We start from the raw sequence: 57,671 nt of genomic DNA on the forward strand, positions 1-57,671 counted from the left end.
TTCCAGTTTGAATTCGGCCCTAATGCATAAACTCAGTTTATCCATGGAGCGCCCATGAAGGACCGTCGCCTGCCGCCCCCCGGCCCGAACGACACCTGCCCCGTCTGCGGCATGTTCGTTGCCAAATATCCGGACTGGATCGCCACCGTCCTCTTCAAGGACGGCAGCACCGACCATTTCGACGGCGCCAAGGACTTCTTCAAGTACCTGCTCGACATGGCGAAATACGCCAAGGGCAAGGTCCGGGACGACATCGTCGGAATGGGCGTCACCGACTACTACTCGACGGAGCGGATCGATGCCCGCGGCGCCTATTTCGTCCTCGGCTCCGACGTCCTCAGCCCGATGGGCCACGACCTCATCCCGCACCCGAGTGCGGAGGACGCGGCCGAGTTCTCCACCGACCATGAGGGCAAGAAGACGCTGCGCTTCGACGACGTGACGATGCCGATGCTCATCGGCCTCGACAGCGGAAAGTTCGACGGGTGAGCGCGCTGCGCCGGTCCGACGTGGCGGTCGGGGCGCTGGCCGCAGCCGCCTCCCTCGCGCTCGTCGCCATGCTCCATGCCTTCGTCGCCTCCCGCACCCCGCCGGCATCGCAGGCGGTCAATGCGGCGCTGGTACGCGATCTCGGCCTCACCGACCTCGTGCTCTTCACCGATGCGCGCTACACGCGCCACCCGTCCGTGGCCGACCTCCACTCCGCCTTCCAGGACCATCCGATGTCGCTCGACCATTTCCCGTCCGGCTCGCTGATCGCGCCGCCGCGACACATTTTCGGCACCGGGCCACGGTTCGCGAGCGATGAGGAGATCCCGGAATGATCCGCCAGGTCGCCCGCCAGCGCTATCTCATCGACTTCACGCTCGCCTCCATGATGCGGCGCAAGGTCAAGAACGTCGTCCTCTTCGGCGTCTATTTCCTCATCGTCTTCGTGCTCGCCTCGGTGATGCTGTTCGGCAGCGCGATCCGCCGCGAGGCGGCCCTGTTGCTCGCGAACGCGCCGGAAGTCACCGTGCAGAAGCTGGTCATGGGCCGGCACGACATGATCTCCGGCGAGCACCTTGAGGCGCTTTCCGCCATTCGCGGCGTGCGCCGCGCCGAGGGCCGGCTCTGGGGCTATCTGTTCGACCGCGGCAACGGCGCCAACTACACCATGATGGTGCCGCCGGCGAGCGACACGACCCATGCGGTCGGCCCCGGAGAGGCGATCGTCGGCAGCGGCATCGACCGGGTGAAGACAATCGGGCGCAACGAGTACCTGTTCCTGATCGCCCCGTCCGGCCGGTTCTTCAAATTCACCGTCAAGGAGCGCCTGCCGGAGGGTTCCGGGCTCGTCGCCGCCGACCTGGTGCTGATTTCCGAAGCCGACTACCGCGCCCTCTTCGACCTGCCGGACGGCGTCTACACCGACCTTGCCCTTTCCATCCGCAACGAAAAGGAAGTGGCGACGATCCTCGGCAAGGCGGCCAAGGCGGTGCCCAATTCGCGCTTCGTCACCCGCTCCTCCATCGCCCGAACCTACGAATCCATCTTCACCTGGCGCGAGGGCGTGCTGCTCGCCCTTCTCGGCGCGGCGATCCTTTCCTTCGCGATCCTCGCCTTCGACAAGGCGTCCGGGCTTTCGGCGGAAGAGCGCCGGGAGATCGGCATCCTGAAGGCGGTCGGCTGGGAGACCTCGGACGTCCTCACCTCAAAGTTCTGGGAGGGCGCGCTGATCTCGCTCGGGGCGTTCCTCATCGGGCTGATCGCGGCCTATGCCCATGTGTTCTTCTTCCAGGCCGGGCTGCTGGAACCGGTCCTGAAGGGCTGGGCGGTGCTCTATCCCGACTTCCGGCTGACCCCGCACATCGATCCCCTGCAGGTGACCACCCTCGCCTTCTTCACAATCGTTCCCTACACCGCCGCGACGATCATCCCGATCTGGCGGGCGGCGATTACCGATCCGGACACGGTGATGCGATGATCGAGCTCCAGGACGTCACCAAGGTCTACAACGAGGGTCGCCAGAACGCCTTTGCGGCGATCCGCGGCGTCGGGATCACGGTCGGCAACGACCTCACCGCCGTCTTCAAGGGGCCGAGCGGCTCCGGCAAGACGACGCTGCTGACCCTCATCGGCTGCCTGGCCCGGCCGACCTCGGGTAGGGTCACCCTCAACGGCGAGACGATCTCCGGGTTGCCGGAGAAATTCCTCACCGAGATCCGCCGCAAGACCTTCGGCTTCGTGTTCCAGCGCTTCAACCTGATCCGCGGCCTCAGCGCCCGGGAAAACGTCATGCTGCCGGCCTATCCGCTCGGCCTCGACCACGCCGCCCTGACGCGGCGCGCCGACGAGCTGCTCGACCATCTCGGCCTCGGCTCCAAGGGCGGGCTCAGCGTGGAGCACCTTTCCGGCGGCGAGGCACAACGGGTGGCGATCGCCCGGGCCCTCGTCAACGACCCGGAATACGTCATCGCCGACGAGCCGACGGCCAATCTCGACACCAAGCTGACGGCACAGTTCCTCGATATCGTCAGGACGCTCAGGGCCGAGGGCAAGACCGTCATCATGACCTCGCACGACCCGCGCATCTGGCAGGCCGATATCGTCGACCGGGTGATCACGCTGGAAGACGGCTTGCTGACGGCGGATGAGAGGGGCGCACACGCGGCATGATCTTCCACCCGCCGATCCTTGCCATCCTGCTGGCCTCGACGCTGTCCCTCGTCACCCTCGTCTGGGCCTCCGGCTTTGCCGCCAGGCTGGTGCGCAAATGGGACGTGGCGAGCGGCCATGCCGGCCAGATCGCCCTGGAAAAGCGCACCTATCTGGTCTCCACCGCGCTCGTCTTCGTGCTGGCGCTCGAAGCCGTCTCCCTGATCCTCTTTACGGAGAACGCGGAGCGGATGTCGGTGCTCTTCGTCGGCGCGATGTGCGCGATCGGCACCCTCAATGTCAACGCCTACGGCTTTCCGGCCTTGATCCTGAAGGTGGCGCTGTTCTTCGGCGCCGCAGTCTGGCTGATCGTCAACCACGCCGACGGGCTCGGCCGGGACTATCCGCTGACCCGGTTCAAATACGGGCTCTTGATCGCGCTCTCCCCCCTCGTCGTCGCCGTTGCCGCCGTCCAGTTCGCCTATTTCTACAATCTGAGGGCCGACGTCATCACCTCGTGCTGTTCGCGGGTGTTCGTGCCGAATGCCGGCGGGCTGGAGGCCGACCTGTCCAGCCTCGATCCGGCGTTTGCCCTGGGGCTGTTGTTCGGCGGTCTCGGAGTGATCGCCGTGCTGGCGCTTGCGGCGCTGAGATGGCGCGCCGGACGGCTCGCCTATGCGGCCGTCAGCCTCGTCTATTTCGCGGCCGGCATCTCGGCGGTGATCTCGGTGGTCTCGCCCTATATCTACGAGCAGTTCCACCACCATTGCCCGTTCTGCATCCTGAAGCCGGAATACGGCTATATCGGCTACTGGCTCTACCTGCCGCTGTTCGTCGGAACGAGCGCTGGGCTCGGCCTCGGCGCCCTGTCGCTGAAGAGGACGCCGGCGAGCCTTCAAGAGGCCCTGCCGCCGTTCCGGAGGCGCCTCATCCTCACATCGCTTGCAGGGTTCGGGCTTTTCGGTGCCGTCGCCCTCACCGCCATCCTGCGCTCCAACCTGATCATGTTCGGGTAACGACGCCGACCTGCAACCAAAGCCGGCCCCCTTGGCGAAACGGCCGGAGTGTGGGAAGGGTGCTGCCTTGCGGCCGCTGGTGCGGCCGCGTTCCTTCACGACAAGACGACAGAAGCATGCACACACCCCTTTCCGGCATCCGGGTCCTCGACCTCACCAACGTGCTCGCCGGGCCGTTCTGCTGCCACCAGCTCGCCCATTTCGGCGCGGAGGTGATCAAGGTCGAGGCCGTCGGCCGCGGCGATCTTGCCCGCCAGCTCGGCGCCGATGCCGAGCTCAACGCCGCCGGCATGGGCGTCTCGTTCCTCGCCCAGAACGCCGGCAAGAAATCGGTGACGCTCAACCTCAAATCGCCCAAGGGCAAGGAGTTGCTCAAGCGGCTCGTCGAGACGGCGGACGTGCTGGTGGAGAATTTCCGCCCCGGCGTCATGGACCGGCTGGACCTCGGCTACGAGGTACTGAAGACGGTCAACCCGAAGCTCATCTATTGCGCGATCTCCGGCTTCGGCCAGGACGGGCCATGGGTACACCGGCCGGCCTACGACCAGATCATCCAGGGATCCTCCGGCGTCATGTCGATCACCGGCGACGAAAAATCGGCGCCGTTGAGGGTCGGCTATCCGATCGCCGATACCGTCGGCGGCATGACTGCGGCGTTCGCCGTCACGGCGGCGCTGAACGCCCGGGAGCGCGGCACCTTCATCGACGTCTCCATGCTGGAAGCGACCATCGCCACCATGGGATGGGTGGTCTCCAACTATCTCAACGCCGGCGTCGCGCCGGAGCCGCACGGCAACGAGAACATCACCTCGGCGCCGTCGGGCGCGTTCCGCACCGCCGACAGCCTCCTCAACATCGCCGCCAACAAGGACGAGCAGTGGCAGTTGCTGGCCAACCATCTCGGCCGCCAGGACCTCTTGGGCCGCCCGGAATTCGCCACCCGCGAGGACCGCAAGGCGCACCGGGAGGAACTGAAAGCGGAGCTTGAAACAACGCTGTCGACGCGCCCGGCCCGCGCCTGGGCCAAGGAACTCAACCGCATCGGCGTTCCCGCCGGTGCGGTGCTGACCGTGCCGGAGGTCCTCGGCATGCCACAGATTTCAGAGCGCGGCATGCTCGGCACCTACCACGACGTTCCCGGCGTCGGCCGCGACGTCACGGTGGTGCGCACCGGCGTCAAGGTCGATGGCGAGGCGCCGCAGGTGCCGGCGCCGCCGCCGACGCTCGGCCAGCACAATGGGGAAATCTACGGCGAACTGGGGCTCGGGTACGACGAGATCGCAGCCCTTGCCGAGGAGGGCGTGATATGAGCGACGTCTCCGACTGGTGGCGCACCGACATCATCGACATGGAACCGGGGGTGATCCGGTTCCGCGGCCACGCCATCGAGGATCTCATCGGCAATGTCTCGTTCCCGCAGATGATCTGGCTGATGACCCGCGGGGCCCTGCCCACCGAAGGCGAAGCGCGGCTGCTGGAAGCCGCCCTCGTTGCCGCCGTCGACCACGGCCCCCAGGCGCCGTCCATCGCCACGGCGCGGATGGCGGTGACCTGCGGCCTTCCCCTCAACAACGCGCTCGCCAATGCCGTCAACATGCTCGGCGACGTCCATGGCGGGGCCGGCGAGCAGGCGGTGGAGCTCTACACGGCCATCGCGGAAGCCGGCGGACCGGACCATGCCGGGGCGGAGATCGACCGCTGGCAGGCGGAACGCACCAAATTCATCCCCGGCTTCGGCCACCGCTTCCACAAGCCGGTCGACCCGCGCGCGCCGCGGCTTCTCGGACTTGTCGACGAAGCGGCCTCCGAGGGCATCTGCTCGGGCGATTTCGCGAATATCGGCCGGGCAATCGAGGCGGAACTCGCGGCGCGCAAGGGCAAGCCGGTGCCGATGAACATCGACGGGGCGACCGCCGTCATCTACGCCGAACTCGGCTTTCCCGCCCCGCTCGCCCGCGGCCTCTTCTGCCTGTCGCGCTCGGTCGGCGCCGTGGCCCACGCCTGGGAGCAGATGCAGCAGGGCGGCCGCAACAAGGGCCCGACCCCGCCGCAGTATCGTTGGACGTATACCGGGCCGAAAGAGGCGGGGGAGTAGGGTTTTTGCCCGCTCCCGAGCACGGGCTTTGCCCGCTGACCTCCATACTGCTGGGGGCAGCGACCGGAGGACTGGATTGCCACGTCGGCCTGTCGGCCTCCTCGCAATGACGTTGATAACGTTGGGAAATCAACATTTCGCCGTCATTGCGAGCGCAGCGAAGCAATCCAGTTTACTTGCCATCTGTTTGTCGTTGGCATCATCACGGCTGCACCATGGCGCTGAGCCAGGCCCTGAGGAACGTGCGGCGCTTCATCTGGTCGAGGAATACCAGGAGCCCCGGCCCTAGGCGGATCGGGCGGAGCGCGGCTTCCACTTCCAGCGTTTCCGGATCGATCGGCGGCAGGCCGGAGAGGTTTGAGATCGCCGGGCGATTTTCCGGTGCCGTCAAAAAGTCGACGAAACGGCCGGCAAGGTCCGGCTGGCGCGTGGTGCGTGGGATCATCACCGTCCTCAGCATGATGTTGGTGTAGTCCTTGAACGGCACGATCCAGGTGTCGTCATTGCCGTTGAACTTCACGTAGCTGCCGATGACGTTGTAGGCGACGGCAAGGCGGCCGCTGGCGACGTCGCCGATCATCTGGCCGGAGCAGCAATAGAGCCGGGCGCGCAGCCGGCCCATCACCTCCGACAGGCGCCAGAAGGATTCCGATTGGCGCGAATCCTGGGTAGCGAACAGATAGCCGAGGCCGCTGGAACGCACGTCGTAGGTGCCGACCCGCTCCTCGAAGCGTTCCGGGTTTTCGCGCAGGAGCGCGATCAGCTCGTTGCGGTTGCCGGGCATCGGCAGGCCTTCGAAGGCCTTTTTCGAGACAACCGCCACAGCCGGCTCCTGGGTGAAGGCGAAGACCTGGTCGCGCCAGCGCGCCCACTCCGGCAGGGTCGCCGTCGTCGCCGACGTGTAGGTCAGGGCGTAGCCGTCATTGGCGAGCTTGGTCTGCAGGTCCATGGCCGAGGACATGGCGATATCGAACACCGCCCTTTCCTCGTAAAGCGCCGTCATCAACGCGGTGCTCGACGCCGTGATGTAGTGCACCGCGATGCCCGGATTTCGGGCCTGGAAGGCCTCGACCAGCGGCGCGAAGATGGCCAGGTCGCCGGTGGAGATGATCTCCAGCGTGGCGGTGGCGTCGGCCACAGGAAAATTCCGCTCTTCCTCGATCTGGAACGCCGCGGCAGGCCCGGCGGCGAGCACCAGAAGGCCGGTCAGGCAAGCGGCAAGGTAAGGAAGACGCATGCGCCGTTTCCCCTTTCGTTGGAGGCGAGGTCGAGGCTGCCGCCATGGGCCCGGGCGACCTCGTCGACGATGGTGAGGCCGAGGCCGGAGCCGACCACGTCGGCAACGTTGGTGCCGCGGTCGAAGCGGCCCTTCAGGCGCTCCACGTCGCCGTCGCCGAAGCCCCTGCCCTGGTCCCTGACGGAGACCCGCGCCGTGCGGCCCTTTCTGGCGATGGCGACCTCGATGGTGCTTTCCTCGGGCGAATATTTCACCGCGTTGTCGAGGAGGTTGCGAAGCGCGCTCTGTACGAGAATGGCATCGCCTTTTACCTTGCCGAGGCCGGCCTCCGCGGAAAAGCGGATGGCAATGTCCTTGAGGTCCGCCGTCGGGCCGATGCCGCGGATGGTGTCGCGGGCGAGTTCCTCCAGGTCGAACTCGGTGCGGGCGAGGTTGTCGGACCGGAAGGTGACCATGGCGTGGTCGAGGAGCTGGCCGGCGGAGCGCGAGCTTTCGTCGACGGCGCGGATCACCTCGCGCATGGTCTGGCGGTTATGGGGCTGCTTGACGCTGCGCAGGGCGATCTCGGCCTGGGCGCGCACGGTGGCGAGCGGCGTCCGTACCCGGTGGGCGGCCTCGGCGATGAACTCCTCGGTGCGCATCAGCGAGGCGCGCAGCCGGTCCATGAAGGAATTGAGGGCAACGAGCAGCGGCACCAGCTCCGATGGCGCGTCGGAGCGCACCGGCCTCAAATCATGGGCGCCGCGCCGGGCGACAGACTGGGCGAGAAGGTCGAGGGGCCGCAGCGCATTGCGGGCGGCGAACCAACTCAGCGTGCCGGAGACGAGGAAGAAGCCGATGCCGACGGCGGCCGCGGCAATCGAGATACGCAAGGAGATGGCGGCAAGGCCGGCCCGCGTCTGGGCGACCAGCACCGTCAGCCGCACGGTCTCGTCGGCAACGGTGATGCGGCGCACGGTGGCGACGACCCGGACCTCGTCGCCGCGAAAGACGGTGGTCTCGAAAGACGGCCGGCGCAGCTTCGGGGGAACCTCCGGCGCCGGCAAATCGGCATAGCCGGTGATCGTCACGCCGTCGACCATGACCCGGTAGAACACCCGCTCCTCGCTGACGGCGCCGAGCATGGAGAGCGCCGAATAGGGGATGTCGAGGAAGACCTGGTCGCGCTCGGCCCGCGCGGCCTCGGAAATCGCCGCCGCCGAGGCCTCCAGAATGTTGTCCTGCGTCGTCTCTGCCGCCTGGCGGGCGAAGGTGCTGACGGAGACGTAGAGGACGACGGACAGGAGCGCAGCGATGACGAGGAGCTGGACGATGAGGCGACGCCTCAGCGAGCCCGTCGCCGAGATCGCCGGCTTGAAGGGCTGGTTCATGGGCCCGTTCCGAGGCGCGACATCCGGTAGCCGACGCCGCGGATCGTCTCGATGCGCACCCGCCCGCCCTGCAGCTTCTTGCGCACCCGGCCGACATAGACCTCGATGGCGTTTTCCGAGACGTCCTCGTCATAGGAGAACAGCCGGTCGACGAGCTGCGACTTGGAAAAGATCCGATCGGGCGCGGAGAAGAACACTTCCAGCAGACGCAATTCCCGGTTGCGCAACTCCTCGGTGCGGCCGTCGACGGTGACGGTGCCGCCGAGCGGATCGAAGACGACGTCCTCGAAGCGCAGCTCGTTGCGGGCCGATCCGTGGCGGCGCCTGAGGACGGCGCGGCAGCGCGCTTCCAGCTCGGCGAAGTCGAAGGGCTTGGTGATGTAGTCGTCGGCGCCGAGGTCGAGCACGCGGACCCGGTCGGACACCTCGGAGCGCGCCGTCAGCACGATCACCGGGGTCGTGTCCTCGCCGGTACGATGCTTTTCCAGGAAAGTGCGGCCGTCGCCGTCCGGCAGCATGATGTCGAGCAGGATGAGGTCGTAGGTGGTGTGTTCCAGGCAATGAACGCCCGTCGCCAGGTCCTCGGCGCTGTCGACCACATGGCCGTCGAGGCCGAGCCGGTCGACGACGGCGGCAGCCAGCTTGGCGTTATCCTCGATCAACAAAAAGCGCATGGAATGACGTTTGTTTCGTCCACGACAGGTTGCTGTCAGCTTTCCGAATAAGCATCCCCTTTGCAAGGGCAGAGAAAGCTGCCCGCATGAACCGGGAGGATCCTATGTCATTTTTCAGCCTGACCCGCCGGGTCGCGCTGGCGGCCGCGGCTGCCGGCATCGTCGCCTCGGCGCCGGTCGCTGCCGAACCGATCGTCGACAACATCCATTTCCTCGTGCCCGGCGGCGCCGGCGGCGGCTGGGACGGCACCGCGCGCGGCACCGGCGAGGCGCTGACCAAGGCCGGGCTCGTCGGCACGGCGAGCTACGAGAACATGTCCGGCGGCGGCGGCGGCAAGGCGATCGGCTACATGATCGAGAACGCCGAAAGCTCCCACGACACGCTGATGGTCAACTCCACGCCGATCATCATCCGCTCGCTGACCGGCGTCTTCCCGCAGAACTTCCGCGACCTGACGCTGGTTGCCGGCACGATCGGCGACTACGCCGCGCTCGTCGTCAACTCCGACAGCAAGATCAACTCCATGAAGGACCTGCTGGACGCCTACAAGGCGGACCCGTCGAAGGTCGCCATCGGCGGCGGCTCGGTGCCGGGCGGCATGGACCACCTGGTCGCGGCGATGGTCATGGAAGCGGCCGGCGAGGATCCGGTGGCGGTCAAGTACATCCCCTACGATGCGGGCGGCAAGGCGATGGCCGGGCTCCTTTCCGGCGAGATCCAGGCGCTCTCCACCGGCTTCTCGGAAGCCGTGGCACTGGCCGAGGCCGGCGAGGTCAAGATCATCGGCGTGACCGCACCGGAGCGGGTGGCGGCCTACAAGGACGCGCCGACCATGAAGGAACAGGGCATCGACGTGACCTTCGTCAACTGGCGCGGCTTCTTCGGGCCTCCGGGCCTGCCGAAGGAAAAGCTCGCCAAATACGAGGACATATTCGCCAAGATGTACGACACGGAGGCCTGGGAAGAGGTCCGCGCCCGCAATGGCTGGGTCAACATCTTCAACCCGGGCGACGACTTCAAGACCTTCCTGGAGGACCAGGAAAAGGCCATCGGCGACCTCATGAAGAAGCTCGGCTTCCTCTGATCCCGGCGCTTTCGCGAATCCGCCAAAGGCCCTTACCCGGTGCGCCGGGTGGGGGCGATACGCTTTTGCGTTGCCCGGGATGTCCGGGGACTTTCAGGGGGTTGCCATGGCGCTCGATCGCTGGATCGCGCTCGTTTTCCTGATCCTTTGCCTCGTCTACGGCTTTGCGGCGTTCTTTGCGATGGATGCCGGGCTGCCGCCGTTCATGCAGCGCAATCCGATCTGGCCGAGCACGTTTCCGAAAATCCTCGCCTGCCTCGGCGTCGTCGTCTCGCTGGCGGTGCTGCTTGGCTTCGAGAAGTCGGACAAGGGACATGTCGCCTCCGACATCAATTATCGCCGGCTGCACGAGTACAAGCTCGGCCAGGCGCTGCTTTTGATCGGCGCCATGGTGGCCTATGCCCTGCTGCTGCGACCGATCGGATTCCTGTCCGCAACGTTCCTGTTCCTCGTCGTCGGCGGGCTCACCCTCGGCGAGCGACGCTACGTGCTGCTTGTGGCGATCGCTGCGTTCGCGGCCGGCGTCGTCTGGTATCTGGTGCAGCAGGTGCTCGGCATCTTCCTGAGCCCGCTGCCGTCATTCCTGCCGCATTTGTTGTGAGGACCGGAGATGCTTGAAGGCTTTCTCATCGGGATCACCACCGCCTTTTCCATCACCAATATCCTGATGGTCATCGGCGGCTGCCTCATCGGCACCTTCATCGGTATGCTGCCGGGGTTGGGGCCGATGTCGATCATCGCCATCATGATCCCGGTGGCGATCACCATCGGCGATCCGTCCGCCGCCCTCATCCTCTTGGCCGGCGTCTACTACGGCGCGGTCTTCGGCGGCTCGACCTCGTCGATCCTGATCAACGCGCCGGGCGTTGCCTCCACGGTGGCGACCAGCTTCGACGGCTATCCGATGGCGCGCCGCGGCGAGGCCGGCAAGGCGCTGACCATTGCCGCCATCTCGTCATTCTGCGGCGGCACCATCGGCGCCATCCTGTTGATGATCTTCGCGCCGATGCTGGCCTCGGTCGCCCTCCTCTTCCACTCGGCGGAATATTTCGCGCTGATGGTGGTGGGCCTGTCGGCCATCGCCGCCTTTGCCGGCACCGGCCAGGTCGGCAAGGCGCTGATGATGACGATCCTCGGCCTGATCATGGCGACCGTCGGCGAAGGCGCACTGTTCAACATGCCGCGCTTCACCATGGGCATCATGGACCTGCAGTCCGGCTTCAACTTCATCACCCTGGCGATGGCGATGTTCGCCCTGCCCGAGGCGATCTTTCTGGTGCTCGACCCGGCCCGCTCCAAGACCAAGGGCGACAAGGACAGCGGCAAGATCAGCGGCCTCAGGATCAGCAGGGCGGAGGCGCGGGCGATCGCGCCGGTGATCGGGCGGCAGTCGATCCAGGGCTTCCTCATCGGCGTCCTGCCCGGTGCCGGCGCGACCATCGCCTCCTTCCTCGGCTATGCGGTGGAGCGGAACCTTGCCACCAAGGAGGAGCAGAAGCATTTCGGCCACGGCTCCATCAAGGGCCTGGCGGCGCCCGAGACCGCCAACAACGCCGCATCGACCGGCTCCTTCGTGCCGTTGCTCACCCTCGGCATCCCCGGCTCCGGGACGACGGCGATCCTGCTCGGCGCCCTGATCGCCCTCAACGTCACCCCCGGACCGCGGCTGATGGTCGACAAGCCGGAAGTGTTCTGGGCCGTGATCATCTCCATGTATCTCGGCAACCTGATCCTCCTGATCCTCAACCTGCCGCTGATCCCCTATATCGCGAAGATCCTGGCGGTGCCGCGCACGTTCCTCATCCCCTTCATTCTGTTCTTCACGCTGATGGGGTCCTATATCGGCCAGAACAACTCCACCGAACTCCTCATCCTCATCGGCCTCGGGGTCTGCGCCACCGTGCTGCGATTCGCCGACTATCCGCTGGCGCCCCTCCTCATCGGCTTCATTCTCGGCCGCATGCTGGAGGACAATTTCGCCCGCTCCATGCAGCTCTATGACGGTATCGGCTTCATCCTGGAGCGGCCGATGACCCTCGGCCTGCTGATCCTTGCCGGCGTGCTGGTGCTGCTGCCGTCCTACCGGGCGCGGCGGGCGCGCATGCGGGCGCGAGGCATCGCCGACGGGGATTAGAGCTTTTTTTTCGCGTTCAGGCGCCACGCGAGGCTTTGCGGCGCAACAGCGCCGGCGCGCGGTCGCGCTTGCCGACCACCGACGGACGAGCCGTCAGTGACCGGATCGGAGCCCGATTTCCAGGCAGCTGGAAAATGGCTTGCCCGACGCGCCCGCCGCCGCTGGCGGCCGCAGTTATGCTTGCCATATTTCACTGTCAAGCTTGTCAATTCTTCCTTCATCTGGGATGGATAGCCTGTTCGAAAGGGGTATCTCGTACTGCGTATGACCTGGGGCGCACTCATGTGGGGTCGCCGACCATTTCTGCCGTCTTTCCTGGTGGTTGCATCGCTTGCGGCCGCCTCGGTGGCGTTCGCCCCGGCGGCAGAGGCGTTCGAGCTGTTCGGCTACCACCTCTGGGGCGACAAGAAGCAGGAGCTGACGCCCGAGGAAGCCGCCGAAGCCGTCCCCTACAAACCAGACCTGACGCTGACGGAGGAAAACGAGGAGCTCAAGGAAAGCCTTGAAGAATCCTCCGACCTCGTGTCGCGGGCCGACGAGCCACCGGCCGGCGTCAACGCGCTTTACGCCCGCGCCGTTTCCGACCGCAAGCGCCTGATCGCCGCGCTCTATGCCGACGGGCGTTATGGCGGCACCGTCGACATCGCCATCAACGGCATGCCGATCGACGACATCGTGGTCGGTGGCGAGCCGCCGGCCTCAGACGGCGACGTGCCGGTCAAGATCACCGTCGATCCGGGGCCGCAATTCACCTTCGACGAGGCGCGCATCGTCTCGGCCGGCTCGGACGCCGACATCTCCGAGAACCCGGCCGACTACGGCATCAAGACCGGCGAGGTCGCCGGTTCGCAGACAATCCTGAGCGCCGGCGACCGGATCGCGCTGAAATGGCGCCAGAAGGGCCATGCCCTCGCCAGGGTCGACGAGCGCGAGATCGTCGCCGACCACGCCACCAACACCGTCGACGTCACCTATCACCTGACCCCCGGCCCGGTCGCCCATTACGGCGCGCCGACGGTCGAGGGGCAGGAGCGCATGGACCCGGATTTCATCCTGCGCTACGCGGCGATCGAACCGGGCAAGCGCTACGATCCGGAGGAACTGGCCAAGGCCGAAAAACGCTTACGCGAACTCGGCGTCTTCGACGGCGTGAAGATCCGCGAGGGCAAGGAGCTCGGCCCGGACGGCACGCTGCCGCTGACCATCCAGGTGGAGGAGCGAAAGCGCCGCTATTTCGGCGCCGGCGTCACCTATTCCAACACCGAGGGCGGCGCGGTCGAACTCTATTGGGGCCACCGCAACCTCTTCGGCGGCGCGGAGCGGCTGCGCATCGAGGGCAAGGTCGGCCGGCTCGGCGACGGCGATTACGAGGATCTCGACTATTCGACCAAGGTGACCTTCGCCAAGCCGGGCGTGCTCGGGCCGGCGACGGAATTCACCGCCGAAGTCTTCGCCATCCATGAGGAGCCGGACGCCTATGTGCGGACCGCGGCGGGCGCCATCGTCGGGATGAGCTACAAGTTCACCGACGAGATCAGTGCCAAGATCGGCGCGGAGGTCGAGCGTTCGCGGATCGAGGATGCGCTCGGCGAGCACGACTACCTGCTGACCGGCGTGCCGCTGGGCCTCACCTATGACAGCCGCGACAACAAGCTGGACGCCACCAAGGGCTTCCTCGCCATGCTGGAGATGGAGCCGCTCTACGACGCGGAAGGCGGCAACGGCATGCTGTTGTCGGAGACCAGCCTTTCCGCCTACCGCTCCATCGATTCGGCCGACCGCTTCATCCTTGCCGGCAAGGTCGCCGTCGGCTCGGCGCTCGGCGCCGGGCTTGAAGACATTCCCGCCGACCGGCGCTTCTATCTCGGCGGCGGCGGCACCATCCGCGGCTACGGCTACCAGAATGTCGGCCCGCATCGCGGCAACGGCAAGATTATCGGCGGGCTCAGCTATTTCCTCGCCTCGGCCGAGGTGCGCACGCGGCTCACCGACAGTATCGGCGCGGTCGCCTTCGTCGACACCGGCAACGCGTTCCGCACGCGCTATCCGGACTTCTCCGAGCCGCTGAGGACTGGCGTCGGCGCCGGCATACGCTATCTAACGCCGATAGGGCCGCTGAGGCTCGACGCGGCCGTGCCGCTCGACAAGCAGGACGGCGATCCGGATTTTGGCATTTACGTCGGAATCGGCCAAAGCTTCTAGTTGATGGAAAAAGAGACCCGACCCAGAAAGCGATCCTGGGCTTTCCGGATCGCCCTTATCGTCGTCGCGGTGATCGTCGCGATCCCGCTTCTGGCGCTTGCCGCGCTGCAGACGGGCAGCGGGCGTTCGGGCATCGCCGGGCTTGCCGAGGACCTCGCCTCCTCCGACACCTTCACCTTGAGGCTCGGCACCATCGAGGGCTCGGTTCCCTTCGACATGCGCGTGTCCAACGTTGCCATCGGCGACGCCGAGGGCATCTGGCTGCAGCTTGAGGACGTCGCGCTCGACTGGCAGGTCCTGCCGCTCCTTGCCGGCCATGTCGCGGTCGACGACGTCTCGGCCAAGGAAATCGCGCTGCTGCGCCTTCCCGTCTCATCGGGCGAGGAGGAAGATACCGACGAGGAGGGCGGCGGTCTTCCCGGCATCACCGTCACCGTCGACAAGCTCACCGTCGACAAGCTCGTCCTCGGCGAAGCGATCCCCGGCGGCCCGGCGACGTTTCGGATCGGCGGCCGGTTCGCCGCCAAGAACCTGACGGAAGGCCTCAACGGCGCACTGACGGCACAACGCCTCGACGATCCGGGCGGCGCGCTGAAGGCCGATTTCGACTACGGCTTTGCCGGCAGCACGGTGGCGCTCGACGCGGTCCTCACCGATCCTGAGGGCGGCTATGTGGCGAGCCTTTTCGAGCGCCCCGACCTGCCGGCCCTCGACCTTTCCATGCAGCTTTCCGGCACGCTCGACGACATCGCCGGCGATCTCCTGTTGATGGCCGGCAACAAGCGCGCCTTCGGCGGCACGGCGCGGGTCGTCTCCGCCGGCAACGCCCAGCGGATCACGACCAAGCTCGACGGCAACCTCGCCGGCCTCGTCCCGATGGGATGGGAGGCCCTGCTCGGCGGCACCGCGACCATCGACCTCGACGCCACCGTCGGGACGGATGAAGCGGAAGCAATCGCGCTGACCGTCAGCCGCGGCACGGTGAGATTGCCGGCGCTGACCGCGACCCTCTCCGGCAGGCTCGGCGTCGCCGGGTCGAGCGACGACCTGCGGCTCAATGCGCGGCTCGGCAGGGACGACGGCACCGCGCTGGTGCTGCCGGTCGGCGGCGACCCGATCCGCCTCAACGCCCTTCAGATCGACAGCCGGATACGGCCGGCCGGTGGCGGGCTCGCCTGGCACGTCCATACCGAAGGGTCCGGCATCGCCACCGGCGATATCGCGCTCGGCGATGCGGTGGTGCGGCTGGAAGGCACGGCCGAGACGCCGCACATCCTGTCCGCCCGCCGCGTACCCGCGACCCTCAACGGTCTCATCGAGGGGCTGTCGCTCGGCGATCCGGACATTGATGCCGTCGTCGGCGGCAAGATCGCGCTGTCGGCCAAGGCCGTCGTCGATGCCGCCGAACGGCGCGCCGACGTCTCCGAGAGCGCCGTCAGGACGTCGGAACTGGTGCTCGGCTATATCGGCGAGGTCACCGACCAGGCGCTCGACGGAAGGGTGACGCTCTCCATCCCCGACCTTTCCCGTTTCGCCGAGGAGACCGGGCGCCCGCTCGCCGGCAGGCTGCAACTTGCCGCCGATACGGCCGCTTCCTATTCCGGCGCGCCGGTGTCGCTCAAATTCGACGGTACCATCGACAATCTCGCCACGGGCGAGGCCATCGTCGACGGCCTGCTTGGTAAGGCCACCCAGCTTTCCGGCGCTCTTACCCGCGACGACGACGGCACTCTCGCCATCGACACCCTTGCCGTCAGAAGTTCCGGCCTCGACCTCGATGCCACCGGCACCGTGACGCCGGAGACCGCCGATCTCGGGCTTACCGTCGCCATCAAGGACCTTGCCGCGGTCGATCCGGCGATGGCGGGCCGGCTCAATGCCGACGCGACGCTGAAGGGTCCGCTGGCGGCGCCGGAGCTGTCCCTTGCCGGCACCGGCAGCAATGTCCGGCTCCAGGGCAAGGACCTGACGGATCCCCGGCTCAAAGTCGATGCCGTGCTCTCGCCCGAGGCGCCGAACGGCACGCTGTCGCTGACCGCGCGTCTCGACAGCCTGCCGGTGGAGGCCCATGCCGAGGTCGCCACCGACGAGAGCGGCGTCAAGCGCATCGACGGGCTGAAGCTGATCGCCGGGCATAACCGGGCCGAGGGGGCGCTGACGGTCTCGCCGGAGAACGTTCCCGACGGCAGCATCGCCATCGACGCGCCGGACCTTTCCGAGCTCTCGCCGCTGGTGCTGCAAAAGATCGGCGGTGCGATCACCGGAAAGATCGATTTTTTGGGCAAGCAAACCCCGCCGCGGATCGACCTCGCGCTTGATGCCCGCAACGTCGAGGCGCCGGGCGCGAAGCTGAAAACCGCCCGCATCGACGCCACCGTCACCGACCCCTTCGGCAAGCTGCAGGCGGAAGGCTCGGCCGATCTTGCCGATCTCGGGGCTGGCGACACGGTGATTTCCTCGGTCAGGGCGACGGCGAAAAGCGACGGGCCGGCCACCGACATCAACGTCACGGCCAAGCTGCCGGATGCCCAGGTGGCGACGAAGGCGCGGCTGACACCAACCGACGACGGGCTCGCCATCGAGATCGCAACCCTTGACGGGCGCTACACCAGCATCAAGACGAGGCTCGTCGATCCGGCAAACATCCGCCTTGCCGGCGATACCGTCCAGATCGACCGCACGGTGCTTGCCGTCGGCTCGGGCCGCATCGCCCTTTCCGGCAGCGTTGCCGACCGGCTCGACCTCGACATCAGGATCGACGATTTCCCGCTGGCGCTCGCCAATGCCTTTGCCCCCGGCACGGGCGCTGCAGGCACGCTGACGGCCTCGGCCAAGGTCACAGGCCCGGCGAGCGATCCGCGCGCCGACTGGAAGGTCTCGGCCCGCGGCGCCACGGCGAATGCGCTCCGCGCGCAGGGTCTGCCGGCACTCACCGCCGATGCCAGCGGCCAGTTCGCCAAGGGCGTCGTCCGCCTCGACGCCACCGTCGGCGGCATCTCCAACATGTCGCTGAAGGCACGGGGCACGGTGCCGGCGGCGCCGACCGGCAGGCTCGACATTTCTGTGGACGGCACCGTGCCGTTCTCGGTCGCCACCAGAACGCTTGCCGATTCCGGCCTTGCGGCGAGCGGTGCGGCCAAGGTCGACCTGACCGTCACCGGGCCGCTCGGCTCGCCGGCGATCAACGGCACGGTGACGACGTCCGGCGCACGCGTCACCCATATCGAAAGCGGCACGACGATCGAGAACCTGTCGGCACGCCTCAAGCTCTCCGGCAAGCAGCTTTCCATCGAAAGCGTGAACGGCCGACTTGCCAAGGGCGGCACGCTGACGGCCAGCGGCACCATCGGCGTATTTGATCCCGCCCTTCCCGGCGACATAAGGGTCAAGCTCGACGACGGGCACTATGTGGACGGCAACCTCGTCTCGGCCAAGGTCGCGGCCGACCTCAAGGTTTCCGGCAGTTTTGCGCGCGGCCCGACCGTCTCCGGCAAGGTCACCATCGACCGCGCCGACATCAACATCCCCGAACAGGTGCCGGGCGGCATCGCCGCCCTCGACATCGTCCACAAGAACGCGCCGCCGGCCGTCCAACAGCAGGTGCGCGAGGTGCTGCCGAGGAAGGACGACAAGGGCGACAGCGACGCCCGGCTCGACCTGGAGATTTCCGCTCCGGCGCGCATCTTCGTGCGTGGCCGGGGCCTCGATGCCGAACTCGGCGGCTCCCTGAAGCTGCGCGGGCCGGTCGGTGCACCGTTCGTGGAAGGCGGTTTTTCCATGCGCCGCGGCCGCCTCAACATCCTGTCGCGACGGGTCGCCTTCGAGCGCGGCATCGTCCGCTTCGGCGGCGATTTCGATCCGCTCCTCGACTTCTACGCCACGACCAAAGCGAGCGAGGTGACGATCATGATCAGCATCAACGGCAGCGCCTCGGCGCCGGACTTCGCGTTCCGCTCCTCGCCGCAATTGCCCCAGGACGAGGTCCTCTCCCGGTTCCTGTTCGATCGCGGCGTCGACAAGCTGTCGGCGTTCCAGATCGCCCAGCTTGCCGCCAGCATCGCCACGCTGACCGGAGCCGGCGGCGGGCCCGGCGTGCTCGACCAGGTGCGCCACGGCCTCGGCGTCGACCGGCTGGAAGCGACCACCGACGAAAAGGGCAAGGCGGAACTCACTGCCGGCAAGTACATCGCCGACGACGTCTTCGTCGGCGTCAAGCAGGGCACCGGCAAGGGCTCGACCAAGGTCACCATCGACCTCGACATCACCGAGAACGTGAAGACCCGCGGCGAGGTCGGAAACGACGGCGAGTCGAAGGCCGGCATCTTTTTCGAAAAGGACTATTGAGGCCGCTCCCGGCCTCGAAAAGCCGACCGCTCACGCGCCCCTCGTCCGCCGGTCCGCAACTGCGAAGCATTGACGCCCCGGCACGACCGCGCAATTTTCCCGGGGAGTGGAGAGGCCGCCGCCACGCGGCCGACGAGCTGCCGGACCGGGAGATCCCGTTTGAGTGCCCTTGCCTTCGTCACCGATTTCGAGCCCCGCCACGGCGAGCCCGTGCGCCTGACGCCGCTGGTTGCGCGGGTGACAGCCGCCAATAGCGGCCCGTTCACCTTCCACGGCACCAACAGCTACATCGTCGGCGATCGGACCGTGATGGTGGTCGATCCGGGGCCGGACGATCCGGCCCATGTGGAGGCGCTCATCGCCGCCATCGGCAAGCGGCCGGTCAGCCACATCCTCGTCACCCACACCCACAGGGACCACTCGCCGGCCTCGCGCGCACTAAAGGCCGCAACCGGCGCGCCGATTGTCGCCGAGGGTCCGCACCGGCCGGCGCGGCCGCTCCATATCGGCGAGATCAACCCGCTCGATGCCTCGGGCGACACCGACTTCATGCCCGATATCTTCGCCACCGACGGCATGCGGATCGCGGGCGAGGATGCGACCATCGAGGTGGTGACGACCCCCGGCCATACCGACAACCACGCCTGTTTCGCGCTCGCGGAGGAAGACCTCCTGTTTTCCGGCGATCATGTGATGGCCTGGTCGACCTCGATCGTGGCGCCGCCCGACGGGGCGATGGTCGACTACATGGCCTCGCTCGACAAGCTGATCGCCCGGCACGACCGCCGGCTGCTGCCGGGCCACGGCGCCGCCGTCGACGATCCGCAGACGTTCCTTGCCGGGCTGATCGCCCACCGGCGCGGCCGCGAGCGCGCCGTCATTGCGCGGCTCGTTGCTGGCGACGAAACCATTCCGGTGATGGTCGAGACGATCTATGCGGACGTCGACCGCCGGCTCTACGGAGCCGCCGGCCTGTCGCTGCTGGCGCATCTGGAGGACCTGGTCGCCCGTGGTATCGTCGTCACCGACGGCGCGCCGGGGATCGACAACCGCTATTCGCTCGCCGGCTGATCCCCCTCGCCTTCCTCGCCGGCCGCCTCGGCGGCGACCTCCAGAACCGCATCGTCGAGCGCGGCGAAGAACTCGCGGATGCGGCGGGCATTGGTGCCGATGTCATGACGTCCGTAGCGGGAGGCGGAGCGCACGTCGAGCCGGGCGCCGTAGTCGTCGGGCAGGATGCGGATGGCGACATCGTCCGGCAGGGCGAAGAGGAGGGTGCGGTCGATCGCCTGCAGGTGACCCTCGTTGAAGGGCTCGACCGGCGGCATTTCCGACACCATCTGCCAGCCGAGACCGGCGACCGCGCGCTTGGCCGCCTCGAACATCTGCGAGGGCTCTAGGGGGAAGCGGCGCGGCACGATGTCGGGATAGGCGGCGCGCTGGCGCTCGCGCACATCGCGCTCCGGCGGCGCCGGCCCGTTGACGCCCCAGCCGCTCCTGACCGTTCCGGTGAAGCGCGGCGGGTTGTCGATGTCGGTGGTGATGTCGTTGATCTGCGGGAACTGCAGGATGCCCCAGACGACGAAGCCCATGGGGATGAGCGCGAGCGCGCCGCCGATCAGGCCGCGAAACGCATCGCCGGTGCCGAGATGGCCGCGATACCAGATGACGCCGAGGGCGGTCACTGCAAACAGCACGGCGAAGAAGCCGAAGATGGAGCCGACGCCGATGCCCATCAGGGCGGCGATGGGATCCATCACCCCGGCCCGGTGGGCAAGGCCGGTGATCACCAGGATCGGCACGGCGAGGATGCCGAGCCAGCGGCTGAGCCGCGCCAGGCGCGAGCGGCGGATGCGCAGTCTTGCGGTCATGGAGGTCCCGATGCGTTGTCCCGACAAAGCCCATAGCATGTCCGGGCGTGCCGAGAGAACCATTGCAAGGGGTGCAAGTACGGCCATGTTGCGCCCGTGATCGAAAAACGGCCCCGGAATGCGGGGCCGTTCCTCTTCGTCGTGCGGCGCGGGCCGGCGTTAGCCGGCGGCAACGTCGGCCAGAAACGTCTCGATACGATTGCGCAGACGGTTGGTGCTCGCCGCGGTCTCGGTCGTCGAGCCGAGGACGTCCTTGGCGGTCTCGGTGGTCTGTCCGGCCTTTTCCGTCACGTCCGTCATATTCTCGGTCGCCTGGCGGGTGCCGCCGGCGGCCTCCTGGACGTTGGAGGAGATCTCCACGGTAGCGGCATTCTGCTCGCCGACCGCGGTCGTGATCGCGGTCGTGTAGCCGTTGACCTCCTCCATGATCTTGGAGATCTCCTCGATCACGGTCACCGTCTCGCGGGTCGAGCCCTGGATGGCGGTGATCTGGCCGGAAATCTCCTCCGTCGCCTTGGAAGTCTGGGTGGCGAGGTCCTTCACCTCGGCGGCAACGACCGCAAAGCCCTTGCCGGCCTCACCGGCGCGGGCCGCCTCGATCGTGGCGTTGAGGGCGAGGAGGTTGGTCTGCTCGGCGATCGCCTGGATGAGGCTGACCACCTCACCGATCTTCTGGGCGGCTTCGTCGAGGCTCGCGACCTTCTGGTTGGAGGCCTCGGCACTCCTGGTCGCCTTTTCGACGATGGCGCTCGACTGGGTCGCCTGGCGGGTGATCTCGGCAATCGAGGCCGACAGCTCTTCCGCCGCCGACGCCACGGTCTGGACATTGGCCGTCGCCTGCTCGGAGGCGGCGGCGGCGCTGGCCGAATTGTGCTCGGTCTGGGCGGCGATCTCCTGCAGGTGGTTCGCCGATTCTTCCAGATGCCGGGTGTTCTCCTCGACCGTGCCGAGAACCTCCTGGACGTCGGCCTGGAACGAGGCGATGAGTTTTTCGACGTATTTCTGGCGCTCGATTTCCTTCAGGCGCTCTTCCTCGGTCTGGTGTTCCAGCTTGCTGCGGACGAGCGCGTTCTCGCGGAAGACGGCAACGGCCCGGCTCATCTCGCCGATCTCGTCGCCGCGCTCCGTTCCCTCGATCGGGTCTTCGAGGTTGTTGTCGGCAAGCGCCAGCATCCGCCCGCTCAGCGACCTGATCGGCCGGACGATCGAGCGGGCGACAAAGAAACCGAGAAGGACGGCGAACGCCACGAAGACAAGGGAGATGCCGGCGCTGCGATAGGCCGCCGACCAGAAGATATCCTGCATGTCCTGCATCAGGACGCCGGTGCCGATGATCCAGCCCCAGGGCTTGAAGTGGGCGATGTAGCTCTTCTTGGGAAGCATCCTGCCTTCGGGGTTTTCCCAGGAATAGTCGGTGTAGCCGCGGCCCTCGGACTTGGCGATGTCGACGAACTCGCGGACGTGGTATTTGCCGTTGCTGTCGGTGACGTCGTAGAAATTCTTGCCCACATTGTCAGGCCGGACCGGATGGACCACGCCGGTGTAGTTCTCGTCGAAGACGAAGACATAGCCGTTACCCTGGTACCTGAGGGCGTTGATGGTGTCCTTGGAGCGGGCCATCGCCTCTTGTTCGGTGATCGTGCCCGCCTCGGCCATCTTGTAATAGCCGGCGACGACGCTTTCGGCCGACTCCACCACGCTGCGGATTTCCGACTTTTTGAACGACTCCAGGTTGTTGTACAACGTCTGCATTTGATACAGCAACGAGACGATGAAACAGACGCTGAAGAACAAGACCAATCCATAAAGCTTTCCAGCCAAGGATTTTGGAAGTAGTTTATGCATTGGATACGCTCCTGGAGGGCCGATCAGATCTGAGCGGAAACTAGTTTTTAAGCGTTAATCTTTGCTTATCGCCCTCCGGATGCTGTGCCCGGCACCCTTTATTCAAGCATAAGTGGTGTATCGTGGATTTTTTCTACTGATGCCCGCCTCTGCCCGGTGCGGGTTCCGTTCGATGCGCCCGCGTCCCGAACCTTGAAGGTCCAGCACAAAAAACGGCCCCGGGGTCGCCTCCGGGGCCGTTCGTTCGTCGCCTCTTGGTGTCTGAAGCCGGGGCTCGTTGCCAGAGCGTTTCACGCGTTCACGGAACCGCCCGAAACGCTCTAGCTTTTTGTTTCGACGCGTATTCTTGTCCGAGAACCGGTCCCCACTTTTCGCTGACGCGGACCTTCGGTTCGGGAATACGCGCTAACTCGCCGCGACGGCGCCGAGGAAGTGCTCGATCTGGCCGCGCAGGCGCGCGGTGTTCGAGGCCGTCTCGGTGGTGGAACGGAGCACGTCCTTGGCGGTCTCGGTGGTCTGGGCGGCCTTTTCCGTAACGCCGACCATGTTCTCGGTTGCGTGGCGGGTGCCGCCGGCCGCTTCCTGGACGTTGGAGGAAATCTCGATGGTCGCGGCGTTCTGTTCGCCGACGGCCGTCGTGATCGCCGTGGTGTAGCCGTGCACCTCCTCCATGATCCGGGAGATTTCCTCGATCACCGTCACGGTCTCGCGGGTCGAGCCCTGGATGGCGTGGATCTGGGCGGAGATCTCTTCCGTCGCCTTTGAGGTCTGGGTGGCGAGTTCCTTCACTTCGGCGGCAACGACCGCAAAGCCCTTGCCGGCCTCTCCGGCGCGGGCCGCCTCGATGGTGGCGTTGAGGGCCAGAAGGTTCGTCTGTTCGGCGATCGCCTGGATCAGGCTGACCACTTCACCGATCTTCTGGGCCGCCTGGTCGAGGCTCGCGACCTTGGCATTGGACGCCTCGGCGCTCCTGGTGGCCTTGTCGACGATGGCGCTCGACTGGGTCGCCTGGCGGGTGATCTCGGCAATCGAGGCCGACAGTTCTTCCGCCGCGGACGCCACGGTCTGGACGTTCGCCGTCGCCTGTTCGGAGGCCGAGGCCGCGCTTGCCGAATTGTGCTCGGTTTCCGCGGCGATGTCCTGCAGGTTCTTGGCCGCGCCTTCCAGGCGGACGGCGTTCTCCTCGACCGTGCCCAGCACCTCCTGGACGTCGGCCTGGAACGACTTGATCAACCGGTCGACCTCCTTCTGGCGCTCGTGTTCCTTCAGCCGCTCCTCTTCGGTCTGCTGCTCCAGCTCGCCGCGAACGAGGGCATTTTCCCGGAACACGGAGACGGCACGGCTCATCTCGCCGATCTCGTCGCTGCGTTCCGTCCCCTCGACCGGATCGTCGAGATTGTTGTCGGCGAGCGACAGCATGCGCTGGCTGAGCGCCCGGATCGGCACCGTGACCGACCGCACGAGCAGGAAGCCGAGGCCGACGGCAACGATGACGAAGACGAGCGAAATGATGGCGCTGCGATAGGCGGCACTCCAGAACACTGCCTGCAGGTCCTCCATCAGCACGCCGGTGCCCATGACCCAGCCCCAGGGCTTGAAGTAGGTGACATAGCTCATCTTCTGCAGGAACTCTCCCTGCCGGTTCTTCCAGGAATAGCCGACATAGGCGGAACCCTTGGTGATCGCCGCGTTCTGGTATTCCTTGACGTAGAGCTTGCCGGTGCCGTCCTTGGCGTTGGAGCGATCCTTGCCGATATTCTCCGGATGGATCGGATGGACGATGGTCACCGCATCCTCGTTGTTGACGAAGATGTAGCTTCCGTCCTGGTAGCGCAGGGCGTTGAGCGCGGCCTTGGCCCGCGCAACCGCCTCTTCCTCGGTCAGTTCCCCCTTCACCGCCTGGTCGTGATACGAGGCGACGATGCTTTTTGCGGCTTCAACGACGCTTTTGATTTCCGCCTTTTTGAAAACCTCAAGGTTCTCGTGCAGCGACTGCATCTGGTAGAGCAAAGAAATGCCGAAGCAGATGGTGAAAAACCCGACCAGCCCGTAGAGTTTTCCCGCCATGGATTTCGGGAAGAGACGACGCATTGGATTGTCCTCAGATGATGCGCGAAGGATGCCAGAATTGGCTTGCGGGACATTAGGCTGGATACACTTAATATTTCTTTTAAGCACCGGCGGTAACAGGCTGCGCAAAATCGACGCAACCCCTTGAAATGTTTTGCTTCGTAGGAATTGGTAATACTGCATGGCAACAGCCACACGCATCGATTGCGGCGTCTGAAATTACGTGGTTGCGACGCCTTCCTGCCGGCTCAGGCGGTCGGCAGCCGGTAGTCGCCGAACTGCTCGCGGAGCGTCGTCTTCTTGATCTTGCCGGTCGCCGTGTGGGGGATTTCCTCCACGACCACGACGTCGTCGGGCAGCCACCATTTGGCGACCCGGCCCGCCATGAAGGCCAGAATATCGTCGCGGTTCGGCTCCCTGCCCTCGCGCGGCACGACGACGAGGAGCGGGCGCTCGTCCCATTTCGGATGGGCAACGCCGATGACGGCGGCTTCCGCGACGTCCGGGTGGCCGACGGCGAGGTTTTCCAGGTCGATGGTCGAGATCCATTCGCCGCCGGACTTGATAACGTCCTTGGAGCGGTCGGTGATCTGCATGTAGCCGTTTTCGTCCATATGGGCGACGTCGCCGGTATCGAAGAAGCCCTCGGCGTCGCGGATCTCGCCGCCCTCGCCCTTGAAATAGGCTTCCGCCACCGCCGGGCCCCGCACCTTCAGCCGGCCGAAGGTTTTTCCGTCCCACGGCACGTCGACGCCCTCGTCGTCGGTCACCCGCATTTCCACGGTGAAGGGCGGATGGCCCTGCTTTTCCTGGATGTCGAGGCGCGCGGCGCCCTCAAGGTCGGCATATTCCGGGGTCAGCGTGCAGATCGAGCCGAGCGGGCTCATCTCCGTCATGCCCCAGGCGTGGTAGACCTCGACGCCGTAGCGGGTCTGGAAGGCTTCCGTCATCGCCCGCGGGCAGGCCGAGCCGCCGATGACGACCCGCTCAAGGTAATCGAGCGTGCCGCCAGTCGCCTCCAGGTGCTGCAAGAGCATCAGCCAGACGGTGGGCACGGCGGCCGTCATCGTCACCCGCTCGTCCTGCAGCAGCCCGTGGATCGCCTCGCCCTCCATGCGCGGGCCGGGGAGCACCAGGGTGGCGCCGGCGAGCGGGCCGGAAAAGGCCAGCGACCAGCCATTGGCATGGAACAGCGGCACCACGGGCATCACCCGGTCGCGGCTCGAAATCGCCATCATGTCCGGCGTCACGGCGGCCATGGCGTGGAGCACGTTGGAGCGGTGGGAATAGACGACGCCCTTGGGCGATCCCGTCGTCCCGGAGGTGTAGCACATGCCGGCGGCGGTGTTCTCGTCGAACTCGGCCCACGAAAAATCGTCGTCGGCCTCGGCCAGCCAGTCCTCATAGACCGCAACCTCTTTCGGCAGCGACACCTCGGGCATGTGGTCCGGATCGGTGAGGACGATGATTTTTTCAATCGTCTTCAGGTCCGCGGCGATCTTTTCCACCAGCGGCAGGAAGGTGAGGTCGACGAACAGCAGCCGGTCCTCGGCGTGGTTGACGATCCAGGTGATCTGGTCGGCAAAGAGCCGCGGATTGACCGTGTGGTAGATAGCGCCGAGGCCGAGGAGGCCGTACCAGACCTCCATGTGGCGCCAGGTGTTCCAGGCGAGCGTCGCGCAGCGGTCGCCGAGCCCGATCCCCTCCCGCTCCAACCGCTTGGCGACCTGCAGGGAGCGCCGGCGCAGGGTCGCATAATCGGTGCGATGGACCGGCCCCTCCACCGACCGCGAAACCACCTCGCGCCGCCCATGATAGGTGGCGGCATGGTCGAGGATCTTCGTACACAACAGCGGCCAGTCCTGCATCAGGCCCAGCATGGCGTCTCTCCCTGGAGTTTTGTTCTCGTTGGGTGCAATTAAGCGGCTGGGGAGAGGGTTTGTCGAGGGGGCGTGAGTGGGCGCCAGTTCCAAATTGCAACGCTGATCGCCTATCGATGGCATTCGTACTCCAGTATCATCACGGTCGGTCCGTTATGTGGCTGCGGCCCGATCAAATCGGCCGTGTTATGAAAAAAGGACCACTATTCTATTTCCTTCAGATCCATGAAATTCTCCATTATTCCCGTTCGAGTTCCCAACCATGCATTAGCGCCCTTATAAGCGTCTTCTGTCGGTTCTTAACTATCCTTGGAACCCATTTTTCTTGAGCAATTACTTGGCTTGTCAGCGCGTAAGAGGAAACATTATTTGTTCCAGAAAAATATATATCGCATTTCTTCGAGAACTCATAATTTTGCGCCGACGAATTTTTTCTTTTATTTAGAGGCACCAAATTCGCCAAGCGATGAACCCAACGTTGGCGCTCATTGAGATCCGGCCACCAATCCGCCCACTGACTACTTTCATCTACAGTTTGTGGAAGCACATGTTCAATCGTTAAAATCCGAGGATCGTATGTAGCCGCCCCATCCGAGACAAAAGAATCCAGGCGAAGAACCAGGTAATTTCGTCTCCGGGGCGTCAGTCTATAAATATCCCCATCAAGAATCTCTTCGAACTCCCTTGCGTAATCCCTATCGAAATAAAGCGAATCCATTTCATCAGGCTCAAGCCCTTTCTCTACCTCCGAAATAGTGTCCGCGTATTGATCAATTCGATCATTAACATTGTATCGAGCAAGATGCATGAAGGCCGCTAAGCGCTCCAAAAGCTGAAAAAATCTTAAAACGTGCACTGGCCTGTGCTTGTGCATTTTCAAAAAAAGCATGGCGGGAGGAACCCAATCCGAATTATCTATCCTCTTCAACCAGACAATATATCTATTTATTTCTTCGGCGTATCTTTCTGAAGCAAATGAAACTGAACGAATATCATCGAGAGCGTCCGAAAATGGCTCAATGACATCATCAATCAATTTATCGGGATATGGATTTACGATCAATACATGCTTTCTAAACTCTTCGAGAAGAGAGCGTTTGGCTTTTTCCTTGGCAAAAATCATCCGAATATAGCTAAATAGATCGTTAAAACCGCCTCTTGTTAATTTTACCTCCATTTCCTCCCATTTTTCGTTGTAACATCGACGTGCGGCCTCGTCCCTTAACTTACCGATCACATCTGCTTTGATGATATCTGTGGGCTGAAGGTCGAGCCCGCGGCTATTCATGACTGAAAACACACGAAATGCAGATTCTTGAGTGGGAGTAGAAACTGCAACCAGATAGCAACGCGTCATCAAAAAGCGCACAAAATCCTCTAAATCCGCAACCTCTTCGAACTTTTTCTCAATCTTATTTAAAATATATTTAGAATTTAATTTAATGTTTATTTGCGACTCATTCGATAACGATGACTCGCTCAATTCAAACAACTCATCGAGCCGGAAATTTTGTATATAATTTTCGAAGAACTCAATATCTCTCTCGCGAAGCGTCAATCGTGGCTTTGGCCGAATGCCCTCCATCTTTTTTCCCGGTTCAAGAATGTACGGCTTGAGCTCGGGTGCCAACGCCCCACAATGCGCGGAAGCCATAGCTGACAACATTATGGTCAGTGTCGTAAGACGCTGCTGACCGTCAATAACCTCAGAATACGAAGAAAAATCTGATTTTATCAGAACTATACTACCTAAAAAATACCCTTCCTCCTCCTCTTCTCCATAAAATTCTATCAAGTCATCCAATAATTCCGAAACTTGATCAACAGTCCAAGCATACGGCCTTTGATAAGGAGGAATTACGAACTCGAATTCAGAGCTAAAAATCTTCGATAGCGGATGTTCAGCCCCACTAATTTTCTTTACCATTACACTCTCCTATTTCTTGGAATTTTCTAGGTCAAAACTCAAAATTCACCCGCCGTGAATCCAAGATTCGAAACGATCTGTATAATAAGCAGTCAACCGTCGGAACATTATCGGAAATGGATATCAAGCCCAATTCCAAATCATGACGACTATCTTCGCTCGATGGCCTCCGGATTCGAAAGCCAAACACCTTCGTCGAGAACGCCACAACGCGATCAGCATACTCTAACAGCCTCGTGCGATCATGTATCCGCAAGGAGGCACCCCTTCCCCACCGTCGAATTCCCCTCCCGACTTGGTTTTTGCACTGCAACACGCTATGAGAGCCCCCACACCACGGATCCGGGCGATGATCCCGGGCGGCGCCTCCCCCGCCGCCGATCCGTCGGACATTCCGCGACACCTTTCTTGCATGGCTGCGCCGGCTGCGCAGGGCGATAGAATTTGGGCTCTTCATGATCGACTTCACCCGCTACCGACACCAGTGGACCGACAACATCCGGGCCGACCTTCTGTCGGGCCTCGTCGTGGCGCTGGCGCTTATTCCCGAGGCGATTGCGTTTTCGATCATTGCCGGGGTCGATCCCAAGGTCGGGCTCTATGCCTCGTTCTCGATCGCGGTGGTCGTCGCCATTGCCGGCGGGCGGCCGGGGATGATCTCCGCGGCGACGGCGGCGACGGCCGTGCTGATGGTGACGCTGGTGCGCGACCACGGCCTGCAGTATCTCTTGGCCGCCACCGTCCTTGCCGGACTGTTGCAGGTCGGGGCCGGGCTCTTGAAGCTCGGCTCGGTGATGCGGTTCGTCTCGCGCTCGGTGATCACCGGCTTCGTCAATGCGCTCGCCATCCTCATCTTCCTGGCGCAGCTGCCCGAGCTCGACCCGTCGCGCGTGCCGCCGCTGACCTATGTTCTGGTCGCGGCGGGCCTTGCCATCATCTACCTCTTTCCGCGCCTCACCCGCGCCGTGCCCTCGCCGCTGGTGACCATCGTCGTCCTGACAGCGCTCACCATCTCCTTCGGCTGGGAGGTGCGCACCGTCGGCGACATGGGCGATCTGCCGGACACGCTGCCGGTGTTCCTCATTCCGGACATCCCGTTCACCTTCGAGACCCTGCGGATCATCTTTCCCTATTCGCTGGCCGTTGCCGTCGTCGGCCTGCTTGAAAGCCTGATGACCCAGCAGATCGTCGACGACCTCACCGACACATCGTCCGACCGCAACCAGGAATGCATCGGCCAGGGCCTCGCCAACACGGCGACCGGCTTCATCGGCGGCATGGCCGGCTGCGCCATGATCGGCCAGTCGATGATCAACGTGAAATCCGGCGGGCGCGGCCGGCTTTCCGCCTTTACCGCGGGCACCTGCCTCCTCTTCATGGTCGTCGTGCTCGGCGACCTGGTCGGCCAGATCCCGATGGCGGCCCTCGTCGCGATCATGATCATGGTCTCGATCGGCACCTTTTCCTGGAGCTCGATCAAGAATTTGAAGGAGCATCCCCGCTCCTCCTCCATCGTCATGCTGTCGACGGTCGTCTTCGTCGTCTACACGCACAATCTGGCCATCGGCGTCCTCGTCGGCGTGCTGTTCTCGGGCCTGTTCTTTGCCTGGAAGATCGCCCAGATCTTCCGGGTGACGACGACGATCAGCCCGGACGGGCGGCACCGCACCTACCGCATCGAGGGCCAGCTCTTCTTTGCCTCGGTGGAAAGCTTCATGCAGGCGCTCGACTTCAAGGAAGCGCCGGAGAAGGTGACTATCGACGTCAGCCACGCCCATATCTGGGACATTTCGTCCGTCTCGGCGCTGGACATGGCGGTGCTGAAATTCCGCCGCGAGGGGGCCGAGGTCGATATTGTCGGCATGAACGAGGCCTCGGAGACCATCGTCGACAGGCTGGCTATTCACGACAAGCCCGGCGCCATGGAAAAACTGCTCGGGCATTAGGGAGATTTCGATGACAACCGGCACTCTGATCGCCTTTGTGGACGGCTCGAAATACTCAAAGAGCGTCTGCCACTACGCGGCCTGGCTGGCGAAAAGGCTGAAGGCGACGGTCAAGATCTATCACGTCACCGCCCGCACCGAGGGCGACGACCGGCACGACCTCAGCGGCGCGATCCAGCTCGGCGCCCGCTCCAACCTTTTGGCGGAACTCTCCGAGCTCGACGCCAAGCGCGCCAAGCTCAGCCACGCCCAAGGCCGCGCCATCCTGGAGGACGCGCGGGCGATCGTGGAAGCCGACGGCGTTGCGGTCGAGACCCGGCTGCGCCAGGGCGATCTGGTCGAGACCTTGCAGGCCAAGGAGCACAATGGCGACATCGTCGTCATCGGCAAGCGCGGCGAGGCGGCCGACATGGCAAAGGGGCATCTCGGCTCCAACCTGGAGCGGGTCGTGCGCTCCAGCCACAAGCCGGTGTTCGTCACCAACCGCGAATTCGCGCCGGTCTCAAAGATCCTGATCGCCTTCGACGGCGGCCCCTCCTCCCTGAAGGCGGTGGATTTTTTGGCCCGCAGCACGCTCGCCGCACGCCTGCCCGTGGCGCTCGCCTTCGCCGGCACGGAGACGCGGGAGGTCCGAAAGGCCCTTGACGACGCGCGGGCGCTGTTGTCCGCCGGCGGCCTCGACGTGGAGATCGTCGTCGAGCCCGGCCGCCCGGAAGCCGCCCTTGCCCGCCTCGTCGAAGAGCGCGGCTACGACATGCTCGTCATGGGCGCCTACGGCCACTCCCGCATCCGCAACCTGATCATCGGCTCGACGACCTCGGAGATGATCCGGACGTGTAAGGTGCCGATTTTGTTGATGCGGTAGGGGGGGGCGAAGGCAGAGGCCGGGCGGGCGCTGCGATCGAGCGGTCGGAAAGACGAGTTTTCGAAGAATAGTTGGCCAAGAGGCGGCGCGGATTATCTCAGTCTCAATATTCGTCTTATTGCCTGATTTGGCAGATCACGGATCTAAAGCTCATCTTCTTGTAACCCCCCTCGAAGAACCTTTTCCCGAACTCCCTTTCTAGCTCAAGCAACTCCTTCTGCGCGCCCTTGTGCCCGAGCATCGAAGCATTTTTGAAGTAATTATAAGAAAGTCTAATGTTTCTTCCTGGGTCCAGAGCGGCAAACGGGTTGCCGGAAGGTGTTGCACCACGCATCCTTTCGCCGATTTCGAACAAGGCAGCCGGACTTCCCTCCAACGCCGCAATTGTCGCCCAGTCTCCTCTATAGAGATAATTCAGTGCGCCTCTCGCGTATTTTGCACCCTGGGCCTCGGCTGTTTCCAAATTTCTGACGGCACCGCATCTGTCAATACCGGTTTTGAGGAACCCAGATCCAAGCAATACTGCTTTCTGGAAGTATATACCGCCGTCATCCTCCGGAGAGTAATTCCGGATTAATTCCCACGCGAATTCATATCTCTTCTCACGGATAGCGTTATTAAATTCATCTTCGTCAAATTCTCCGGATAAGGAACTCTGGCCTGACATGATCAAGAAACCAAAACACATAATAAATTTAAGCCAACTCTCCCTATTTCTTGCGTTCATTTTCGCGTTTCTCTGCTTGGGGCGCTTTCGTATCGAAAGCTGTTTTCGAATGCACGGTCGGGCGGCTGCGCTTGGTGGGCAAGGATACAATTTTCGGCTGTAGGAACATAGCGTTGAACGACGATTGACACGCATGGCCATTGGTCGCGGCGAGCTCGGCGCAGTGCGCCCTACACCCGCGTCATCAGCCAATCCCCCTACTCCACTCCAACCACCCCCAACACTTCCCCCAATTCCTCCACCACATGATCCGCATGCTCCGCCAACACCGCGCGTTCATGCATCCCCGTCGTCACCCCGATGGCCAACACCCCAGCGGCCTTGGCCGCACGCATGTCGTGCAAGGAGTCGCCGACGAAGGCGATTTCGCGCGGCGCCAGGCCGTTCATCTGCGCGAAGGCGTTGATCTGGCCGGGGTCGGGTTTCCAGCCGTGGCCGGTGTCGTAGCCGATGACGTCTTTGAGGTGGGTGTCGATGCCGACGGTGGCCAGTTGGGCGCGGGCGCAGGATTCCGTGTCGTTGGTGATGCACGCAGTGAGGATGTTGGCGGCGGCAAGGTCTGTCAGCAGGGCTTCCGCGCCGGGGAGCGTTGCGGCGTGGCGGACGGAGTTTTCCTCCAGCAAGCGGTCGATGCGGGAGATGAGGGCGGCGTCGCAGGCAATGCCCAGCCGCTCGGCGAGGAAAGGCGCGTAGTCGCCGGTGGCGTTGGCGAAGATGATGGAGTCGCGGGAAAAGCGCCGGGTCGCCAGGTCGTAGCCGGCGATTTCCGCGAGGTCCGCCATGGTCGCCGCGTCGCCGGTGCACAGATCGTCCAGCACCGCATGGGCGGCCGGGCCGAATGTGGCGTCGAAGTCGAGTAGCGTTCCGTCCTTGTCGAACAGCACAGCCCGGATCGTCACGTTTTTTTCTCCCCCTGCCGGTCTTCACGGATAACCAACGACCAGGCGCGTCCGGCGCCGCGCGAGGACATAGCAGCCCCTTGGCGCCGCGCCAACGGCGGGCCTTGCGGTCGCCCCACAACTGTGATCAGGCTTGGGGGATCGTTACGACCCGGCCGCGCCCTTTTCGCGACAGATGAGAGAGCCCGACGGCCGCGCCTTCTTTTATCATTTGAGGAGCCGACCATGCCGCTGACCAATGTCCAGGCGCGCGATCTCGCCACCATCCTCCACCCCTATACGCCGCTGCACACGCTGCCCCAGACCGGCCCCCTCGTGCTCGACCACGGCAAGGGCGTCTTCGTCTACGACACCCAGGGCAACGAATATATCGAGGGCATGTCCGGGCTCTGGTGCGCCGGCCTCGGCTTCGGCGACGCGGAGCTGATCGATGCCGCCACGGAGCAGATGCACAAGCTGCCCTACTATCACCTGTTCGGCGGCAAGGGCATGGAGCCGGCCATCGAGCTCGGCGAAAAGCTGAAGGAAATCGCGCCGATGCCGGTCTCCAAGGTGTTCTTCACCTCGTCCGGCTCGGAGGCCAACGACACCCAGGTCAAGCTCGCCTGGTACTACAACAACGCGCTGGGCCGGCCGGAAAAGAAGAAGATCATCTCGCGCATGAAGGCCTATCACGGGGTGACCGTGATGAGCGGCTCGCTGACCGGGCTGCCGATCGTCCATGGCGACTTCGACCTGCCGGTGGCCGGCGTCCTCCACACCGACTGCCCGCACCACTACCGCTTCGCCGAAGCGAGCGAGAGCGAGGATGATTTCGTCGCCCGTCTGGCGGCAAACCTGAAGGCTTTGATCGAGGCGGAAGGCCCGGAGACGATCGCCGCCTTTATTGCCGAGCCGATCATGGGCGCGGGCGGCGTCATCCTGCCGCCGGAGGGGTATTTTCAGGCGATCCGGCCGATCCTTGCCGAGCACGACATCCTCTTCATCGACGACGAGGTGATCTGCGGTTTCGGGCGCACCGGCAACTGGTGGGGCGCGGAGACCTACGGGTTCGAGCCGGACACGCTGTCGGCCGCCAAGCAGATGACGTCGGCCTATGCGCCGCTCGGCGCCGTCCTGGTGCCTGAACGGATGGTCGAGGCGTTCGAGGCGGAGTCCGCCAAGCTCGGCGCCTTCGGCCACGGCTTCACCTATGGCGGCCACCCGCTCGGCTGCGCCGTCGGCGCCAAGGCCATCGAGATCTACCAGAAGCGCGACATCCTCGGCCATGTGCGGAAACTGGCGCCGCAGTTCGAGGCGCGGCTCGCAAAGCTTGCCGATCATCCCCTCGTCGGCGAGGCGCGCGGCAAGGGGCTGATCGGCGGCGTGGAACTGGTCGCCGACAAGGCCACAAAGCGGCCGTTCGGCGCCAAATCCGGCGTTGCCGCCCGGATGGTCAAATTCGCCGAGGCGCGCGGCGCGATCTTCCGGCCGATCGGCGACACCGTCGCCCTCTGCCCGCCGATGGTCATCACCGAGGCGGAGCTGGACCTCCTGTTCGACAAGATGGAAGCGGCCTTGGGCGACGCGGAGGACTGGGTCCGCAAGGAAGGGCTTCGGGAGAAGTAAAAGCTCTTTTCTCGCTCACGGCCGAGCGTTCGCTAACGCTCGCTGGCCTTGCGCGAGGGCGGCGCATCGGCGCCGGCGGCCGTTCGGCCTTGCGATCCCTATCGGGATCGAGGTGCACGGCGTGCCGGCTTCAGCACAAAGCCGGCGCAGCTCTCCGTCGTCACCCCGGGAGGAGCGAAGCGGAGACCCGGGGCCCATTGCCCCTCCCGGCGCGGCAGCCCATCGCGGACCTCGATGCGGCCATCGTCGACGCAAAGGCCTTGTTTCACCAACCCATGGCCTACCGTCCGGTGAGGGCAACGGACCCCGGCTCGAGGGCCGGGGTGACGGCAGAGGGAAGCGATGGCGAGCACCAGATCGCCGGCGCCTGTGAACGCCGCCTCACCCGCGTCGTATCGGCCCCATCCACAATACATTCATTCTACATGCATTAAGTGGATTCACCCGCCTTCTTATACTTTTGATGGATAAGGGGAATTCCGGAGATTCGGGATTTTTGACCCGCCGGACGGCCCGACAGAGCGGCGAAAAGTGTTAACGAAAAGCCGCGGACTGGGCTCACGCGTTGAAATATTTCGCCTCACATGCGGTAACATGCGCCGTGCAAAGCGATTTCGTGATCACAGATTTGAATTCGTTTTGGCGCGCGCTTTTTGTGCAACAGTCGCGCCGGCGAAAATCGCATTTCGACCAATTCCTTGCACCTCTTAACGCGTTTTACGGCCTTTCCGTAAAAGACCATATGATTGACACAAGGGATTCCATTTTACTGTTTTTGTTGTCATTTCGGAATCAATTCCGATTTTCCTATCTGAAGATCGCGCCGGGATAACAAGTATTCGGAATACTGTTTCACCCGCACATGCCATGCACATTGAAGGTGCGGCACCGGCGGCAGCATGCCGAAAATTGCACCATGGCGCCGAAATCGGCGGACTATGTCATGGAGCGACACAGAATGTGATTGGCTCGATAGGGAAGGTTTCAGAAACCATCACGATTATGGCGCAATCGCCTCCTAGGTGAGCCGTCGCGTCCAAGTCGGGCGCAAAACAGTCACATCACCGCGGGCTCGGGGAACTGTGTCGGGGTCCGCAAACCACACGATGGGTGGGTTTTCGTTATGGACTACAAGACTGCCGAAGCAATGATCCGCAATGACAAGGATTCGGATCTGGACCGTCTATACAAGCCGGTCGGCATTGCGGCCGTCAGCGCTGCTGCCATCTGCTGCCAGGAAAAGAAGGACGCCGGCAAGTCGCGCAAGTGACCACCGGGTCTTTCTAAAAAAACATCCCGACATCGCCGCGCCCCTTTCCGGCGTCACGCCGCGAGGGTGGATCTTTCGGCGATTTCGCGGAGCGCCCCGCGGCTGGCGGGACGGCCTTTGCGGTGAACGGGTCGGGATGTTCGGCGTTCGCGCTCTTCTCGTTTACGGGAACAGGCGCACCGTTTGCCACGGCGCCTTGTCGTGGTCGCGGCTGAAGACCAGGCGGTCGTGCAGCCGGAACGGGCGGTCGCGCCAGAACTCGATCGATTGCGGCACCACGCGGAACCCCGACCAATGCGGCGGCCGGGGGATCTTGCCGATGCCGTATTTGGCGGCATAGCGGGCCACTTCCTTTTCCAGATGGAACCGGCTTTCCAGCGGCCGCGACTGTTGTGAGGCCCAGGCGCCGATACGGCTCTGGCGCGCGCGGCTGTCGTAATAGGCGTCCGCCTCCGCATCGGTGACGGGAACGACCGGGCCGCGCACGCGCACCTGCCGGCGCAGGCTCTTCCAGTGAAAGCAGAGCGCCGCCTTCGGCGTTGCCGCGAGCTCGACGCCCTTGGTGCTTTCCAGGTTCGTGTAGAAGACGAAGCCGGCCGGGTCGACGCCCTTCAAAAGCACCATGCGCACATCGGGCATGCCGTCTTCATCGACGGTCGCCAGGGACATGGCGTTGGGGTCGTTGGGTTCGGTCTTTTCCGCCTCGGCGAGCCACTCGCCGAACAGCCGGAACGGCTCGTCACTGTCGAAAATATCGTGCTCTTCGGCCTCTTGGGTCACGGCTGGAGATCCTGATCGTTGTTTTCTTCTTCCTTCTGGATCGCGGCATACAGCAAATCGCGCTGACAATCACCCCGCCAGCCGCTACAACTCGGCGGGCGCGCCGGCGGATGGTGCGGGATCGCACTCGCGCGCCTGCCGGCTTCTGGAATTTTTTCCTATCGGTTCCCATATTGCCGGTGAGAGAGGGCCGACGGGCGCGGTCTGCGCCGTCGGCGGAAAAGACAACATACGGGACGATCTGAATGCGTGATCCTTATACCGTTCTCGGTGTTTCGCGGGACGCTTCGGAGGCCGACGTCAAGAAGGCCTTCCGCAAGCTGGCGAAGAAGTTCCACCCGGACAGCAATCCGGGGGACAAGGCCGCGCAGGCGAAATTCTCCGAGATCAACACCGCCTATGAAATCGTCGGCGACAAGGAAAAGCGGGCCAAGTTCGACCGCGGCGAGATCGACGCCGATGGCAAGCCGACCTTTCACGGCTTCGAGGGCCATCCGGGCGGCGGGTTCGGAGGCTTCGGCGGCGACCGCGGCCAGGCCCACGGCTTCCGCTATTCCTCGGAAAACATGTCCGACGTCGGCATGGACGACATCCTCAGCCAGATTCTCGGCGGCATGGGCGGCGGCCGGCGCGCCAAGGCCGGTGGCTTCGGCGCAAGGGCCCAGCCCCAGGCCGTGCGCGGCGAGGACGTAACGGTGACGGCCTCCGTCAGCCTTGAGGACGTCGTCGCCGGCAGGAAGGCGCGGGTGACGCTGCCGACCGGCAAGACCCTCGACGTGGCGCTGCCTCAGGGCGTCGACGACGGCCAGCAGATCCGGCTCAAGGGCCAGGGCCAGCCGGGCCAGCTCGGTGGGCCGGCCGGCGATGCGCTGGTCAAGGTCGCCTTTGCGCCGCACAAGCTCTTCAAGGTCGACGGCCACACCTTGAAGCTCGACCTGCCGATCGGCCTCGACGAGGCCGTGCTCGGCGCCAAGGTGCGGGTGCCGACGCTGGAGGGCGCGGTCGAAATGACGGTGCCGGCGGGCTCGAATGGCGGGCGCACCCTGCGGCTGCGCGGCAAGGGCCTGCCGCTCGCTAAGGGCGGGCGCGGCGACCTCCTGATCCAGCTTCGCATCACCCTGCCGGAAGGCGGCGACAGCGATCTGGAAGAGCTGATGAAGAAATGGCGCGACGCCAGGCGCTATTCCGCCCGCGGCGAGGAATTCGGCGCGGCGTAGGGCGGACGCTTCTGAGATATTGATCTGCAACGGACGGCCACCGATGATGATCTACTGATGGCTGTTTATTCTTTGCGACTGCCCGCTGGATTGCCGCGTCGGCCTAAAGGCCTCCTCGCAATGACGTCTTGTTTTATGAATCAATCAGTTATCGTCATTGCGAGCGCAGCGAAGCAATCCAGGGGCAACCCGCTCCGATGCCGGCGACGACGCTCCCCTACCCCGGCTTACCGCTGAGGAAACTGTGGAAGGCCGTGCGGGCTTCCTCGGAGCGCAGGCGCTCGCGGAAGAGGTCGGCTTCCTCCTCGATGCGGGCGATGACGTCCATCGGATCGCCGCGCAGCAGCCGGCGCGCGGCCGTCAGGGCCGCCTGGGGCTTGGCCGCCAGTTCGCGGGCCGCGGCGAAGGCCTGGGTCTCCACATCGTCGCTGCGCACCACCGCGTTGACGAGGCCCGCCGCGTGGGCCTGTTCGGCGTCGAAGGTGGCGCCGAGGCAGAGCAGCTCGAACGCCCGCGGCAGGCCGAGGAGCCGCGGGGCGAGCAGGCTGGAGGCCGCCTCCGGCACCAGGCCGAGGTCGAGGAAGGGCGTGCGGAACACGGAGTTCGGGCTGGCATAGACCAGGTCGCAATGCATCAGCATGGTCGTGCCGATGCCGATGGCGAGCCCGTCGACGGCGGCGATCATCGGCTTGTCGACGGTCGCCAGCGTCTTCAAAAAGTGGATCACCGCCTCGCCGAGCGCGCCCTCCTCGGCAAAGCTCAAAAAGTCCTCGATGTCGTTGCCGGCCGTGAATGCGCCGGGCACGCCGGCCAGCAGATGGACGCGGACCGCCTCGTCCTGCTCGCCGGTGCGAAGCGCCTCGGTGAGTGTCTCGTACATGGCGTTGGTGATGGCGTTCTTCTTTTCCGGGCGGTCGAGGCGCAGGCGCTGGACGCCGGCCTCGCGGTCGATGCGGATGTGTTCGGTCATCGCGGTCACGCCGACAGGAGGTCGGGATCGGCGGCAAGGATGCTCGCCGCACCGCCGGTGACCGTTTCCTTCAGGCCGCCGCTGGCCGTCAGGATGTTTTCTGCAAAGAACCGGGCGGTGTGGATGTGGGCGGCGGCGGCACCCGAGCCGTCCGCGGAATTCGCCGCGGCAAGCGCGCCGCGGGCAAGGCCGGCGCCGCCGGCGGCGAGCGACAGCAGCCGCAGATAGGGCGTTGCCCCGGCCAGCGCCTCGGAGATGCGGCCCTCGCCGACGGCGGCAAGCAGCCATTCCGTCGCGACCTCCGTGTCGTCCAGCGCCGCATTCAGCCTCTCGCCGATGCGGCCGAAATCGACCCGGTTGGAGGCTGCGGCCCTTTCCGCTACCTCACGCAGCTCAGACAGATACCCGCGTACGGCCTCGCCGCCGGACTGGGGCAGCTTCCTCATGATGAGGTCGATCGCCTGGATGCCGTTGGTGCCCTCGTAGATCATGGCGATGCGGGAATCGCGCAGGTGCTGGGCGGCGCCGGTCTCCTCCACATAGCCCATGCCGCCATGGATCTGGACGCCGATGGAGGCGACCTCGAAACCGATGTCGGTGGAGAACGCCTTGGCGAGCGGCGTCAGCAGGTTGGCCCGCTCCTGCCAGGTCTTGCCGGCCTCGCCCTCCTCGATGCGACCGCGGTCGATGGCTTCCGCGCAGGCGTAGCAGATGGCGCGCGAGGCGTGTACGAGCGCCTTCATGGTGGCGAGGTTGCGGCGCACATCCGGGTGCAGCGCGATCGGCGCCATGCCCTCGCCCTGCCAGTCCGGATTGCGGCCCTGGCGGCGCTCCTCGGCATAAGCGAGCGCCTGCTGGAAGGCGCGCTCGGCGATCCCGACGCCCTGCAGGCCGACGATCAGGCGGGCGTTGTTCATCATCGTGAACATGCAGGCAAGGCCGCGATTTTCCTCGCCGACCAGCCAGCCGACGGCACCGTCCTTCTCGCCGTAGAGCATGGTGCAGGTGGGCGAGCCGTGGATGCCGAGCTTTTCCTCCACATTGGCGCAGAGGAGGTCGTTGGCGGGCCCGAGGCTGCCGTCCTCGTTGACGAGGAATTTCGGCACGGCAAAGAGCGAGATGCCCCTGGTGCCGGCCGGCGCATCGGGCAGGCGCGCCAGCACGAGATGGACGATGTTGTCGGTGAGGTCATGCTCGCCATAGGTGATGAAGATTTTCTGGCCGAACAACCGGTAGCTGCCGTCGCCGGCGCGCTCGGCCCGGGTGCGCAGCGCATTGAGGTCGGAGCCGGCCTGGGGTTCGGTCAGGTTCATGGTCGCCATCCATTCGCCCGAGACGAGCCTTTTCAGATAGCGCTCCTGAACCTCGGGACTGGCATGGGCGGCGAAGGCCTCGATGGAGCCGACGGTCAGCGTCGGGCCGACGCCGAAGGCCATCGACGCGGCATTCCACATCTCCTGTGTGGCGGCGAGCATCACCGTCGGCAGCCCCTGGCCGCCGAATTCCTCCGGCGCGGAAAGACCCGCCCAGCCGGCCGCGCACCAGGCCTCATAGACCCGCCGCCAGCCCTCCGGCATCGTCACCTTGCCGTCCTTGAAGTGGGCGTGCTCGGCATCGCCGACGCGGTTCAGCGGCGCGATCTCCTCGCTCGCGAACTTGCCGGCCTCCTCCAGGATGGCGTCCATCAGGTCTTCGCTGAGATCGCCGAGGCGGCCCTCGGCGAGAAGTTCCGAGACGCCGGTCATGTGCTTCAGGGTGAAGGCGATATCGGACACCGGCGCGCGGTAGCTCATGAAATTCCTCCCTCAAGGACCGGCACCGGCCCCTTGACGCCTGCGGCAAGCGGCGTCAAAACCGCGCCAGTTCGTACTTTTTCCAGCACTCTATCGCCCCCCGCCGCCCCGTCAATGGCGGGTTACGCGTGCCCGGCCGCTGCGGACCGGCCGGCGCCGGCTCCCGGGGACCGCCATGAAGATCTGGCCCATCGATCCTCTGCCGACCCGTTTCGACGGCGACCCGGGCTTTGCCGAAGCGCTGCAATACCTTGCCGCGGGCGACCTTGTCGCCGTGCCGACCGAGACGGTCTACGGGCTTGCGGCGGACGCCACCAGCGCCGATGCGGTGGCCGGCATTTTCGCGGCCAAGGAGCGGCCGACCTTCAACCCGCTGATCAGCCATGTGGAGAGCCTGGAAGCCGGCGAGCGCCACGGCGTCTTCGATGCGACGGCGCGAAAGCTGGCGGAGGCGTTCTGGCCCGGCCCGCTGACCCTCGTCGTGGAGCGCCGGAGTTCGTCGCCGATCTGCGATCTTGCGACCGCGGGGCTGTCGACCGTCGGGCTCAGGGTCCCGGCCACGGCGGTGACGCGGGCGCTGACGGCGGCGCTCGGCCGGCCGCTTGCCGCGCCCAGCGCCAACCGGTCCGGACGCATCAGCGCAACGACGGCGGAAGCCGTCGCCGCCGATCTCGGCGAGCGCATCGCCGGCATCATCGATTGCGGGCCGACCCCGGTCGGCGTGGAGTCGACCATCGTCGCCATCGTCGGGCCCGACCCGGTTCTCCTCAGGCCCGGCGGCATCCCCCGCGGCGCCATCGAAGAGCTTCTCGGCCGGCCGCTTGCGGCCCCTAAGGACGCCGCGGACCGCCCCTCGGCGCCGGGAATGCTCGCCTCGCACTACGCGCCCGATGCCGGCGTCCGGCTCGATGCCGAGGACGTCCGGCCCGGCGAGGCGCTGCTCGCCTTCGGTCCCGATCTGCCGCCGGGAGCGGACGCCGCCCTTGCCGTTGCCAACCTCTCGGCTGCCGGCGATCTGACGGAAGCGGCGAAAAATCTCTTCGGCCTGATGCGTCGGCTCGACGCAAGCGGCGCGGCGACGATTGCCGTCATGCCGATCCCGGCAGACGGCCTCGGCGAGGCGATCCGCGACCGGCTTGCCAGAGCGGCTGCACCGCGAAATATGCATCATCCGTAAAATACACTTGTTGACAAGCGTCCCGGCTCCATCGTCTGATTCCCAATTCGGGAGCAACAGGAAACGCCATTGGCCACGCTTTACATTTCGCACCCCGTGTTCCTGGAACACGTCACGCCGCTCGGCCATCCGGAGCGCGCCGACCGGTTGCGCGCCATCGACCGCATCCTGGAGCACGAGCGTTTCCAGTCGCTGCAGCGGGACGTGCCGCCGAAGGCGACGATGGAACAGCTCCTCTTTGCCCATCCGGAAGAGCACATCCTCGACGTCGAGGCGTCGATCCCGATGGAGGGCGTCGCCCATATCGACTCCGACACCACCGTCTCGTCGGGAAGCTGGGAGGCGGCCTCGCGGGCGGCTGGCGCGGCGATCCTTGCCGTCGACGACGTCATGAAGGGCATCGTCCAGAACGCCTTTTGCGCCATCCGGCCGCCGGGGCACCACGCCGAGGCCGACACCTCGATGGGCTTCTGCCTGTTCAACAACGCCGCCATCGGCGCCCGCCAGGCCCAGCGCAAGCACGGCGCGGAGCGGGTCGCGATCATCGATTTCGACGTCCATCACGGCAACGGCACCCAGGACATCTTCTGGAACGACCCCACCGTGATGTACGCCTCCACGCACCAGTTTCCGCTCTATCCCGGCACCGGGGCAGCGAACGAGACCGGCGTCGGCAACATCGTCAACGCGCCGCTCGATCCTGGCGCCGGCGGGGCGGAATTCCGCGAGGCCTTCGACATCGCCATCCTGCCGGCGGTGGAGAAGTTCAGTCCGGACCTGATCATCATCTCGGCCGGCTTCGACGGCCACGCCCGGGACCCGCTCGCCCACCTCAACCTGGTGGAGGCCGATTTCGCCTGGGCCACCAAGAAGCTGATGGACATCGCCGACCGCACCTGCGAGGGCCGCGTGGTCTCGCTGCTGGAAGGCGGCTACGACCTGGAATCCCTCGCCCGCTCCACCGCCGCCCATGTGCTGTCGCTGATGGGGTCCTGACACCTGGCCGGGCCGGGTTGACCTTTGGGCTCCCAGGGCAAATCCTTGGGCGCAATGGGAATCAGCGGGCCTTTCGCCCGTCATCAACGAAGGGATCGCCGGAGTGGCCGACAAAAGCGCGAGCGGAGCGGAAGCCGGGGCCGACATTGCCGCCATGAGCTTCGAGAAGGCGCTGGCGGAGCTTGAGACCATCGTCGAAAAGCTGGAGCGCGGCGACGTTCCGCTTGCCGAGTCCATCGCCATCTACGAGCGCGGCGAAGCGCTGAAGAAGCACTGCGACGCGCTGCTGAAGGCGGCCGAGGCCAAGGTGGAAAAGATCCGCACCGACGGCGACGGCAATCCGGTCGGCACCGAACCGCTCGACGTGGAATAGCCGCGAAAACGCACCGATTGCCGAAACGCACTGGCAAGCCGGCGCGAACGCCCCATCTTCCCGGACTGCAGTCTTTCGGGAGCTTGCCCATGTTCCGCCCGCCAATGCCCGGCTTTGCAGCGTCCAGTCACTGGATCGGCGCATGAGCGCCGACAATCTGGGGACCGGCGCGTGAGCGCCGACAATCCGGCCATCGATACGGTGATCGCGGCGCGCACGCGCGATCTCGGCGGCTTCGAGGTGGCGCGGGTGCTGCCCTCGGCGCGCCGGCGCATGGTCGGGCCGTTCATCTTCCTCGACCAGATCGGCCCGGCCGAGTTCCTGACCGGCACCGGCATCGACGTGCGCCCGCACCCCCATATCGGGCTCTCCACCCTCACCTATCTCTATTCCGGCGCGCTCATGCACCGGGACTCCCAGGGCCATGCCCAGGTGATCCGGCCCGGCGAGGTCAACTGGATGACGGCGGGCCGCGGCATCGCCCATTCGGAGCGCTCGCCGGAGGATGCGCGGGCCGACGCCCACGATCTCTTCGGCCTGCAGTTCTGGGTGGCGCTGCCGAAGGATCGCGAGGAGACGGACCCGTCCTTCGTCCACTATTCAAACGATGAGGTCGCAACCGTCGTCGGCAACGGCATCGACGTGACCGTCGTCGCCGGCACGCTGTGGGGCGCGACCTCGGAGGTGGAGACGGTCGCCGACCTCGTCTTTGCCGACATCGCGCTCGATGCCGGGGCCGAAGCGCCGATCGATGCCGACCACGAGGAGCGCGCCGTCTATGTGCTGTCCGGGCGCATCGTCCTTGCCGGCAGCACCTTTTCGGCCGGCGAGCTGGCGGTGCTGGCGCCCGGCCATGCCACCACGGTGAAGGCCGAAGAGGCGTCCCGGGTCGCCCTCCTCGGCGGGCCGACGGCCGACGGGCCGCGCCACATCTGGTGGAATTTCGTCTCCTCTTCCAAGGAACGGATCGAGGACGCCAAGGCCGACTGGAAGGCCGGCCGGTTCCCGCTGGTTGCCGGCGACGAGAGCGAGTTCATCCCGTTGCCGGAGCAATAGTGTCTATACTTGTTGACAGATCGCCTGCCGCAATTGGCCGCGGAGCCTTATGTGTCAATTTTCCTTGACACGTTTACGGTTCTTGTGGCCTTGCTATAAGGCATGGTGTTTTCCGAATTCTGACAGTGCGATACGGACGTGACAGACAAACCGAACACCCCGCTGCTCGATCAGGTGAGCAGCCCCGCCGACCTCAGGAAGCTCGACCCCGCCCAGTTGCGGCAGCTCGCCGATGAGCTGCGCGAGGAGGTGATCGACACCGTATCGGTCACCGGCGGCCATCTCGGCGCCGGCCTCGGCGTCGTGGAGCTCACCGTCGCGCTGCATTACATCTTCGATACGCCCCAGGACCGGTTGATCTGGGATGTCGGCCACCAGTGCTATCCGCACAAGATCCTGACGGAGCGACGCGACCGTATCCGCACCCTGCGCCAGGGTGGCGGCCTGTCCGGCTTCACCAAGCGCAAGGAATCCGGCTACGACCCGTTCGGCGCCGGCCATTCCTCGACTTCGATTTCCGCCGGCCTCGGCTTTGCCGTCGCGCGCGACCTTGCCGGCAGTGAGAACAACGTCATCGCTGTCATCGGCGACGGCTCGATGTCGGCGGGCATGGCCTATGAGGCGATGAACAATGCCGGCGCGCAGGAATCGCGGCTGATCGTCATCCTCAACGACAACGAGATGTCGATCGCCCCGCCGGTCGGCGCCATGAGTTCCTATCTCGCCCGGCTGGTGTCGAGCCGCACCTTCCTGCAGCTCCGCGACATGGGCAAACAACTGCTCAGGCGGATGCCGAAGATCTTCCACGAGCCGGTCTCACGGGCCGAAGAATACGCCCGCGGCATGTGGACGGGCGGCACCCTCTTTGAGGAGCTGGGCTTTTACTATGTCGGCCCGATCGACGGCCACAATCTCGACCATCTTCTGCCGGTGCTGAAGAACGTGCGCGACGTCAAGGACGGGCCGATCCTGGTCCATGTCGTCACCCAGAAGGGCAAGGGCTACGAGCCGGCCGAGCGTTCCACCGACAAGTATCACGGCGTCGCCAAGTTCGACGTGGTCACCGGCGCCCAGGTGAAATCGTCCGGCAAGGCGCCCTCCTACACCAAGGTGTTCGCCGAAGCGATCGCCAAAGAGGCCGAAACGGACGACAAGATCGTCACTGTGACCGCGGCGATGCCCGCCGGCACCGGCCTCGACAAGTTTGCGGAAAAGTTCCCGAAGCGGTTCTTCGACGTTGGCATCGCCGAACAGCACGCCGTCACCTTCTCCGCCGGCCTTGCCGCGGAAGGGCTGAAGCCGTTCTGCGCGATCTATTCCACCTTCCTGCAGCGCGCCTACGACCAGGTGGTGCACGACGTCGCCATCCAGGGCCTGCCGGTGCGCTTTGCCATCGACCGGGCCGGGATCGTCGGCGCCGACGGCGCCACCCATGCCGGCGCGTTTGACCTTGCCTATCTCTCCTGCCTGCCGAACATGGTCGTCATGGCGGCCGCCGACGAGGCGGATCTCGTCCACATGGTGGCGACCGCCGCCGCCTACAATGACGGCCCGATCGCCTTTCGTTATCCGCGCGGCGAGGGCCGCGGCGTGGAAATGCCGGAAAAGGGCGAGGTCCTGGAAATCGGCCGCGGCCGGGTGCTGCGCAAGGGCTCCAAGGTGGCGCTGCTGTCGATCGGCGCCAGGCTCGGCCAGTGCCTGATGGCCGCCGACGAGCTGGACGCGGCCGGCCTTTCCACGACGGTTGCCGATGCCCGCTTCGCCAAGCCGCTCGACCGCGACCTGGTCAGCCGGCTCGCCGGCAATCACGAGGTTCTGATCATCGTCGAAGAAGGCTCCGTCGGCGGCTTTTCCGCCCAGGTCTTCGACTTCCTCGCCGATGACGGGCTCCTGGAGAACAGCCTCAAGGTGCGCTCGCTGCACCTGCCCGACGCCTTCCTCGACCACGGCAACACCGAGGCGATCTACGGCGAGGTCGGGCTCGACGCCAAGGGCATCGTCTCCAAGGTCTTCGAAGCGCTCGGCCACCAGACGGTCTCCGACTTCCGGCGCGCCTGAGGCGTTTCGGCCCCATCGCGACATGACCCCGGCATGGCGCGTCCGATCGGACGGACGCGCGGTGCTTTGGCGCTACGTTTTTCCCCGTGCCTTTTTCCCAATACCGGTTCCCACTTGTGGGGGACACGCATTACAGTCGGTTTTTCCGAACGTGGCCCTTTTTGCGCCGCACGCCGCGGCTACTAACGCGGCGGCGGGGCGTTACCTCTTTGCGGGGAGATTTCATGACCGTTTCGGCGACTTCAGCAGAAACCCGAGGCTTCTACCGCCTTCCGGCGGCGTTTTTCGCGCTGGCTCTGGCCGCCCTGTTGCCGTCCTTGCTGGCGACGCCGGCCGCGGCCCAGCGCGGCGACGTGCAACGCTGCGCCCGAACCTGCCTCGATGATTTCGGCAGCATCAACCATCCCGGCTACCGGCGCTGCGTCTCGCGGCGCTGCCTGGGCTCCGGGCCCGGCCCGGCGATCCGCCGTGCGCCGGACCCCGTGGTGCCGCCCGCGCCCGTCGTCCGTGAGGGGCCGGACCGGCCGCAGGTGCGCTCCGTGCAGCGCCAGCTTACCGAACTCGGCTACGATCCGGGACCGGTCGACGGGCTCTATGGCGAGCAGACCGCGGAGACCATCCGCCAGTTCCTCGCCGACCGGGGCATTCGCGGCACCGGCGGCATCACAAGGCGCCTCCATCGCGAACTGGCCGCGGCCCGCGCCGAGCAGCGCCGGGGCATCGCCCGGCAAAAACCGCGGACCGAGCCGCGCACCGCGCCGCGCAGCGAACGGGCAAGGGCCCCCATAAGCGACGACCTGGCGCCGACCGCACCGGCGGCAAAGCCGAAGCCGCCCAAGCCGGACGTCGCCGCGGCCCCCGAACCGGACGACTCCGTCGACGACGCGGCGGACGAGGAGATGGCCGACATGCCCGAGGACGCAAGCGACGACGAGGCCGTCGCCGACGACACCCCGAGCGACCAGGCATCGGCCGAGGCGGACGAGAGCGACGCGCCCGAGGCGACCGCCCCCCGCCAGACCAAGCCGCGCGACATCCTCGCCGAGGCGGCCGAGGCAAGGCGTAAGGCCGAGGAGGCCGAAAACGCCGAAGCTGGGAACGCCGGGGCTGAGAACGCCGAAGGCGCGGACGAGGGCGCCGAACAGCGGGACGCCATCGCCGAGACCGTCGAAGCGTCCGAAGAGGCCGCTGCCGACGAGCCGGAAGCCGCCACCGCCGATGCGGCAGGCGACGGCCCGCGCGCGCTGATTGCCGACATCTATACGCTGCCCGATCCCGATGTCGGGGTGTGGGCGAAGAACCGCCGGCTCTGGTACTTCTCCGACCGGATACTGGAGCTGGTCGAGGCAGCCGAGGCGGCGATGAAGGAAAAGTCCGGCACCGAAGAACTCGACTTCAACCCGATCGTCCCGGGCCAGGACTACAACATCACCGATCTGTCGATTTCCGATCCTGAGATCGACGGCGAGACCGCCACGGTGACGGTCCGGTTCACCAACACGCTCGGCGGCGAGTCCAAGACCCACGAACTGGTCTACACCCTCGTCACCCTGGACGATTCCTGGCTGATCGACGACATCGTCACCGACGGCACGGCGCTCTCCGACACGTTGCGGGAGATCGCCGGCAACTGACCAACGGATCTCTGACCGCGGTCTTTGACAGGCTAAAAGAAAAGGCGGAGCGACCCGGTCGCCCAGCCTTTCTGATTTCTATCGTTCAGAACTTCGTGGTGCCGCCCGGCCCGCCGTCCGGCTGAGACACCAGCGGCCGGGCGCACTGCCTGCGCATCTTGGCGAGGTGCTCCTCGGCGCCCTGAAGCGAATGCTCGGAGCGCTTGCCGTCGATCTCGATGGCCAGCGAGGTTCCCTTGACGAGGCGGCGCAGCACCGGATCGAAGCGGTTGATGGTGACGACCGGCAGCCAGGCCGCGTTCATCTCGTCGCGCACGATCCCGGCCGCACGGCGCAGCTTGAGATCGTCGACGAAGAAGGTCGCCTGCATCTGCCGCGGCTTGGTCGGCGGCTCGGCGAGGTGGCTGGAGAACAGCGAGATGCGCACCGTCTGGGTGGCGCGGTCGCAGTCGAGCCAGAGGGCGATGTCGTCGCATTCGCGGCAACCGACGAGGCCGGCGGACGCCCCGGTATCGGTCTTTGAACTGACCCAGAAATAGTCGGCGCTGGCGGCCCCCGTGAGCGAGGCAGCCAGAAAGGCGATGGCGGTCAGAATCACACGCACGGCGATTTTCTCCCGAAAAACAATTGGATGGCGCGAGATTACACGAATTGCGCGACGCCGCCATTACGATTTCTCAGCGCCTGCTATAGGCCGATCGAATGGCTCGGACAGTTAATTTATACGAGATGTAACCAAATTCCGATTGAAATGCATTTTTCCGTAACATATGTTCCGACCCACCACAGGCTGCGACCAGTTGCCGCAAGAAACCCGCGCCGCAGACGCGCCGGAAACAACAACGAAACCGGGAGCGCCTTTTTCAAAAAGGCGCCGAAACGACCCCAAGGACAGGAGCCGAAAATGGCCGAGAGAGAACGCTTCGCCGACAAGATGGAATTTCCGCCGGAGACGGACCAGCCCAACATCTATCCGCTGACCTGGGAGAGAAAGACCCAGAAGATGGAAGAGATCTGGGACGCCTCGCAGCGCGAGCAGTGGGACCCCAAGAAACTGTCCTGGGACACCTTCGACCCGGAGCGCTATTCGTGGGAGGAGCGCGAGGCGATCGCCTATTGGTGGACGATCCTGTCCGTCTTTGACGCCTCCGCGCCGCCGGTCTTCGCCGAGGCGCTGATCAAGTGCTACGAGGAGCACGAGGAGGACCCGGTCCGCCGCTGCTTCTTCTCCGTCACCCGCGACGAGCAGAACCACGAGCAGATGTGCGGCCTAGCCATCACCAAGCTGCTCGACCATCCGGACGCCATCTCCTACGAGCCGAAGACCGATCTCGGCCGGCGCCTGCAGCGCAACGCCAAGTGGCTCTATTTCAACGGCGGACGCTACTGGAACGGCTATAAGAAGGCGGTGCCGAAATATTCGCTCGCCGTTCTCTTCTCCTCCTTCCTGATGGGCGAGATTGCTGCTGCCACCATCTTCCACCAGATGGCCAAGGGCTGCTCGGAGCCGGTGTTCCAGGAGGCGTTCAAGAATATCGGCCGCGACGAGGGCCGGCACATGGCGATCTGCATGTCGCTGATGGAGCGCGACTACCCGAACCTCACCGAGGACGAAAAGCCGATCATCACCAAGCAGATCCGCGCCGGCTACCTGTTCCTATCCGCGGTCCTGTTCGAGCCGCCGGAGGAGTTCTGGGACATCCCGTCCGACTTCATCGCCACCCAGCGCGAGGCGGAGGAGATCTCCCGCGCCGCCGGCTTCGGCATTCCGACCTATGAGGAAAAGAAGGAAAACTGGAAGCGGGCGATGCTCAACCTGAAGGGCGTCCTCGACAAGTACGACACGGAATTCCCGGCGATCCCGGAAGTCGGCATCACCGGCCGCGAGATCACCGACGTCGACATGGACGAGATCATCCCGGTCTTTTGATTTTTCTGCAACGGGACACGCCACGGCGACCGTCGCCGTGGTTGCCCTGCCGCCGGGCGGCCTGACCGGTTGCCCGGTGCTTTGTCCTCGATCCCTCCCGCTTGGTGACCGCGCGCTTGGTAAGACCTCTTTGGCGTGGCAGGATCGGCAACGAGAAAACAAACAAAAAAGACGGGAGGCGCGCCGATGGCGACGATCCGCATGTTCCCCTCCGGTCAGGAAGTGGAATCCCTTCCCGGCGACACCGTTCTGGCGGCGCTGGAGCGCACCGGCTATGCGCTGCCGAACAATTGCCGCGCCGGGGCCTGCGGCGAATGCAAGGTCAAGGTGCGCTCCGGCGAGTTCGACCAGGGCATGGTTCTCGACATGGCGCTGTCGCCGGAGGACCGGGAGGCCGGCTTCGGGCTGATGTGCATGGCCAAGCCGATCTCCGATGTGCTGGAGATCGAATGGGGCACGGAGGACGCCCAGCCGAAGCTGTTCCCGCCCGCCGAGAACATGTTCTACGTGCTCACCGACCGCGTCCCGCGCACCCCGAGCATCCTGGAAATCCGCTTGCGGCCCATCGGGTCCCCCATGCGCTACTGGCCGGGCCAGTACGTCACCCTCGGCGACGAGCGCAACGGTGTGCCCACCCGCTGCTATTCCATCGCCAACCCGCCGCAGCCGGACGGCGAGATCACGCTGCACGTCACCCGCATCGACGAAGGCACCACGAGCCTGTGGATCCACGACACGCTGAAGATCGGCGACAAGGTTCGCCTCTCCGGCCCCTACGGCACCTTCATCGGTGATCCGTCGGCCAAGACCCCGGTGCTGTGCCTTGCCGCCGGCTCGGGCCTTGCCCCGATCCTGTCGCTGGCGACGGCGGCGCTGACCCGCGGCGGCTTCAAATACCCGGCGACGGTACTGTTCTCCGCCCGCACGCAAGCCGACCTCTACGAGACGGGCCTTCTGAAATTCCTGGAAGCCAAATACCGCAATTTCCGGTTTCGCACGACACTGACGCGCGAGACGGGACCGGACCTTTCGGGCCGGATTCCGGAACTTCTGCCGGACCTCTACCAGGACCTTTCCGGCTACAGCGTCTATATCGCCGGCAGCCCGGAATTCGTCGACGAGTGCACGGCGGTGGCAAAGCGCCTCGGCGCAAAGGACGACCTCATCCACACCGAAGGCTTCGTCGGCCAGAACGTTGCCACCGAGCCGCCTTCGGAGCGATTGATGGGGAACGGCTGATGGGCAGCGCCTGATCCGGCCCTTGCCGCAAATCACCTGACAGATTGCGCCGGCCACGACGGGCGGCGGTGCCCTTTTTGCGCGAGTCGGTATACACGCGCAACCATGATTTTCACTAATCTTTCATAGCTTTGCAGGATTGTGACCGGGCACGCTGCGAGCGCGATTGACCGCGCCTGCATTTCGTGCCAGAGGCCGCTTCAGGAAAAGTTCTGAGCGTTCCAACCGACCCAATGCCGGCATTGACGCGCGTCGTTTCCGTACCGGCTTTTTGACTGTTCCGAACGGGTTTGGAGTTTGCCATGGCAACGCTCATCGCTCCGATTTCCGCATTGCTGTTTGCCGTCGCCGCCATGCTGGTCGGACACGGCCTGCAATCGACGCTGCTGCCGATCCGCGCGGAACAGGCGCATTTCGGCGACGTCGCCATCGGCCTGATGTCCTCGGGCTATTTCGCGGGCTTCGTCGCCGGCTGCCTGCTGGTCCCCTTCGCCATCATGCGGGCGGGACACATCAGGGCCTTCGCCGCCATCGTCTCGATCGCCTCGGCGGCGGCGCTGATCCACCCGCTGCTGGTCGATCCGGTGACCTGGACGCTGGCCCGCGCCGTCTCCGGTTTCGGTGTTGCCGGCTTCTACATGATCGTGGAAAGCTGGCTCAACGAGCGCGCCACCAACACCACCCGCGGCATGGTCATGTCGATCTACGTCGTGGTGAACTACGCCGCCATCTCGGCCGGCCAGGTGATGACGACGATCTTCGGCGACAACCTGTTCGTGCCCTTCATCATCGCCTCCATGTTCGTCTCGCTCGCCGTCGTGCCGGTGGCGCTGACGCGCTCGCAGCAGCCGGCGCCGATCACGCTGGTGCGCTTCCGGCCGCGGCTCCTCTACCAGAACTCGCCGACGGCGATCGTCGGCTGCATCCTCATCGGCTTTGCCATCGGCTCGTCCTGGACGCTGGCCACCGTGTTCGCCACCCGCATCGGCCTGACGCCCGACCAGGCGGCGTTCTTCGTCGCCGCCATCCTGGTCGGCGGCGGCCTCGGGCAGTGGCCGTTCGGGCGCATCTCGGACCGCATCGACCGGCGTATCGTGCTCGGCGCGACCTGTGCCGGCACCATCGTCGTCTGCGGCGTGCTGGTGTTCGCCACCACCCTGCCGCCATTGACGATCATCCTGCTCGGTGGCCTGTTCGGCATCTTCAGCCAGCCGGCCTATGCCATCGCGGTGGCCCACGCCTTCGACTATGTCGAACCGGACGGCCATGTGGAGACCTCGTCGGGCATGCTGCTGGCCTTCGGCATCGGCTCGATCGTCGGCCCGTTCTGTGCGTCCATGATGATGCGGGCGGCCGGCCCGGAGCAGCTCTTCGTCATGATCGGCATCACCGAAGCGGTGCTGCTCGCCTACATCATCTACCGCGTGCGCATCCATGACGCGCCGACGGAAGAGGACAAGACGGATTGGGATCTCGGCTCGACGGCGCCGGTCGGCGGCGTCATCACGCCGGAACCGCTGGACGCCGAAGACCCGGATGTCGTCATTCCGGAGGAGGTCTTCTTCGAGGCCTCCCTCGACGATGCCAATCCGGACGCGCCCGAAGAGGAAGAAGAATCGGCGCGGCAGGTGCGGGAGCGGGAGGTCGCTGCGGCGGCCGGCGACGGCGTGACGCGCTGAGCGCCGCCCCTTCCCCGGCCCGCGCCTTCCCCGCGCGGCCGATATTTCCGGCAGATGGATTGCGTATTTCGTCGCGCGACCCATTCGGGTCTTGCGTCCGGTGCGTCCGGTGCGGCATCACTGGACATCCCCAATCCCCCGCGAGACGTCAATCATGAAAAGCCTCGGTGTCCTGCGTATCGCCCTCTGGATCCTGGTCGCCGGTGCCGCGATCGGTGCGGTCGCCGTCGGCATCGGCTGGTACCGGGTGGAGTTCGCGCAAAAGAGCGACGACCTCGGTACCCCGGTGACGGAGATCGGCGGCCCGTTCACGCTGACCGATACCAACGGCAACAAGGTGTCCAACACCGATTTCGCCGGCAAGCCGCGGGCGATGTTCTTCGGCTTCACCTATTGCCCGGACGTCTGCCCGACGACGATGTCCGAGATCGACGGCTGGATGGACGCGCTCGGGCCCGACGCCGACAAGATCGCCTTCATCTACGTCACCGTCGATCCGGAGCGGGACACGCCGGAAAAGCTGAAGGAATTCATCTCCGCCTTCGACACCCGCATCATCGGCCTCACCGGCACCCCGGAAGAGCTCGATCCGGTGCTCGACGAATTCCGGGTCTACCGCAAGAAGATCCCGCTCGACGACGGCGACTACACCATGGACCATACCGCCTCGGTCTATCTGATGGACGGCAAGGGCCGCTTCGTCGGCGCCATCACCTACCAGGCGGAAAAGGACAAGGCGCTCGCCAAGCTGCGCAAGCTGATCGAACGGTCCGAAAGCTGACCGCCGCCCCCGCCCTTGTCGCCATGACCGACCGCCAGCGCCTCGACCAGCGTCTCGTCGCCCTGAAGCTCGCCGACAGCCGGGCGCGGGCCCGCGACGCCATCCTGCGCGGCACGGTCACCGTCGACGGCACGGTGGTCGAAAAGCCCGGCGCGCTCGTCTCCGAGACGTGTGCGATCGCCATCGACGATCCGGCGGCCGGCTATGTCTCGCGGGCGGCGCTGAAGCTGATCGCCGGACTGGATGCCTTCGGGTTCGATCCCGCCGGCCTTTCCTGCCTCGATATCGGCGCCTCGACCGGCGGCTTCACGCAGGTGCTGCTGGAGCGCGGCGCACGGGGCGTCACCGCCCTCGACGTCGGCCATGGGCAACTGCACGACCGGCTCAGGGCCGACGAACGGGTGCTGGCCCGCGAGGGGCTCAATGCGCGTGACCTCAAGGCCGAGGACCTTCCGGACCCGCCGGAAGCCATCGTCTCCGACGTCAGCTTCATCTCCCTGAAGCTGGCCCTCGGCCCGGCGCTGGATTTGGCCGCACCCGGCGCCTTCGGCGTCTTTCTGATCAAGCCGCAATTCGAGGTCGGCCGGGAGCATATCGGCAAGGGCGGCATCGTCCGCGACGCGGGCGTCGCGGAAGCCTCCGTTGCCGGCGTTCTCGACTGGATCGGGGCCCGGCCCGGCTGGCGCGTCGTCGGCACCGTTGCCTCGCCCATTTCCGGCGCCGACGGCAACCGCGAAACGGTTGCCGGCGCCATCAAGGATGCCGCCTGATGTCGCTCGCCGACCGTATCGAGACGCTGACCATCGACCAGCTCGGCCATCGCGGCGACGGCGTCGCGACGCTGGACGGCGCGCCGGTCTACGTGCCCTACGCCCTTGCCGGGGAGACCGTCCGCGCGCGGATCGAGGACGACCGCGCGGAGCTTCTGGAGGTGGTGGAGCCATCGGCCAACCGGCGGGAGCCGGCGTGCCGCCATTTCGGCACCTGCGGCGGCTGCGCCCTGCAGCACCTGGCGCCCGAGCCTTACCTTTCCTTCAAGCGCGACCTCGTCGTCGAAGCGCTGAAGGCGCGCGGCCTTCAGGCGCCTATTGCCGCCACGGCGCCGATCGCGCCCGAGACCCGGCGCCGGGCGGTGCTTTCCGCGGTGAGGACGGCCAACGCCGTCGTCCTCGGCTACCACGCCGTGAAGTCGCATCAGGTGGTGCCGATTTCCGAATGCCCGGTTCTGGTGCCGGAGATCGTCGCCGCCCTGCCCCGCCTTCAGCGCCTTGCGGCCATTGCCGCGCCGCGGCGTGGCACCTTGCGCATGACCGTCCTTGCCGCCGACAACGGCCTCGACATCCACCTCGCCGAGACGGCCAAGCTCTCGGACGATCTGCGCCAGCAACTGGTCCGGCACACGGTGGACGCCGACCACGCGCGGCTCTCGATCGGCGACGAAACGATCCTTCAGACCCGCCCGCCGGTGCTGGACATGGCCGGCACCAAGGCGCTGCCGGTGCCCGGCGGCTTTACCCAGGCGAGCGCCGCCGCCGAAGCGAGCCTCTTTGCGGCCATCGCACCTGCGCTTGCCCGCACCAAAAGGGTCACGGAACTCTTTTCCGGCGTCGGCACCTTCACCTTCCGCCTTGCACGCAGCCATGCGGTCGATGCCTTCGAGGGCGACGCGGCGGCCGTTGAGGCGCTTCGTACGGCCGCACGGCACGGCAGCGGCATCAAGCCGATTGCCGCGGAACGCCGCGACCTCTTCCGCCGGCCGCTGATGGCCAAGGAGTTGAAGAAGACCGAGGCCGTCGTCTTCGATCCGCCGCGCGCCGGCGCCAAGGACCAGGCCGCAGCACTCGCCTCCTCCAAGGTGCCGACCGTCATCGCCGTCTCCTGCAATCCGGCAACGCTCGCCCGCGACCTCAAGCTCCTCGTTGACGGCGGCTATCGGCTCACGAGCGTGCAGCCGGTGGACCAGTTCCTTTGGTCGCCCCATATAGAGGTGGTTGCAACGCTGACCAAAGGCTGAGCGGAGCGCGCCAAAACCGACCGAAGGTCGCAAGCGCGACCGCGCGCCGGCCGGTCAGGCCGCCCCCGCGGAGGCCTTTGGCCGCGAGCGAAAAAAGGAATGTTGCGAATGGAGACAAGCCCGGTCGAACGCCTGATTCTGCGCACCCAATACGCCATCGGACAGGGCGCGCGCCTCGCCTGGTACGGCGCGCAGGAAGCAGCCGCCCGGCGGGTGATCGCGCGGCTCGACAAGAAGGCAGGGGACGCCAGGCCGAAGGCGCCGAAGCCCACGGGGCCGGTGCCGAACCGCGACCAGGTGTTCGCCGACATCACCGAGCTGCTGCGCCGCGACATGAAAAATGTCGAAAGGGGCTTTTATCCGGTCCCGGAGGACGCCGACAGCCTGCCCAGGCTCCTCGCGCTCAGCCGGCGCTATTTCGCCGATCTTCCGAAGGTGCACCGGCGGCAGGTGGAAAAATCCCACCAGGAAGTCTTCACCACCACCCGCAAGAACGCGATGCCGCGTTACTACCTGCAGAACTTCCATTACCAGTCCGGCGGCTGGCTGTCGGAGGAATCCGCCGAGCTCTACGATTTCCAGGTCGAGGTGCTGTTCCGCGGCGCGGCCGGGGCCATGCGCCGGCAGGCGCTGCTGCCGATTGCCGAAATGGTGCGCGAGGCCGACCAGCGCCATCTGGTGCTCGCCGACATCGCCTGCGGCTCCGGCGCCTTCCTCAACGATATCGCCCATGCCTTCCCGCGCCTTACCAAGATCGGCATCGACCTCTCAAACCCCTATCTGAAGACGGCCAGACGCCGGCTGAAGGACGCCTCGCACACCGGGTTCGCCGTTGCCAATGCGGAGGCCCTGCCGCTCGCCGACGACAGCCTCGATTGCGTCAGCAACATCTATCTCTTCCACGAACTGCCGGCGAAGGTACGCCGGATCGTCGCCGGGGAATTCGCCCGGGTGCTGAAGCCCGGCGGGCGGCTGATCTTCGTCGACTCGCTCCAGCGCGGCGACCGGCCGGACTATGACGGCATGCTGGAGAACTTCCCCCACCTCTTCCACGAGCCCTATTACGCCCACTATCTCGACGACGACGTCCTCGGCGCCTTCGAGGCGAACGGGCTCGTCGCCGAGAAGAGCTGGACGGCGTTTCTGTCGAAGATCGTGGTGATGCGGAAGACGTAAGGCGGCGGGATCGCGCCAGCGCGGCCCGCGTTTTTCCGGCAAGGGCCGGTGTGCGCCTTACGCCGTCAGCTCCCGCAAGAGCTTGACGACCTTCTGGGATTCCATATCCATCTGCTCGTATTCGGCGATCGCGGTTTCCTTGTCGCCGCGGGCGCAGGCGGCGGCGGCTGCCTTGCCGTGGCCGTGGACCGCCTTGTGCGGCTCCTTCAGGGCGCGGAAGGACGGGTGGGCGAGGAGCTTGGGATCGGAGACCTTGTCGTACCAGCGGCCGAGCCGGCAGGAATGGTGCTCCGACAGTTCCTCGGCCTTCAGGCTGGTGCGGCCGACCAGCATTTCGGCGAGCCGCTTCTTCCACAGCACATGGTCCGACTGGGCGCGGTAGAGCACGCAGTTCGGGATGTTGTGGCTTTCCAGGTGGTCGAACTGTTCCTCGATCAGCTTTTCGGAGGCACCCACGGCCGAGATCACCAGTTCGGCCCGGTCGCGGGCGACGTTGGTGAGGTCTGCGATCTTCGTCACCTTGCCGGCGATCTCCGCCGTCGCCTCGCGCTGCTGGGCGAGGACGTTGGCGATCTCGCTCATGCGGACGGCGACGCCGGAGGCTTCCTCGTTCATCTCGCGGATCCTGGCGCCGACGGCGTTGACCGTGCCCTCGCCTTCGCCGACGAGGTCGGCGCTGCGCTGCACGGCGCTCGACATCGCCGTCATTTCCTCATTGAGGGTGCCGACGCGGGCGCGGATCTGCTCGGTCGTCTTGGAGGTCTGTTCCGACAGCGCCTTGACCTCCGAGGCGACGACCGCAAAGCCCCGGCCCGCCTCGCCGGCGCGCGCGGCCTCGATGGTCGCGTTCAGGGCAAGGAGCTTGGTCTGGTCGGAGATCTCCTCGATCGACCGGGTCATTTCGTTGATCTGCTCGGCAGCCTGTTCCAGCACGTGCAGCCGGTCGGACATGGAGCCGACCTGGTCGCTGATGTCGCGCATGGCGCTCGCCGAGCGCTCGACCTCCGCGATCGCCCCTTGCGCGCCTTCCTCGACCTTGCCGGCCTCGGCGGCTGCGTCGCTGCTGCTTTGGGCGACCTGGTCCGTCGAGGTCGCC

At 65.4% G+C, this 57,671-nt stretch carries 46 protein-coding genes (1 of these 46 running past the window's edge); 31 read left to right on the forward strand and 15 right to left on the reverse strand.

Annotated elements, in window-relative coordinates; all coding sequences use genetic code 11:
- Positions 1-54 precede the first annotated feature (54 nt).
- The 7 genes from CH339_RS15295 to CH339_RS15325 all read left to right on the forward strand — a co-directional run bounded on the left by CH339_RS15295 (position 55) and on the right by CH339_RS15325 (position 5,748).
- Positions 55-489: a nitrous oxide reductase accessory protein NosL gene (locus CH339_RS15295; protein WP_111435236.1), complete on the forward strand. Its 435-nt coding sequence runs from the start codon at positions 55-57 to the stop codon at positions 487-489.
- Complete coding sequence (locus CH339_RS15300; protein ID WP_201241030.1) at positions 486-824, forward strand: hypothetical protein; 339 nt, start codon at positions 486-488, stop codon at positions 822-824. The genes CH339_RS15295 and CH339_RS15300 overlap by 4 nt, the downstream gene beginning before the upstream one ends.
- Positions 821-1,966: an ABC transporter permease gene (locus tag CH339_RS15305; protein ID WP_111435237.1), complete on the forward strand. Its 1,146-nt coding sequence runs from the start codon at positions 821-823 to the stop codon at positions 1,964-1,966. The genes CH339_RS15300 and CH339_RS15305 overlap by 4 nt, the downstream gene beginning before the upstream one ends.
- On the forward strand, positions 1,963-2,658 hold the full coding sequence (locus CH339_RS15310) for an ABC transporter ATP-binding protein (RefSeq protein ID WP_111435238.1): 696 nt from the start codon (positions 1,963-1,965) through the stop codon (positions 2,656-2,658). The genes CH339_RS15305 and CH339_RS15310 overlap by 4 nt, the downstream gene beginning before the upstream one ends.
- Positions 2,655-3,653 carry a hypothetical protein gene (locus CH339_RS15315; protein ID WP_111435239.1) on the forward strand — a complete coding sequence of 333 codons (999 nt, stop codon included), beginning with the start codon at positions 2,655-2,657 and terminating at the stop codon, positions 3,651-3,653. Before CH339_RS15310 ends, CH339_RS15315 begins: the two co-directional genes overlap by 4 nt.
- A gap of 116 nt (positions 3,654-3,769) precedes the next feature.
- Positions 3,770-4,963, forward strand: coding sequence for a CaiB/BaiF CoA transferase family protein (locus CH339_RS15320; RefSeq protein WP_111435240.1), 1,194 nt, complete (start codon positions 3,770-3,772; stop codon positions 4,961-4,963).
- Complete coding sequence (locus CH339_RS15325; RefSeq protein WP_111435241.1) at positions 4,960-5,748, forward strand: citryl-CoA lyase; 789 nt, start codon at positions 4,960-4,962, stop codon at positions 5,746-5,748. The genes CH339_RS15320 and CH339_RS15325 overlap by 4 nt, the downstream gene beginning before the upstream one ends.
- Positions 5,749-5,950: 202 nt before the next feature.
- On the opposite strand, the gene CH339_RS15330 is transcribed toward CH339_RS15325, so the two are convergent.
- The 3 genes from CH339_RS15330 to CH339_RS15340 are packed head-to-tail and all read right to left on the reverse strand — an operon-like array spanning position 5,951 to position 9,029.
- Positions 5,951-6,985, reverse strand: coding sequence for an ABC transporter substrate-binding protein (locus tag CH339_RS15330; RefSeq protein WP_111435242.1), 1,035 nt, complete (start codon positions 6,983-6,985; stop codon positions 5,951-5,953).
- A complete protein-coding gene (locus CH339_RS15335) occupies positions 6,955-8,355 on the reverse strand; it encodes a sensor histidine kinase (protein WP_111435243.1) in 1,401 nt (466 codons plus the stop codon). The genes CH339_RS15330 and CH339_RS15335 overlap by 31 nt, the downstream gene beginning before the upstream one ends.
- Positions 8,352-9,029: a response regulator transcription factor gene (locus tag CH339_RS15340; RefSeq protein WP_111435244.1), complete on the reverse strand. Its 678-nt coding sequence runs from the start codon at positions 9,027-9,029 to the stop codon at positions 8,352-8,354. The genes CH339_RS15335 and CH339_RS15340 overlap by 4 nt, the downstream gene beginning before the upstream one ends.
- Positions 9,030-9,133: 104 nt before the next feature.
- Between CH339_RS15340 and CH339_RS15345 the strand changes: the two genes are divergently transcribed.
- The 6 genes from CH339_RS15345 to CH339_RS15370 all read left to right on the forward strand — a co-directional run bounded on the left by CH339_RS15345 (position 9,134) and on the right by CH339_RS15370 (position 19,865).
- Positions 9,134-10,114 (forward strand): tripartite tricarboxylate transporter substrate binding protein, encoded by a 981-nt coding sequence (locus tag CH339_RS15345; protein WP_111435278.1) that lies wholly within the window; start codon positions 9,134-9,136, stop codon positions 10,112-10,114.
- 106 nt (positions 10,115-10,220) lie between these two features.
- Positions 10,221-10,715: a tripartite tricarboxylate transporter TctB family protein gene (locus CH339_RS15350; protein WP_111435245.1), complete on the forward strand. Its 495-nt coding sequence runs from the start codon at positions 10,221-10,223 to the stop codon at positions 10,713-10,715.
- Positions 10,716-10,724: 9 nt separating this feature from the next.
- Positions 10,725-12,248, forward strand: coding sequence for a tripartite tricarboxylate transporter permease (locus CH339_RS15355; RefSeq protein ID WP_111435246.1), 1,524 nt, complete (start codon positions 10,725-10,727; stop codon positions 12,246-12,248).
- A gap of 318 nt (positions 12,249-12,566) precedes the next feature.
- On the forward strand, positions 12,567-14,450 hold the full coding sequence (locus tag CH339_RS15360) for an autotransporter assembly complex protein TamA (RefSeq protein WP_170138535.1): 1,884 nt from the start codon (positions 12,567-12,569) through the stop codon (positions 14,448-14,450).
- Positions 14,451-14,453: 3 nt separating this feature from the next.
- On the forward strand, positions 14,454-18,794 hold the full coding sequence (locus CH339_RS15365) for a translocation/assembly module TamB domain-containing protein (RefSeq protein ID WP_111435248.1): 4,341 nt from the start codon (positions 14,454-14,456) through the stop codon (positions 18,792-18,794).
- A gap of 159 nt (positions 18,795-18,953) precedes the next feature.
- Entirely contained in the window at positions 18,954-19,865 is a 912-nt protein-coding gene (locus tag CH339_RS15370) for an MBL fold metallo-hydrolase (protein WP_111435249.1), read from the forward strand.
- Here the strand turns inward: CH339_RS15370 and CH339_RS15375 are convergent.
- The 5 genes from CH339_RS15375 to CH339_RS15395 form a co-directional block, all read right to left on the reverse strand.
- Positions 19,847-20,665 carry a DUF1499 domain-containing protein gene (locus CH339_RS15375; RefSeq protein WP_170138536.1) on the reverse strand — a complete coding sequence of 273 codons (819 nt, stop codon included), beginning with the start codon at positions 20,663-20,665 and terminating at the stop codon, positions 19,847-19,849. The two genes, CH339_RS15370 and CH339_RS15375, sit on opposite strands and share 19 nt — an antisense overlap.
- A 159-nt stretch (positions 20,666-20,824) precedes the next feature.
- Complete coding sequence (locus CH339_RS15380; RefSeq protein WP_111435251.1) at positions 20,825-22,510, reverse strand: methyl-accepting chemotaxis protein; 1,686 nt, start codon at positions 22,508-22,510, stop codon at positions 20,825-20,827.
- Between the two features lie 405 nt (positions 22,511-22,915).
- Complete coding sequence (locus tag CH339_RS15385; protein WP_170138538.1) at positions 22,916-24,601, reverse strand: methyl-accepting chemotaxis protein; 1,686 nt, start codon at positions 24,599-24,601, stop codon at positions 22,916-22,918.
- A gap of 227 nt (positions 24,602-24,828) precedes the next feature.
- Complete coding sequence (locus tag CH339_RS15390) at positions 24,829-26,460, reverse strand: long-chain-fatty-acid--CoA ligase (protein WP_111435253.1); 1,632 nt, start codon at positions 26,458-26,460, stop codon at positions 24,829-24,831.
- Between the two features lie 238 nt (positions 26,461-26,698).
- Positions 26,699-28,387: a DUF262 domain-containing protein gene (locus tag CH339_RS15395; RefSeq protein WP_111435254.1), complete on the reverse strand. Its 1,689-nt coding sequence runs from the start codon at positions 28,385-28,387 to the stop codon at positions 26,699-26,701.
- A gap of 455 nt (positions 28,388-28,842) precedes the next feature.
- Between CH339_RS15395 and CH339_RS15400 the strand changes: the two genes are divergently transcribed.
- Both CH339_RS15400 and CH339_RS15405 read left to right on the forward strand, forming a co-directional pair.
- Positions 28,843-30,333 (forward strand): SulP family inorganic anion transporter, encoded by a 1,491-nt coding sequence (locus CH339_RS15400; protein WP_111435255.1) that lies wholly within the window; start codon positions 28,843-28,845, stop codon positions 30,331-30,333.
- A 10-nt stretch (positions 30,334-30,343) separates the two neighbouring features.
- A complete protein-coding gene (locus CH339_RS15405) occupies positions 30,344-31,198 on the forward strand; it encodes a universal stress protein (protein ID WP_111435256.1) in 855 nt (284 codons plus the stop codon).
- Between the two features lie 115 nt (positions 31,199-31,313).
- On the opposite strand, the gene CH339_RS24380 is transcribed toward CH339_RS15405, so the two are convergent.
- Both CH339_RS24380 and CH339_RS15410 read right to left on the reverse strand, forming a co-directional pair.
- Positions 31,314-31,925, reverse strand: a complete 612-nt coding sequence (locus CH339_RS24380) for a hypothetical protein (protein WP_146610196.1) — start codon at positions 31,923-31,925, stop codon at positions 31,314-31,316.
- Positions 31,926-32,122: 197 nt separating this feature from the next.
- On the reverse strand, positions 32,123-32,824 hold the full coding sequence (locus tag CH339_RS15410) for an HAD family hydrolase (protein ID WP_111435257.1): 702 nt from the start codon (positions 32,822-32,824) through the stop codon (positions 32,123-32,125).
- 225 nt (positions 32,825-33,049) lie between these two features.
- On the opposite strand from CH339_RS15410, the gene CH339_RS15415 reads away from it, so the two are divergent.
- Together CH339_RS15415 and CH339_RS24730 are read left to right on the forward strand one after the other, a co-directional pair.
- Positions 33,050-34,432: an aminotransferase gene (locus tag CH339_RS15415; protein ID WP_111435258.1), complete on the forward strand. Its 1,383-nt coding sequence runs from the start codon at positions 33,050-33,052 to the stop codon at positions 34,430-34,432.
- 1,123 nt (positions 34,433-35,555) lie between these two features.
- Positions 35,556-35,702, forward strand: a complete 147-nt coding sequence (locus tag CH339_RS24730; protein WP_170138539.1) for a hypothetical protein — start codon at positions 35,556-35,558, stop codon at positions 35,700-35,702.
- A 162-nt stretch (positions 35,703-35,864) separates the two neighbouring features.
- On the opposite strand, the gene pdxH is transcribed toward CH339_RS24730, so the two are convergent.
- Positions 35,865-36,482, reverse strand: a complete 618-nt coding sequence (pdxH, locus tag CH339_RS15420; protein ID WP_111435259.1) for a pyridoxamine 5'-phosphate oxidase — start codon at positions 36,480-36,482, stop codon at positions 35,865-35,867.
- A 245-nt stretch (positions 36,483-36,727) separates the two neighbouring features.
- Here pdxH and CH339_RS15425 point away from each other — a divergent pair, with 245 nt between their 5' ends.
- Positions 36,728-37,699, forward strand: a complete 972-nt coding sequence (locus CH339_RS15425) for a DnaJ C-terminal domain-containing protein (protein ID WP_111435260.1) — start codon at positions 36,728-36,730, stop codon at positions 37,697-37,699.
- A 217-nt stretch (positions 37,700-37,916) separates the two neighbouring features.
- Here the strand turns inward: CH339_RS15425 and CH339_RS15430 are convergent, their stop codons facing one another.
- Together CH339_RS15430 and CH339_RS15435 are read right to left on the reverse strand one after the other, a co-directional pair.
- Entirely contained in the window at positions 37,917-38,669 is a 753-nt protein-coding gene (locus CH339_RS15430) for a crotonase/enoyl-CoA hydratase family protein (protein WP_111435279.1), read from the reverse strand.
- Between the two features lie 5 nt (positions 38,670-38,674).
- Positions 38,675-40,462 carry an acyl-CoA dehydrogenase gene (locus tag CH339_RS15435; RefSeq protein WP_111435261.1) on the reverse strand — a complete coding sequence of 596 codons (1,788 nt, stop codon included), beginning with the start codon at positions 40,460-40,462 and terminating at the stop codon, positions 38,675-38,677.
- Positions 40,463-40,637: 175 nt separating this feature from the next.
- On the opposite strand from CH339_RS15435, the gene CH339_RS15440 reads away from it, so the two are divergent.
- From CH339_RS15440 to CH339_RS15465, 6 genes are all read left to right on the forward strand, one after another.
- A complete protein-coding gene (locus CH339_RS15440) occupies positions 40,638-41,639 on the forward strand; it encodes an L-threonylcarbamoyladenylate synthase (protein ID WP_111435262.1) in 1,002 nt (333 codons plus the stop codon).
- Between the two features lie 69 nt (positions 41,640-41,708).
- Positions 41,709-42,635 (forward strand): histone deacetylase family protein, encoded by a 927-nt coding sequence (locus CH339_RS15445; RefSeq protein ID WP_111435263.1) that lies wholly within the window; start codon positions 41,709-41,711, stop codon positions 42,633-42,635.
- Between the two features lie 103 nt (positions 42,636-42,738).
- Positions 42,739-43,008 carry an exodeoxyribonuclease VII small subunit gene (locus CH339_RS15450; RefSeq protein WP_276329883.1) on the forward strand — a complete coding sequence of 90 codons (270 nt, stop codon included), beginning with the start codon at positions 42,739-42,741 and terminating at the stop codon, positions 43,006-43,008.
- Positions 43,009-43,179: 171 nt separating this feature from the next.
- Entirely contained in the window at positions 43,180-44,064 is an 885-nt protein-coding gene (locus CH339_RS15455; protein WP_245408154.1) for a pirin family protein, read from the forward strand.
- A gap of 138 nt (positions 44,065-44,202) precedes the next feature.
- Positions 44,203-46,122, forward strand: coding sequence for a 1-deoxy-D-xylulose-5-phosphate synthase (dxs, locus tag CH339_RS15460; RefSeq protein WP_111435265.1), 1,920 nt, complete (start codon positions 44,203-44,205; stop codon positions 46,120-46,122).
- Between the two features lie 224 nt (positions 46,123-46,346).
- A complete protein-coding gene (locus CH339_RS15465; protein ID WP_111435266.1) occupies positions 46,347-47,756 on the forward strand; it encodes a peptidoglycan-binding domain-containing protein in 1,410 nt (469 codons plus the stop codon).
- Positions 47,757-47,841: 85 nt separating this feature from the next.
- Here the strand turns inward: CH339_RS15465 and CH339_RS15470 are convergent, their stop codons facing one another.
- On the reverse strand, positions 47,842-48,360 hold the full coding sequence (locus CH339_RS15470; RefSeq protein WP_146610197.1) for a hypothetical protein: 519 nt from the start codon (positions 48,358-48,360) through the stop codon (positions 47,842-47,844).
- Between the two features lie 300 nt (positions 48,361-48,660).
- On the opposite strand from CH339_RS15470, the gene CH339_RS15475 reads away from it, so the two are divergent.
- From CH339_RS15475 to CH339_RS15505, 7 genes are all read left to right on the forward strand, one after another.
- Entirely contained in the window at positions 48,661-49,686 is a 1,026-nt protein-coding gene (locus CH339_RS15475; RefSeq protein ID WP_111435268.1) for a diiron oxygenase, read from the forward strand.
- Between the two features lie 186 nt (positions 49,687-49,872).
- Positions 49,873-50,925: a 2Fe-2S iron-sulfur cluster-binding protein gene (locus CH339_RS15480; protein WP_111435269.1), complete on the forward strand. Its 1,053-nt coding sequence runs from the start codon at positions 49,873-49,875 to the stop codon at positions 50,923-50,925.
- 302 nt (positions 50,926-51,227) lie between these two features.
- Positions 51,228-52,604, forward strand: a complete 1,377-nt coding sequence (locus CH339_RS15485; protein WP_146610198.1) for an MFS transporter — start codon at positions 51,228-51,230, stop codon at positions 52,602-52,604.
- A gap of 154 nt (positions 52,605-52,758) precedes the next feature.
- Positions 52,759-53,385: an SCO family protein gene (locus CH339_RS15490; protein WP_111435271.1), complete on the forward strand. Its 627-nt coding sequence runs from the start codon at positions 52,759-52,761 to the stop codon at positions 53,383-53,385.
- A gap of 23 nt (positions 53,386-53,408) precedes the next feature.
- Complete coding sequence (locus CH339_RS15495; RefSeq protein ID WP_111435272.1) at positions 53,409-54,155, forward strand: TlyA family RNA methyltransferase; 747 nt, start codon at positions 53,409-53,411, stop codon at positions 54,153-54,155.
- Entirely contained in the window at positions 54,155-55,399 is a 1,245-nt protein-coding gene (locus CH339_RS15500) for a class I SAM-dependent RNA methyltransferase (protein ID WP_111435273.1), read from the forward strand. Before CH339_RS15495 ends, CH339_RS15500 begins: the two co-directional genes overlap by 1 nt.
- Positions 55,400-55,507: 108 nt before the next feature.
- Positions 55,508-56,575: a class I SAM-dependent methyltransferase gene (locus tag CH339_RS15505; protein ID WP_170138540.1), complete on the forward strand. Its 1,068-nt coding sequence runs from the start codon at positions 55,508-55,510 to the stop codon at positions 56,573-56,575.
- 57 nt (positions 56,576-56,632) lie between these two features.
- On the opposite strand, the gene CH339_RS15510 is transcribed toward CH339_RS15505, so the two are convergent.
- Positions 56,633-57,671, reverse strand: the 3' portion of a protein-coding gene (locus CH339_RS15510; protein ID WP_170138541.1) for a methyl-accepting chemotaxis protein. 290 nt of this gene lie beyond the right edge of the window; only the last 1,039 of its 1,329 coding nucleotides appear in the window; its start codon lies beyond the right edge, outside the window; it ends in the stop codon at positions 56,633-56,635.

Origin of the sequence: Rhodobium orientis, assembly GCF_003258835.1 — a bacterium.
In the GTDB taxonomy this organism is placed as follows: domain Bacteria; phylum Pseudomonadota; class Alphaproteobacteria; order Rhizobiales; family Rhodobiaceae; genus Rhodobium; species Rhodobium orientis.

What these genes read in the sequence shown, in the direction of transcription:
- CH339_RS15295 (WP_111435236.1), top strand. Translation starts at nt 55, where the DNA reads ATGAAGGACCGTCGCCTGCCGCCCCCCGGCCCGAACGACACCTGCCCC.
- CH339_RS15305 (WP_111435237.1), top strand. Translation starts at nt 821, where the DNA reads ATGATCCGCCAGGTCGCCCGCCAGCGCTATCTCATCGACTTCACGCTC.
- CH339_RS15310 (WP_111435238.1), top strand. Translation starts at nt 1,963, where the DNA reads ATGATCGAGCTCCAGGACGTCACCAAGGTCTACAACGAGGGTCGCCAG.
- CH339_RS15315 (WP_111435239.1), top strand. Translation starts at nt 2,655, where the DNA reads ATGATCTTCCACCCGCCGATCCTTGCCATCCTGCTGGCCTCGACGCTG.
- CH339_RS15320 (WP_111435240.1), top strand. Translation starts at nt 3,770, where the DNA reads ATGCACACACCCCTTTCCGGCATCCGGGTCCTCGACCTCACCAACGTG.
- CH339_RS15325 (WP_111435241.1), top strand. Translation starts at nt 4,960, where the DNA reads ATGAGCGACGTCTCCGACTGGTGGCGCACCGACATCATCGACATGGAA.
- CH339_RS15330 (WP_111435242.1), bottom strand. Translation starts at nt 6,985, where the DNA reads ATGCGTCTTCCTTACCTTGCCGCTTGCCTGACCGGCCTTCTGGTGCTC.
- CH339_RS15335 (WP_111435243.1), bottom strand. Translation starts at nt 8,355, where the DNA reads ATGAACCAGCCCTTCAAGCCGGCGATCTCGGCGACGGGCTCGCTGAGG.
- CH339_RS15340 (WP_111435244.1), bottom strand. Translation starts at nt 9,029, where the DNA reads ATGCGCTTTTTGTTGATCGAGGATAACGCCAAGCTGGCTGCCGCCGTC.
- CH339_RS15345 (WP_111435278.1), top strand. Translation starts at nt 9,134, where the DNA reads ATGTCATTTTTCAGCCTGACCCGCCGGGTCGCGCTGGCGGCCGCGGCT.
- CH339_RS15350 (WP_111435245.1), top strand. Translation starts at nt 10,221, where the DNA reads ATGGCGCTCGATCGCTGGATCGCGCTCGTTTTCCTGATCCTTTGCCTC.
- CH339_RS15355 (WP_111435246.1), top strand. Translation starts at nt 10,725, where the DNA reads ATGCTTGAAGGCTTTCTCATCGGGATCACCACCGCCTTTTCCATCACC.
- CH339_RS15365 (WP_111435248.1), top strand. Translation starts at nt 14,454, where the DNA reads ATGGAAAAAGAGACCCGACCCAGAAAGCGATCCTGGGCTTTCCGGATC.
- CH339_RS15375 (WP_170138536.1), bottom strand. Translation starts at nt 20,665, where the DNA reads ATGACCGCAAGACTGCGCATCCGCCGCTCGCGCCTGGCGCGGCTCAGC.
- CH339_RS15380 (WP_111435251.1), bottom strand. Translation starts at nt 22,510, where the DNA reads ATGCATAAACTACTTCCAAAATCCTTGGCTGGAAAGCTTTATGGATTG.
- CH339_RS15385 (WP_170138538.1), bottom strand. Translation starts at nt 24,601, where the DNA reads ATGCGTCGTCTCTTCCCGAAATCCATGGCGGGAAAACTCTACGGGCTG.
- CH339_RS15390 (WP_111435253.1), bottom strand. Translation starts at nt 26,460, where the DNA reads ATGCTGGGCCTGATGCAGGACTGGCCGCTGTTGTGTACGAAGATCCTC.
- CH339_RS15395 (WP_111435254.1), bottom strand. Translation starts at nt 28,387, where the DNA reads ATGGTAAAGAAAATTAGTGGGGCTGAACATCCGCTATCGAAGATTTTT.
- CH339_RS15400 (WP_111435255.1), top strand. Translation starts at nt 28,843, where the DNA reads ATGATCGACTTCACCCGCTACCGACACCAGTGGACCGACAACATCCGG.
- CH339_RS15405 (WP_111435256.1), top strand. Translation starts at nt 30,344, where the DNA reads ATGACAACCGGCACTCTGATCGCCTTTGTGGACGGCTCGAAATACTCA.
- CH339_RS24380 (WP_146610196.1), bottom strand. Translation starts at nt 31,925, where the DNA reads ATGAACGCAAGAAATAGGGAGAGTTGGCTTAAATTTATTATGTGTTTT.
- CH339_RS15415 (WP_111435258.1), top strand. Translation starts at nt 33,050, where the DNA reads ATGCCGCTGACCAATGTCCAGGCGCGCGATCTCGCCACCATCCTCCAC.
- CH339_RS24730 (WP_170138539.1), top strand. Translation starts at nt 35,556, where the DNA reads ATGGACTACAAGACTGCCGAAGCAATGATCCGCAATGACAAGGATTCG.
- CH339_RS15425 (WP_111435260.1), top strand. Translation starts at nt 36,728, where the DNA reads ATGCGTGATCCTTATACCGTTCTCGGTGTTTCGCGGGACGCTTCGGAG.
- CH339_RS15430 (WP_111435279.1), bottom strand. Translation starts at nt 38,669, where the DNA reads ATGACCGAACACATCCGCATCGACCGCGAGGCCGGCGTCCAGCGCCTG.
- CH339_RS15435 (WP_111435261.1), bottom strand. Translation starts at nt 40,462, where the DNA reads ATGAGCTACCGCGCGCCGGTGTCCGATATCGCCTTCACCCTGAAGCAC.
- CH339_RS15440 (WP_111435262.1), top strand. Translation starts at nt 40,638, where the DNA reads ATGAAGATCTGGCCCATCGATCCTCTGCCGACCCGTTTCGACGGCGAC.
- CH339_RS15465 (WP_111435266.1), top strand. Translation starts at nt 46,347, where the DNA reads ATGACCGTTTCGGCGACTTCAGCAGAAACCCGAGGCTTCTACCGCCTT.
- CH339_RS15475 (WP_111435268.1), top strand. Translation starts at nt 48,661, where the DNA reads ATGGCCGAGAGAGAACGCTTCGCCGACAAGATGGAATTTCCGCCGGAG.
- CH339_RS15480 (WP_111435269.1), top strand. Translation starts at nt 49,873, where the DNA reads ATGGCGACGATCCGCATGTTCCCCTCCGGTCAGGAAGTGGAATCCCTT.
- CH339_RS15485 (WP_146610198.1), top strand. Translation starts at nt 51,228, where the DNA reads ATGGCAACGCTCATCGCTCCGATTTCCGCATTGCTGTTTGCCGTCGCC.
- CH339_RS15490 (WP_111435271.1), top strand. Translation starts at nt 52,759, where the DNA reads ATGAAAAGCCTCGGTGTCCTGCGTATCGCCCTCTGGATCCTGGTCGCC.
- CH339_RS15495 (WP_111435272.1), top strand. Translation starts at nt 53,409, where the DNA reads ATGACCGACCGCCAGCGCCTCGACCAGCGTCTCGTCGCCCTGAAGCTC.
- CH339_RS15500 (WP_111435273.1), top strand. Translation starts at nt 54,155, where the DNA reads ATGTCGCTCGCCGACCGTATCGAGACGCTGACCATCGACCAGCTCGGC.
- CH339_RS15505 (WP_170138540.1), top strand. Translation starts at nt 55,508, where the DNA reads ATGGAGACAAGCCCGGTCGAACGCCTGATTCTGCGCACCCAATACGCC.